61 protein-coding genes, 5 tRNA genes, 1 other RNA gene and 1 pseudogene (2 of these 68 only partly in view) are annotated in these 55,511 nt (G+C 55.2%); 51 read left to right on the top strand and 17 right to left on the bottom strand.

What is annotated here, in order from left to right; all coding sequences use genetic code 11:
• The 10 genes from JJB07_RS17155 to trhA form a co-directional block, all read left to right on the top strand.
• On the top strand, window positions 1-211 hold the final stretch of the coding sequence (locus JJB07_RS17155) for an acyl-CoA dehydrogenase (RefSeq protein ID WP_201637149.1). Its footprint begins 929 nt before the window's first position; 211 of the gene's 1,140 nt are visible here — the last part of the coding sequence; its start codon lies beyond the left edge, outside the window; the stop codon is at window positions 209-211.
• 222 nt (window positions 212-433) lie between these two features.
• Window positions 434-2,074, top strand: a complete 1,641-nt coding sequence (locus JJB07_RS17150) for an AMP-binding protein (RefSeq protein WP_236588148.1) — start codon at window positions 434-436, stop codon at window positions 2,072-2,074.
• A gap of 105 nt (window positions 2,075-2,179) precedes the next feature.
• Window positions 2,180-2,875: a tRNA (adenine(22)-N(1))-methyltransferase gene (locus tag JJB07_RS17145; protein ID WP_201637147.1), complete on the top strand. Its 696-nt coding sequence runs from the start codon at window positions 2,180-2,182 to the stop codon at window positions 2,873-2,875.
• A complete protein-coding gene (locus JJB07_RS17140) occupies window positions 2,862-3,998 on the top strand; it encodes a Nif3-like dinuclear metal center hexameric protein (RefSeq protein ID WP_201637145.1) in 1,137 nt (378 codons plus the stop codon). Before JJB07_RS17145 ends, JJB07_RS17140 begins: the two co-directional genes overlap by 14 nt.
• A gap of 68 nt (window positions 3,999-4,066) precedes the next feature.
• Window positions 4,067-4,324 (top strand): hypothetical protein, encoded by a 258-nt coding sequence (locus JJB07_RS17135; RefSeq protein ID WP_201637143.1) that lies wholly within the window; start codon window positions 4,067-4,069, stop codon window positions 4,322-4,324.
• 56 nt (window positions 4,325-4,380) lie between these two features.
• Window positions 4,381-4,775: RNase P RNA component class A (gene rnpB, locus JJB07_RS17130), an RNA gene on the top strand.
• Window positions 4,776-4,905: 130 nt separating this feature from the next.
• The gene (locus JJB07_RS17125; RefSeq protein WP_430727232.1) at window positions 4,906-5,730 is read left to right on the top strand and encodes an aldo/keto reductase; all 825 of its coding nucleotides are present in this window, start codon (window positions 4,906-4,908) and stop codon (window positions 5,728-5,730) included.
• Between the two features lie 82 nt (window positions 5,731-5,812).
• Window positions 5,813-6,895: a DNA glycosylase AlkZ-like family protein gene (locus tag JJB07_RS17120; RefSeq protein ID WP_201637139.1), complete on the top strand. Its 1,083-nt coding sequence runs from the start codon at window positions 5,813-5,815 to the stop codon at window positions 6,893-6,895.
• 118 nt (window positions 6,896-7,013) lie between these two features.
• A complete protein-coding gene (locus tag JJB07_RS17115) occupies window positions 7,014-7,796 on the top strand; it encodes a pirin family protein (protein WP_201637137.1) in 783 nt (260 codons plus the stop codon).
• An 86-nt stretch (window positions 7,797-7,882) separates the two neighbouring features.
• A complete protein-coding gene (trhA, locus tag JJB07_RS17110) occupies window positions 7,883-8,533 on the top strand; it encodes a PAQR family membrane homeostasis protein TrhA (RefSeq protein WP_347338361.1) in 651 nt (216 codons plus the stop codon).
• A gap of 42 nt (window positions 8,534-8,575) precedes the next feature.
• Here the strand turns inward: trhA and asnB are convergent, their stop codons facing one another.
• Together asnB and JJB07_RS17100 are read right to left on the bottom strand one after the other, a co-directional pair.
• The gene (gene asnB, locus JJB07_RS17105) at window positions 8,576-10,420 is read right to left on the bottom strand and encodes an asparagine synthase (glutamine-hydrolyzing) (protein ID WP_201637135.1); all 1,845 of its coding nucleotides are present in this window, start codon (window positions 10,418-10,420) and stop codon (window positions 8,576-8,578) included.
• Between the two features lie 117 nt (window positions 10,421-10,537).
• Window positions 10,538-11,098, bottom strand: coding sequence for a DJ-1/PfpI family protein (locus tag JJB07_RS17100; RefSeq protein ID WP_201637133.1), 561 nt, complete (start codon window positions 11,096-11,098; stop codon window positions 10,538-10,540).
• A gap of 137 nt (window positions 11,099-11,235) precedes the next feature.
• On the opposite strand from JJB07_RS17100, the gene JJB07_RS17095 reads away from it, so the two are divergent.
• Window positions 11,236-11,526 carry an antibiotic biosynthesis monooxygenase family protein gene (locus JJB07_RS17095; RefSeq protein WP_109690393.1) on the top strand — a complete coding sequence of 97 codons (291 nt, stop codon included), beginning with the start codon at window positions 11,236-11,238 and terminating at the stop codon, window positions 11,524-11,526.
• A gap of 50 nt (window positions 11,527-11,576) precedes the next feature.
• Here the strand turns inward: JJB07_RS17095 and JJB07_RS17090 are convergent, their stop codons facing one another.
• Together JJB07_RS17090 and JJB07_RS17085 are read right to left on the bottom strand one after the other, a co-directional pair.
• Window positions 11,577-12,011 carry a toxin-antitoxin system TumE family protein gene (locus JJB07_RS17090; protein WP_201637131.1) on the bottom strand — a complete coding sequence of 145 codons (435 nt, stop codon included), beginning with the start codon at window positions 12,009-12,011 and terminating at the stop codon, window positions 11,577-11,579.
• A 6-nt stretch (window positions 12,012-12,017) separates the two neighbouring features.
• Complete coding sequence (locus JJB07_RS17085) at window positions 12,018-12,680, bottom strand: helix-turn-helix domain-containing protein (RefSeq protein WP_201637130.1); 663 nt, start codon at window positions 12,678-12,680, stop codon at window positions 12,018-12,020.
• A gap of 393 nt (window positions 12,681-13,073) precedes the next feature.
• On the opposite strand from JJB07_RS17085, the gene JJB07_RS17080 reads away from it, so the two are divergent.
• From JJB07_RS17080 to JJB07_RS24290, 3 genes are all read left to right on the top strand, one after another.
• Complete coding sequence (locus JJB07_RS17080; RefSeq protein WP_201637129.1) at window positions 13,074-13,562, top strand: NUDIX hydrolase; 489 nt, start codon at window positions 13,074-13,076, stop codon at window positions 13,560-13,562.
• A gap of 204 nt (window positions 13,563-13,766) precedes the next feature.
• Window positions 13,767-14,954 carry a helix-turn-helix domain-containing protein gene (locus JJB07_RS17075; protein WP_201637128.1) on the top strand — a complete coding sequence of 396 codons (1,188 nt, stop codon included), beginning with the start codon at window positions 13,767-13,769 and terminating at the stop codon, window positions 14,952-14,954.
• Window positions 14,955-15,083 (top strand): hypothetical protein, encoded by a 129-nt coding sequence (locus tag JJB07_RS24290; RefSeq protein ID WP_283809142.1) that lies wholly within the window; start codon window positions 14,955-14,957, stop codon window positions 15,081-15,083. It begins immediately after the preceding gene.
• A 60-nt stretch (window positions 15,084-15,143) separates the two neighbouring features.
• Here the strand turns inward: JJB07_RS24290 and JJB07_RS17070 are convergent, their stop codons facing one another.
• Window positions 15,144-17,486, bottom strand: coding sequence for an immune inhibitor A domain-containing protein (locus JJB07_RS17070; RefSeq protein ID WP_201637127.1), 2,343 nt, complete (start codon window positions 17,484-17,486; stop codon window positions 15,144-15,146).
• Window positions 17,487-17,687: 201 nt separating this feature from the next.
• Between JJB07_RS17070 and JJB07_RS17065 the strand changes: the two genes are divergently transcribed.
• The gene (locus tag JJB07_RS17065; RefSeq protein WP_201637126.1) at window positions 17,688-19,466 is read left to right on the top strand and encodes a UbiD family decarboxylase; all 1,779 of its coding nucleotides are present in this window, start codon (window positions 17,688-17,690) and stop codon (window positions 19,464-19,466) included.
• 52 nt (window positions 19,467-19,518) lie between these two features.
• Here JJB07_RS17065 and JJB07_RS17060 read toward each other — a convergent pair whose 3' ends face one another.
• Window positions 19,519-19,743, bottom strand: a complete 225-nt coding sequence (locus JJB07_RS17060; protein WP_201637125.1) for a heavy-metal-associated domain-containing protein — start codon at window positions 19,741-19,743, stop codon at window positions 19,519-19,521.
• Between the two features lie 72 nt (window positions 19,744-19,815).
• Here JJB07_RS17060 and JJB07_RS17055 point away from each other — a divergent pair, with 72 nt between their 5' ends.
• From JJB07_RS17055 to JJB07_RS17005, 11 genes and pseudogenes are all read left to right on the top strand, one after another.
• On the top strand, window positions 19,816-21,006 hold the full coding sequence (locus JJB07_RS17055) for a sensor histidine kinase (protein WP_201637123.1): 1,191 nt from the start codon (window positions 19,816-19,818) through the stop codon (window positions 21,004-21,006).
• Between the two features lies 1 nt (window position 21,007).
• Window positions 21,008-21,676, top strand: coding sequence for a response regulator (locus JJB07_RS17050; protein ID WP_201637121.1), 669 nt, complete (start codon window positions 21,008-21,010; stop codon window positions 21,674-21,676).
• A 161-nt stretch (window positions 21,677-21,837) separates the two neighbouring features.
• Window positions 21,838-22,320: a hypothetical protein gene (locus JJB07_RS17045; protein WP_201637119.1), complete on the top strand. Its 483-nt coding sequence runs from the start codon at window positions 21,838-21,840 to the stop codon at window positions 22,318-22,320.
• Between the two features lie 113 nt (window positions 22,321-22,433).
• Window positions 22,434-22,574, top strand: coding sequence for a hypothetical protein (locus JJB07_RS17040; protein ID WP_201637117.1), 141 nt, complete (start codon window positions 22,434-22,436; stop codon window positions 22,572-22,574).
• Between the two features lie 97 nt (window positions 22,575-22,671).
• On the top strand, window positions 22,672-23,205 hold the full coding sequence (locus JJB07_RS17035; RefSeq protein WP_283809141.1) for a methylated-DNA--[protein]-cysteine S-methyltransferase: 534 nt from the start codon (window positions 22,672-22,674) through the stop codon (window positions 23,203-23,205).
• Window positions 23,206-23,427: 222 nt separating this feature from the next.
• Entirely contained in the window at window positions 23,428-24,063 is a 636-nt protein-coding gene (locus JJB07_RS17030) for an O-methyltransferase (protein ID WP_201637116.1), read from the top strand.
• 54 nt (window positions 24,064-24,117) lie between these two features.
• A pseudogene (locus tag JJB07_RS17025) lies at window positions 24,118-24,333 on the top strand (DUF3892 domain-containing protein); the annotation flags it as partial.
• A 126-nt stretch (window positions 24,334-24,459) separates the two neighbouring features.
• Complete coding sequence (locus JJB07_RS17020; RefSeq protein WP_201637114.1) at window positions 24,460-24,912, top strand: hypothetical protein; 453 nt, start codon at window positions 24,460-24,462, stop codon at window positions 24,910-24,912.
• A 5-nt stretch (window positions 24,913-24,917) separates the two neighbouring features.
• Complete coding sequence (locus tag JJB07_RS17015) at window positions 24,918-25,373, top strand: hypothetical protein (RefSeq protein WP_201637113.1); 456 nt, start codon at window positions 24,918-24,920, stop codon at window positions 25,371-25,373.
• Between the two features lie 18 nt (window positions 25,374-25,391).
• Window positions 25,392-26,657 (top strand): glutathionylspermidine synthase family protein, encoded by a 1,266-nt coding sequence (locus tag JJB07_RS17010; RefSeq protein ID WP_236588147.1) that lies wholly within the window; start codon window positions 25,392-25,394, stop codon window positions 26,655-26,657.
• A 22-nt stretch (window positions 26,658-26,679) separates the two neighbouring features.
• Complete coding sequence (locus JJB07_RS17005) at window positions 26,680-27,117, top strand: DUF350 domain-containing protein (protein WP_201637112.1); 438 nt, start codon at window positions 26,680-26,682, stop codon at window positions 27,115-27,117.
• A gap of 53 nt (window positions 27,118-27,170) precedes the next feature.
• Here JJB07_RS17005 and JJB07_RS17000 read toward each other — a convergent pair whose 3' ends face one another.
• Window positions 27,171-27,845 carry an HAD family hydrolase gene (locus JJB07_RS17000; RefSeq protein ID WP_201637111.1) on the bottom strand — a complete coding sequence of 225 codons (675 nt, stop codon included), beginning with the start codon at window positions 27,843-27,845 and terminating at the stop codon, window positions 27,171-27,173.
• Between the two features lie 92 nt (window positions 27,846-27,937).
• Between JJB07_RS17000 and JJB07_RS16995 the strand changes: the two genes are divergently transcribed.
• Window positions 27,938-29,095 carry a glycosyltransferase family 2 protein gene (locus JJB07_RS16995; protein ID WP_201637110.1) on the top strand — a complete coding sequence of 386 codons (1,158 nt, stop codon included), beginning with the start codon at window positions 27,938-27,940 and terminating at the stop codon, window positions 29,093-29,095.
• Here the strand turns inward: JJB07_RS16995 and mscL are convergent.
• Window positions 29,085-29,531 carry a large conductance mechanosensitive channel protein MscL gene (gene mscL / locus JJB07_RS16990; RefSeq protein ID WP_201637335.1) on the bottom strand — a complete coding sequence of 149 codons (447 nt, stop codon included), beginning with the start codon at window positions 29,529-29,531 and terminating at the stop codon, window positions 29,085-29,087. The genes JJB07_RS16995 and mscL overlap by 11 nt on opposite strands.
• Window positions 29,532-29,674: 143 nt before the next feature.
• Window positions 29,675-31,264, bottom strand: coding sequence for a phosphoenolpyruvate carboxykinase (ATP) (pckA, locus tag JJB07_RS16985; protein ID WP_201637108.1), 1,590 nt, complete (start codon window positions 31,262-31,264; stop codon window positions 29,675-29,677).
• Window positions 31,265-31,563: 299 nt separating this feature from the next.
• Between pckA and JJB07_RS16980 the strand changes: the two genes are divergently transcribed.
• The 3 genes from JJB07_RS16980 (at window position 31,564) to JJB07_RS16970 (ending at window position 34,433) form a co-directional block, all read left to right on the top strand.
• Window positions 31,564-32,376, top strand: a complete 813-nt coding sequence (locus JJB07_RS16980) for an HAD family hydrolase (protein WP_201637106.1) — start codon at window positions 31,564-31,566, stop codon at window positions 32,374-32,376.
• A 156-nt stretch (window positions 32,377-32,532) separates the two neighbouring features.
• Window positions 32,533-33,936 (top strand): ATP-binding protein, encoded by a 1,404-nt coding sequence (locus JJB07_RS16975; protein ID WP_201637104.1) that lies wholly within the window; start codon window positions 32,533-32,535, stop codon window positions 33,934-33,936.
• 86 nt (window positions 33,937-34,022) lie between these two features.
• Complete coding sequence (locus JJB07_RS16970; RefSeq protein ID WP_201637102.1) at window positions 34,023-34,433, top strand: hypothetical protein; 411 nt, start codon at window positions 34,023-34,025, stop codon at window positions 34,431-34,433.
• A gap of 52 nt (window positions 34,434-34,485) precedes the next feature.
• On the opposite strand, the gene JJB07_RS16965 is transcribed toward JJB07_RS16970, so the two are convergent.
• Both JJB07_RS16965 and JJB07_RS16960 read right to left on the bottom strand, forming a co-directional pair.
• Window positions 34,486-35,478, bottom strand: coding sequence for an ABC transporter permease (locus tag JJB07_RS16965; protein ID WP_201637100.1), 993 nt, complete (start codon window positions 35,476-35,478; stop codon window positions 34,486-34,488).
• Window positions 35,471-36,361 carry an ABC transporter ATP-binding protein gene (locus JJB07_RS16960; RefSeq protein ID WP_201637333.1) on the bottom strand — a complete coding sequence of 297 codons (891 nt, stop codon included), beginning with the start codon at window positions 36,359-36,361 and terminating at the stop codon, window positions 35,471-35,473. Before JJB07_RS16960 ends, JJB07_RS16965 begins: the two co-directional genes overlap by 8 nt.
• A 124-nt stretch (window positions 36,362-36,485) precedes the next feature.
• On the opposite strand from JJB07_RS16960, the gene JJB07_RS16955 reads away from it, so the two are divergent.
• From JJB07_RS16955 to thrB, 4 genes are all read left to right on the top strand, one after another.
• Window positions 36,486-37,322 carry a GDSL-type esterase/lipase family protein gene (locus tag JJB07_RS16955; RefSeq protein WP_201637098.1) on the top strand — a complete coding sequence of 279 codons (837 nt, stop codon included), beginning with the start codon at window positions 36,486-36,488 and terminating at the stop codon, window positions 37,320-37,322.
• Window positions 37,323-37,553: 231 nt separating this feature from the next.
• A complete protein-coding gene (locus tag JJB07_RS16950; RefSeq protein WP_201637096.1) occupies window positions 37,554-38,567 on the top strand; it encodes a homoserine dehydrogenase in 1,014 nt (337 codons plus the stop codon).
• Window positions 38,567-39,655, top strand: a complete 1,089-nt coding sequence (thrC, locus tag JJB07_RS16945) for a threonine synthase (RefSeq protein WP_201637094.1) — start codon at window positions 38,567-38,569, stop codon at window positions 39,653-39,655. The genes JJB07_RS16950 and thrC overlap by 1 nt, the downstream gene beginning before the upstream one ends.
• Window positions 39,652-40,596: a homoserine kinase gene (gene thrB / locus JJB07_RS16940; protein WP_236588146.1), complete on the top strand. Its 945-nt coding sequence runs from the start codon at window positions 39,652-39,654 to the stop codon at window positions 40,594-40,596. Before thrC ends, thrB begins: the two co-directional genes overlap by 4 nt.
• On the opposite strand, the gene JJB07_RS16935 is transcribed toward thrB, so the two are convergent.
• Window positions 40,508-41,608: an AbrB family transcriptional regulator gene (locus JJB07_RS16935; RefSeq protein WP_201637092.1), complete on the bottom strand. Its 1,101-nt coding sequence runs from the start codon at window positions 41,606-41,608 to the stop codon at window positions 40,508-40,510. The genes thrB and JJB07_RS16935 overlap by 89 nt on opposite strands.
• A 211-nt stretch (window positions 41,609-41,819) precedes the next feature.
• Window positions 41,820-43,115 (bottom strand): serine--tRNA ligase, encoded by a 1,296-nt coding sequence (gene serS, locus JJB07_RS16930; RefSeq protein WP_201637090.1) that lies wholly within the window; start codon window positions 43,113-43,115, stop codon window positions 41,820-41,822.
• A gap of 354 nt (window positions 43,116-43,469) precedes the next feature.
• Between serS and JJB07_RS16925 the strand changes: the two genes are divergently transcribed.
• Both JJB07_RS16925 and JJB07_RS16920 read left to right on the top strand, forming a co-directional pair.
• On the top strand, window positions 43,470-45,968 hold the full coding sequence (locus tag JJB07_RS16925) for a U32 family peptidase (protein ID WP_201637088.1): 2,499 nt from the start codon (window positions 43,470-43,472) through the stop codon (window positions 45,966-45,968).
• 92 nt (window positions 45,969-46,060) lie between these two features.
• Window positions 46,061-47,146, top strand: a complete 1,086-nt coding sequence (locus JJB07_RS16920; protein ID WP_201637086.1) for an S-layer homology domain-containing protein — start codon at window positions 46,061-46,063, stop codon at window positions 47,144-47,146.
• A 48-nt stretch (window positions 47,147-47,194) separates the two neighbouring features.
• On the opposite strand, the gene JJB07_RS16915 is transcribed toward JJB07_RS16920, so the two are convergent.
• Window positions 47,195-48,466: an MDR family MFS transporter gene (locus JJB07_RS16915; protein WP_201637084.1), complete on the bottom strand. Its 1,272-nt coding sequence runs from the start codon at window positions 48,464-48,466 to the stop codon at window positions 47,195-47,197.
• Window positions 48,467-48,602: 136 nt separating this feature from the next.
• Here JJB07_RS16915 and JJB07_RS16910 point away from each other — a divergent pair, with 136 nt between their 5' ends.
• Window positions 48,603-49,034, top strand: a complete 432-nt coding sequence (locus JJB07_RS16910; protein ID WP_201637082.1) for a hypothetical protein — start codon at window positions 48,603-48,605, stop codon at window positions 49,032-49,034.
• Between the two features lie 20 nt (window positions 49,035-49,054).
• Complete coding sequence (locus tag JJB07_RS16905) at window positions 49,055-49,192, top strand: hypothetical protein (RefSeq protein ID WP_201637080.1); 138 nt, start codon at window positions 49,055-49,057, stop codon at window positions 49,190-49,192.
• Between the two features lie 182 nt (window positions 49,193-49,374).
• Here the strand turns inward: JJB07_RS16905 and JJB07_RS16900 are convergent, their stop codons facing one another.
• On the bottom strand, window positions 49,375-49,935 hold the full coding sequence (locus JJB07_RS16900; protein ID WP_201637078.1) for a hypothetical protein: 561 nt from the start codon (window positions 49,933-49,935) through the stop codon (window positions 49,375-49,377).
• Window positions 49,936-50,140: 205 nt separating this feature from the next.
• Window positions 50,141-50,803: a C39 family peptidase gene (locus tag JJB07_RS16895; RefSeq protein ID WP_201637076.1), complete on the bottom strand. Its 663-nt coding sequence runs from the start codon at window positions 50,801-50,803 to the stop codon at window positions 50,141-50,143.
• Between the two features lie 87 nt (window positions 50,804-50,890).
• Here JJB07_RS16895 and pabA point away from each other — a divergent pair, with 87 nt between their 5' ends.
• From pabA to JJB07_RS16855, 8 genes are all read left to right on the top strand, one after another.
• Window positions 50,891-51,478 (top strand): aminodeoxychorismate/anthranilate synthase component II, encoded by a 588-nt coding sequence (gene pabA, locus JJB07_RS16890; RefSeq protein ID WP_201637074.1) that lies wholly within the window; start codon window positions 50,891-50,893, stop codon window positions 51,476-51,478.
• Window positions 51,463-52,359, top strand: a complete 897-nt coding sequence (locus tag JJB07_RS16885) for an aminotransferase class IV (protein WP_201637072.1) — start codon at window positions 51,463-51,465, stop codon at window positions 52,357-52,359. The genes pabA and JJB07_RS16885 overlap by 16 nt, the downstream gene beginning before the upstream one ends.
• A 48-nt stretch (window positions 52,360-52,407) precedes the next feature.
• A tRNA-Lys gene (locus JJB07_RS16880) sits at window positions 52,408-52,483 on the top strand.
• Window positions 52,484-52,506: 23 nt separating this feature from the next.
• Window positions 52,507-52,591: transfer RNA gene (locus tag JJB07_RS16875), tRNA-Leu, on the top strand.
• Between the two features lie 8 nt (window positions 52,592-52,599).
• A tRNA-Ala gene (locus JJB07_RS16870) sits at window positions 52,600-52,675 on the top strand.
• A 1-nt stretch (window position 52,676) separates the two neighbouring features.
• Window positions 52,677-52,752 (top strand) — tRNA-Thr (locus JJB07_RS16865).
• A 6-nt stretch (window positions 52,753-52,758) separates the two neighbouring features.
• Window positions 52,759-52,834 (top strand) — tRNA-Phe (locus tag JJB07_RS16860).
• A 113-nt stretch (window positions 52,835-52,947) separates the two neighbouring features.
• Window positions 52,948-53,169 carry a hypothetical protein gene (locus tag JJB07_RS16855; RefSeq protein WP_201637070.1) on the top strand — a complete coding sequence of 74 codons (222 nt, stop codon included), beginning with the start codon at window positions 52,948-52,950 and terminating at the stop codon, window positions 53,167-53,169.
• Window positions 53,170-53,220: 51 nt separating this feature from the next.
• Here the strand turns inward: JJB07_RS16855 and JJB07_RS16850 are convergent, their stop codons facing one another.
• On the bottom strand, window positions 53,221-53,730 hold the full coding sequence (locus tag JJB07_RS16850) for an Hsp20/alpha crystallin family protein (RefSeq protein ID WP_201637069.1): 510 nt from the start codon (window positions 53,728-53,730) through the stop codon (window positions 53,221-53,223).
• Between the two features lie 126 nt (window positions 53,731-53,856).
• On the opposite strand from JJB07_RS16850, the gene JJB07_RS16845 reads away from it, so the two are divergent.
• From JJB07_RS16845 to JJB07_RS16825, 5 genes are all read left to right on the top strand, one after another.
• Window positions 53,857-54,102: a spore germination protein gene (locus JJB07_RS16845; RefSeq protein ID WP_201637068.1), complete on the top strand. Its 246-nt coding sequence runs from the start codon at window positions 53,857-53,859 to the stop codon at window positions 54,100-54,102.
• A gap of 4 nt (window positions 54,103-54,106) precedes the next feature.
• A complete protein-coding gene (locus JJB07_RS16840) occupies window positions 54,107-54,325 on the top strand; it encodes a hypothetical protein (RefSeq protein WP_201637067.1) in 219 nt (72 codons plus the stop codon).
• Window positions 54,326-54,451: 126 nt separating this feature from the next.
• Window positions 54,452-54,703: a spore germination protein GerPC gene (gene gerPC, locus JJB07_RS16835; protein ID WP_201637066.1), complete on the top strand. Its 252-nt coding sequence runs from the start codon at window positions 54,452-54,454 to the stop codon at window positions 54,701-54,703.
• A 120-nt stretch (window positions 54,704-54,823) separates the two neighbouring features.
• Window positions 54,824-55,243 (top strand): hypothetical protein, encoded by a 420-nt coding sequence (locus JJB07_RS16830; protein WP_201637065.1) that lies wholly within the window; start codon window positions 54,824-54,826, stop codon window positions 55,241-55,243.
• A gap of 145 nt (window positions 55,244-55,388) precedes the next feature.
• On the top strand, window positions 55,389-55,511 hold the 5' end (the start) of the coding sequence (locus tag JJB07_RS16825; RefSeq protein WP_201637329.1) for a 3-oxoacid CoA-transferase subunit A. It continues 570 nt past the right edge of the window; only the first 123 of its 693 coding nucleotides appear in the window; the start codon lies at window positions 55,389-55,391; its stop codon lies off the right edge, out of view.

The following is a 55,511-nucleotide window of genomic DNA, read 5'->3' as shown; positions in this document are numbered from 1 at the left end:
TCCGTTCACCAAGGAAGGCGCAATCGCGAAGCTGTTCGCATCTGAAATTTGCATGCGCGCAACCGACCAAGCGATCCAAATCCACGGCGGCTACGGCTACATGAAGGAATACCCGGTCGAGCGCTTCTTCCGCGACGCGAAGCTGATGGAAATCGGCGAAGGCACTTCGGAAATCCAACGTATCGTCATCGCTCGACAAATTGGTTGCTAAGATTCGCCATTGTGTGTATAATTTATAGTGGCGAATAAACATTATCCATTTGTACGGATATAACGATTAGCAAGCATCACCACACACAACCTGAGGCCCCCGGCAACCGCCGGGGGCCGCTTTTTTTGTTAACGCCAAGTGTTGACAGGAATTCTCCGACTCCAAAGCGAATAAATAGTAGTGAATTTTCTGGACTTGTAGGAGAAAAAGGAGAGAGCGCACATGGCGGATATCATGAACACCACCGTAGGCAACTTGCTCGATACGATCACAGCCCAATACCCCGACAACGAGGCCCTCGTCTACCACGACAGAGGCTTGCGCTACACCTACCGAGAATTCCACGCTGTCGTCTCTCAAGCGGCGAAAGGCTTCTTGAAACTCGGCTTGCAACGCGGAGAGAACGTCGCGATCTGGGCGTCGAACTACCCGGAGTGGGTCATCTCGCAATTTGCGACCGGCAAGATCGGTTCGATCCTCGTCACCGTGAACACCTCGTACCGCGCAAACGAACTGGAATACCTGCTGCGCCAGTCCGATTCCACGACGCTGATCTTGATGGAAGAGTTCAAAGGAGCAAGCTACGTCGAGATGGTGTACGAGCTCATCCCGGAACTGCGCGACTGCGAACCGGGTCAACTGCAAAGCGCTCGCTTACCCTTTTTGAAAAACGTCATCATCCTCGATGACAAACAATACCCCGGTATGTTCAACTGGTCGGACATCATGGCGATGGGTCTCGACGTAACGGATGAGGAACTCACAGCCCGCCAAGCGACGACGGAGCCGGACGATGTGATCAACATGCAGTACACGTCGGGCACGACCGGATTCCCCAAGGGCGTCATGCTCACTCACAACAACCTCGTCAACAACTCGCGCAACGTCGTTTCCTGCACGAACCTCGCACCCGGCGACCGCATGTGCATTCCGGTGCCGTTCTTCCATTGCTTCGGTTGCTCGATGGGGACGCTCGGTGCGGTTACCGTCGGCGCGACGATGGTTCCGATTGTGTCTTACAACCCGCTGGAAGTTTTGCAAACCGTTCACGCCGAGCGCTGTACCGTCCTGTACGGCGTCCCGACGATGTTCATCGGCGAACTCAACCATCCGGACTTCGACAAGTACGACCTCACGTCGCTTCGTTCCGGCATCATGGCAGGTTCGACATGCCCGATCGAAGTGATGAAAGCGGTTGTCGAAAAAATGGGCATGCGCGAAGTCACCATCGCCTACGGGCAGACGGAGTCTTCTCCGGTCATCACCCAGACCCGCAGCGACTGCTCGATTGAACATCGCGTCACCACGGTCGGCTACGCACTACCGAACGTCGAAGTTATGATCGTGGAACCGGGCACGAGCAACGAAGTCCCGCGCGGCGTACAGGGCGAACTGGTCACCCGCGGCTACCACGTCATGAAGGGCTACTACAAAAACCCCGGTGCCACTTCGGCGACCATCGATCCGGACGGCTGGTTGCACACCGGCGACCTCGCGACGATGGACGAAGACGGCTACGTGAAAATTACAGGCCGTCTCAAGGACATGATCATCCGCGGCGGCGAGAACATCTACCCGCGTGAAGTCGAAGAATTCCTCTATGCGCACCCGGCGGTCCTCGACGTCCAAGTCGTCGGCGTCCCCGACGAGCGCATGGGCGAAGAAGCGGCGGCATTCGTCATCTTGAAGGACGGCGCGAATCTCACCCCCGACGAATTGCGCGCCTACTGCGACGGGCAAATCGCCCGCTTCAAGATCCCGCGCTACATCGAATTCGTCGACCAATTCCCGATGACCGCCTCGGGCAAGATCCAGAAATTCAAACTCCGCGAACAAGCGGTGGAGAAGCTCAACCTCGCCTGAGTTTTCGCGGTTTGAAAAAGGCGACCTGACCTCCCTTTGAGGTCGGGCCGCTTTTTGGTTTATACTAGTACAGCAACCATTCCATACATAAGGTGATCCCAGTTGATGAATCTCTCAGAACGCTTAGAACGCATCGCTTCGAACGTCCCGCCGAACGTCAAAGTGGCGGACATCGGGAGCGACCACGCATACCTTCCTATTTACTTGGTCCAAAAAGGCATCGCTACGTCTGCCGTTGCAGGCGAAGTCAACGACGGCCCGTTCAAGGGCGCTGACCGCCACGTCCGCGAAAACGGCCTCGCCGACTTCATCTCCGTTCGCAAAGGCGACGGCCTCGCCGTCCTCCAACCGGGCGAAGTCGACGTCATCACCATCGCCGGCATGGGCGGCTACAACATCCGCGAAATTCTCGAAGCGGGCAAGGAAAAACTCGTCGGCGTCACCCGCCTCGTGCTTTCGCCGCAGGGAGACAGCGACCGTGTCCGCATCTGGCTGCAAAACCACGGCTGGAAACTGATCGACGAAGACATTCTCACCGAAGACGAGCGCATCTACGAAATTCTCGTCGCCGAACGCGGGGAGATGAACATCACCGACCCGATGCAACTCGAATTCGGCCCGTTCAACCTCGAACGCAAACACCCGCGCGTCATCGACCGTGTCGACTATGAACAAGGCAAGATCCGCCGCGCCCTTGCCTCGATCGAGAAGGCCCCCACGGAGAACGGCCTCGCTCGCAAAGAGGAGCTTCTCGCCCGGCGCGCCCAATTGGAGGAGGTACGAAACCATGTCCAATCCTAACCTCAACTACGCCACCGTCCGCCAAGTGACGGCGGCGCTTGAAGAGATGGCCCCGCTCTCGCTCGCCGAGTCGTGGGACAAAGTCGGCTTGCACGTCGGCGACCCGAACACCCCCGTGCGCAAAGTCATGCTGACGCTCGACTCCAACGACGAAGGTGTCATCGACGAAGCGATCGCCAAGGGCGTAGACTTGATCATCGCCCACCACGCGATGATCTTCCGCCCGGTGCAGACGATCCGCACCGACACCCCGTACGGTCGCAAACTGCAAAAACTGCTGGCGAACAACCTCAGCGTCTACGTCGCGCACACCAATCTCGACATCGCCGAGGGCGGCGTCAACGACATTCTCGCGTCTCGTCTGCATCTGGAGAACACCGACATCGTGACCCGCGTTCACAACACCCGTTTGAAAAAACTCGTCGTCTTCGTCCCCGAGACGCACCACGAAGCAGTTCGCCAAGCGGTCGGTGACGCGGGAGCCGGCTGGATCGGCAACTACAGCCACTGCACGTTCAACACGCCGGGCACAGGCACGTTCGTCCCGCAAGAAGGCACGAATCCGTACATCGGAAAACAGGGTGAACTCGAGCGCGTCAACGAAATTCGCCTCGAAACGGTCGTCCCGGAACGCATCCAAGACAAAGTGATCGCCGCGATGCTCCAAGCTCATCCCTACGAGGAAGTCGCCTACGATCTCTACCCGCTCGAAATCATGGGCCAAGCGCTCGGCGTCGGTCGCGTCGGTGACCTCGTCGAAGAGATGACGCTCGCCGAATTCGCCGAATTCGTCAAGCAACAGTTCGAAGTCCCCACCGTTCGCGTCGTCGGACCTCTGGATCGCAAAATTCGCCGAGTCGCCGTCTGGGGCGGGTCGGGGGAGGAGTACTTCCCGGATGCGCTGCGCAAGGGCGCAGACGTTTTTGTCGTCAGCGACATCCGCTACCACTACGCACAGGACGCGGCGGCCGAGGGGTTGTGCATGATCGATCCGGGACATAATACAGAAAAACTCGTCCTGCCAAGCCTCGGTGCCTACCTCGAAGCCAAGATGCGCCAATACGGTTTCGACACAGAAATTCTCGTCTCGGAAACCGACACGGAGCCGTTCTCCTTCGTCTAAGAGAGCCGTTCGGCAAGGCATGTTTCAACGGACATCCCCATATGTATTGTGTGTGGGGGTGAACGAGCATGGCTTCAATCCTAGTTAGTGCCATTGCGATACTCGGAGCTTTTTTGGTCTTCATATACGCGTATTCGTTTCTGCAATTCATGCTGACGATCACCAAATGCCCTGACTGCGGCAGGATCATGCAGCGAGTGATCTATACGGAGTTGGCCAACGAGCAGAAGAAACAGGTCGTGACGGAGTGCAACTTCTGCACCTCGAAGCGAATTCGCAAACTCAATGAAGTTCCGCAACGCCGCAAAGATACGCTGTATCCGTAAGCCAAGAATTGGGACTTGCTCCGAGCTTGGCTTCGGTGGTATAGTTACTTCTGCGAAAAGGGGGCCGGGCAATCGCCGGTGCAACGGCTGAAAAGCCGCACGGGAGGAAAGTCCGAGCTTCACAGGGCAGGGTGCCGGCTAACGGCCGGTGGGAGCGATCCTAAGGAAAGTGCTACAGAAACAAACCGCCAACGGCCTCGTTTTTTTTTCAAAAAAGCGCAGGTGCGGGCAAGGATGCAACGGTGCGGTAAGAGCGCACCAGCAGTCTGGAGACAGGCTGGCTAGGTAAACCCCACCCGAAGCAAGACCGGATAGGAGTCCACATGCGCTTGCCCGGCGCGGACTCGGGTTGGTCGCTTGAGCGTGTTGGCAACAACACGCCTAGAAAGATGGTTGCCACTCCGAGCTCGACTCGGAGGACAAAACTCGGCTTACAGGCCCCGCTTTTCGGAGAATCCATACAAACAAAAGACAAGGCATTTGTACTGTGACGCAGGTTGCAGTATGAGTGCCTTTTTTTGGTATACTAAAGGGTGTACATAACTCATCATGGGAAACAGAGGAGGGCGATCCAGATGGCCATCAAATCTTTGACCGACACCACCACGCTTCACAACGGCGTACAGATGCCGTGGTTTGGCCTTGGCGTGTGGAAAGTCACCGCCGAGAACGAAGTGGAAAACGCCATTCAGTCCGCACTTGAAACCGGCTACCGCAGCATCGACACCGCCGCGATCTACGGCAACGAGGAGGGCGTCGGTCGCGCTCTGCGTGAGAGCTCCGTCCCGCGCGACCAGATCTTCGTGACGACCAAGGTCTGGAACTCCAACCAAGGCTACGACACCACGCTCGCAGCGTTTGACGAGAGCATGAAGAAACTCGGCCTCGACTACCTCGACCTCTACCTGATCCACTGGCCGGTCGCAGGCAAGTACAAAGACACGTGGCGCGCCCTGGAGAAGCTCTACAAGGACGGTCGTGTCCGCGCGATCGGCGTCTCGAACTTCCATGTGAACCACCTGCAAGACCTGCTCGCCGATGCAGAAGTCGTACCGATGGTCAACCAAGTCGAGTACCACCCGCTCCTGAACCAACAGGAACTGCTGACCTTCTGCCGCGAGAACAAAATTCAACTCGAAGCATGGAGTCCGCTGATGCAAGGCAACCTCGACGTGCCGGTCCTCAGCCAACTCGCTGAAAAATACGGCAAGTCCGCCGCCCAGATCGTACTCCGCTGGGACCTGCAAAACGAAGTCGTCACCATCCCGAAGTCGGTCAATCCGACCCGCATCGCGGAGAACGCGAACATCTTCGACTTCGAACTGTCGGATGACGACATGGCGGAACTGAACGCCATGAATGAAAACCGTCGATTCGGTCCGGACCCGGACAACTTCGACTTCTAAGCAATTGTGAAAAAAGGAACCTACCCGTCAGCGCGGGCCGGTTCCTTTTTTTGCAGACGAGAGAAAGGGAGGCAGTCCACGCATGAAACTGGAACGTGAAGCCATCATTCGCCTGAATTTATGGAAGCAAGGCCTGTACCACATGCCAACCGCGAACACCAAAGACGAGGCGATGGCCATCCTCCGCCGCTTAGGTCTCGTCCAACTCGACACGATGAGCGTCGTCACCCGCAGCCAGCACTTGGTGTTCTGGTCCCGGATGCAAGAATTTCGGGAGGAGTGGCTGTTGGAGTGGTACGAGCAGGGGGAGATCTTTGAGTTGTACCTGCATGCGCTCTCCATACTGCCCGAGGAGGAGCGTACGTATTTTCAATCGTGGATGGATGCTTCAAGAGGTAAGCTCGACATGACCGAACTCCACCACGTCCTCTTGCAAACGCTCCAAGAGCGCGGCACCGTCCACGGCAAGCACGTCAACGACCTCGTCGGCGGGACCACGGCGAAACTTGCAACTTGGGAGATGAGCCCCGTGCGCCGCGCCTTCGACCAACTCTGGCGCGCCGGACACGTTGCGATCACGCGCAACGAAAAATTCCAGAAAGTCTACCAACTGCAACACCCCGTGAAGTCCGTCTCCGCAGACGAAACCCACATCCGCTACACCCGTCTCGCCCTCCAAGCGATGGGCGCGGCGACCTTGAAGGACATCGCCGACTACTTCCGCTTCAAACCAAACGTCGTGCAAAAAGCGCTGCAACACCTCCCCGACGTGCGCGAACTGGACGACGGCACCTACATACTGGAAGAAGACTTGGAACTCCTGCACTCTCAGGCGCTCACCGAGGAGCCTCCGACGCACGCCACGCTGCTCTCGCCGTTCGACAACCTGATCTGGTACCGCCCGCGAGTGAAAGCACTGTTCGACCTCGACTTCCGCTTGGAGAGCTACTTCCCCGAAGATAAGCGCCAATTCGGCTACTTCGCGCTCCCGATCCTCATGCAAGGCCGGATCGTCGGCACCATCGACTTGAAAGCGGAACGCAAGAGCAAGACCCTGCAAATTCAACGTCTGATCTGGAGGGAAGACCCGCGACAGTCGGAGCTCGATGAACTGTTGGACAGATTGCATAAGTACCTGTTTCTTGATGCCAAGATAAGAACCTGACCGCGTGCGGCTCAGGTTCTCTTTTGGTTGACAGGAACCCTTGGGAACTGCTATAGTTTCGATAAGATAAGTAGCTTACAAAAAGTAAGTTCATATAGACGAAAAGGAGATGTTGGCAATGGCTATGAATTTGTACACGCCGGATCAACAGGCGGTTGGCTATTTTGACGGAGGCAAGATCGTGGAGCAGAAACCGATCGGCTTCCCGGGAGAGGGGTCCGCGGTGAAGCGGGTCGGGCCGCTTTTTTACTGGGCTTGGTTTTCGGCGAAGGAATTTGGCGAGATCCCGATGCATCCGCACAAGGGATTTGAGATCGTCACCTACTTCATGACCGGCGTCGGCGGGCACAAGGACTCGCTTGGCACTGTCAGCACGGTCAAGGGCGGCGGCGCGCAGGTCATGCAGACGGGCAGCGGAGCGTATCATGCAGAGACGATGGATGCAGATACCGATGGCTTCCAGATTTGGTTCGAGCCGTTCACCGGCGATGCTGTGAAACGCAAACCGACCTACGCGCAGTTTGAGCATGAGGAGTTCCCGGCGGTCGTGGAGAACGGAGCGACCGTGAAGTCTGTGGTCGGGGGAGAGTCCCCGGTTCAACTCGTCGCGGACGCGCAGATGTGGGACGTCACGCTGGAAGCCGGGGCGACTTTTTCCAAGGATGTGCCCGCAGGTTACTCGCTGACGGCGCTCGTTGTAGAAGGCAACACCGAATGGACGGATGGCAAAAAAGACACGACCCGCGTCCCGCATCGCGTCTTCGCCGTGTATGGAGCGGAAGTAGCAGAGCAGGTCACCGTCACTGCGGCCGACAACCAACCGGCGCGTGTGATCTTCATCCTCGTTCCATCGGTTCTGGCGTACCCGGACTATCGCCATGTCCGTGAGTTTTACGCATAAAAAATACTCCTCTCGTCGACTTGATTTAGACTCCACAGTCAGTTATGCTTTAGATAACTAAAGTTCGAAAAAGGAGGCTTGATCTCGTGCGGTGGTTGCGAGTGAAAGAACCGGTCAACGCCTGGTCACATCTGTTGACCTGCGCGGCGGCGGTCGTTGGGTTGATTTACTTGGTGGTAGCCTTCTCCGAACAGACAGCGGGCAAGTTGTCCTCCCTGATCATCTACGGGGCGAGCCTGATCGTCCTGTACCTCGCGAGCGGGTTGTACCACGCCGTCCGCACGACTCCGAGCAAGGAGCTCTGGCTCCGCAAGTTCGACCATGTCTCAATTTTTCTCCTGATCGCCGGCACCTACACGCCGGTGTTCGCCTACGGACTGCAAGGCGCATGGCAAGTCACGATGCTCTCCGTCGTCTGGGGACTCGCCGGGGCGGGGATGGTGCTTAAACTGTTCTTCATGAACATCCCGCGCTGGATCTCCACGCTGATCTACGTGGCACTGGGCTGGATTGCGGTCGTGCCGTTCTTCAAACTGATCCAGAACCTCCCCGCAGGCGCGATTCTCTTCATGTTCCTCGGAGGGATCGCCTACACGATCGGCGCCGTGATTTTCGGAACCAAGAAACTCGATTTCTTCCCCGGCAAATTCGGCTTCCACGAAGTCTGGCACATGTTCGTCTCGGCGGGCAGTGTGTTGCATTTCGTGATGATCGCCTTTTTCGTGGCAACTGTGTAAAGGAAAAAGCTCTTAGCGCCGTAGCGGCACTAAGAGCTTTTTTTATACGATCCGCACGTTGTATTTGCGCAACCAGGTATCGACTTGCGCCAGATACGCGAACAATTGCGGGCCGGCCATGAGTTGCCCGAACCACGGTTTGACGAAGTTGGGGTCGTTGGCTTTGGCGATCTCGCGGATCGTTTCCACGTCGATGAGCTGGTGCAGCGGCGACGATTTGTCATCGAGCACTTTGAGGACCATGTCGCGCACGGCGGCGAAGTAGTTCGGGTTGTGCGTTTTCGGGTACGGGCTTTTCTTGCGATAGAGGATGTCGTCGGGGAGCACGCCTTCGAGGGCTTTGCGGAGCAAGCCTTTTTCGCGTTGTTCGTAGTATTTCATCTCCCACGGGACGTTCCACATGTATTCGACGATGCGGTGGTCGCAGAACGGCACGCGCACTTCGAGCGACGCAAACATCGTCATGCGGTCCTTGCGGTCGAGCAGAGTCGGCATCCAGCGGAACAGGTTCAAGTAGGAGATTTCACGCGCCCGACGCTCGGCGGCATTTTCACCCGCCAGATGCGGGACTTCGGCGAGGGCTTGGTGGTAGCGGTCTTGGACGTACTCTTCGATGTTGATTTGCTGGCTCCATTCCTTGGACAGCCATGTCGCACGGTCCGCTTTGTTTCGCGACCACGGAAATGTACCTGCATTGACCATTTCTTCGCGGTAGAACCACGGGTAGCCGCCAAAAATTTCATCGGCACACTCGCCGGAGAGACCGACGGTCGCTTCCTTTTTGATCTCCTGAGAAAACAGGAGCAGGGAGGAGTCGACGTCCGCCATGCCGGGCAAGTCGCGGGCGAACATGGCGTCGCGCAGAGAGTCGACGAGCTGCGGCGTGTCGATCTCGATGTAATGGTGCTCGGAGCCGAGGAACTCTTGCATCCGCGTGACGAACGGAGCGTCGGGGTCCGGTTGGAAGTCGCTTTTCTTGAAGTTTTTGTCGTTGCCTTTGTAGTCGATGGAGAAGGTATGGAGTTTGCCGAGGTTCTCGCGCTCGAATTTTTTCGCTGCAAACGCCGAGATCATCGAGGAATCGAGACCGCCCGAGAGGAACGTGCAGATCGGGACGTCGGAAACCAGTTGGCGTTCGACCGCGTCTTGGAGCAGTTCACGGACGTTGGCGACAGTGGTGTCAAAGTCGTCCTCGTGCCGGAAACTGTCGAGCTTCCAGTATTGCGTGATCTTCAACCCGTTGCGGCTGAATTGCAAGAAGTGCCCCGGTTTCAGCTCGTGAACACCTTGAAAAACGCCGTGGCCCGGCGTCTTCGCCGGTCCGATGGCGAACACTTCCGCAAGACCCTCCGCGTTTACAACCGGCTCGACGGCAGGGTGAGCCAGCAACGCTTTTAGTTCCGAAGCAAACAGGAAGCCTGCTCCGCGCTCCGCATAGAACAGCGGTTTGACGCCGAGGCGGTCACGGGCGATGAACAAATTTTGCTCTTTGGGGTCCCAGATTGCAAATGCGAAGATCCCGTTGAAACGCTCCACACACGCCGGGCCCCACTCGATGTAGGACGTGAGCAGGACTTCGGTGTCGGAGTGACCTTGAAACTTGTAGCCGCGGGCCAACAGGTCGCGGCGGATGTCTTCGGTATTGTAAAGTTCACCGTTATACACCAAGGTGTACGTGTGATCCCCGCGCACCCGGCTCATCGGTTGTTGCCCGTTTGTAAGGTCTACCACCGCGAGACGGCGGTGGGCAAAAGCTGTATGTTGGGATAAAAAAATGCCCCCGGCATCCGGACCTCTGTTGTACAGCGTCTCCGCCATGTCCTCCAGGACGGCACTCTGTTGGGTGAGGTCAAGCTTCCAATCGGTCCAGCCTGCGATTCCGCACATAGTTACACGTTCCCCTCCCCTATGGATTCACGTCGAGACAGTTCCCTCAGGTGAGATTGGGAACGACACTCGCCTAGCATGAGATAACCTATGCGGGGAGGATTGTCTATGTTTCCGTTACAGATTGGGGGCGACTTCGCGCAGGACTTTTTGCGCCAGCTCTTCAGTGAGGAGAGAGGAGATCATCCAGCGGCAGAGATCGAGGGAAGCCATGCATCCGGCTGCCGTGGCGATCTGCGGGCTGGCGAGCACGAACGGCTCCGAGACAAATTCGACGCCGTAGGAGCGGAGTTGTTTTTCGCGGGTGTAGTAAGAGGTGGCACGCTTGCCTGTGAGATGTCCGGCGGAAGCGAGAAGCAGGGAGCCGGAGCACATCGAGGCGAGCAGTTGGGTGTCGGAGTTGAGGTTGCGGGCGGCTTCGAGGAGTTCGGATTCTTTTAAAAGACCCTGTAGTCCGGCACCGCTTGCGATGAGCACGGCATCGGCGTCGGAGAGAGTGGTGAGGTCCGCATGGGTGGGGATGGTGAGGCCGGCGACGGAGGTGATGTGCGAGGTGGTGGCGGCGATCTGCACCTGCCATTCGCCTTTGGTATACTTGCCCACGCGGTTCAGCAGATCCCACGGGAGAAATACATCAATATCTGTAAAGCGATCAAACGCCAAAATGACAACCTTCACGACAAAAACCTCCCAAGTGTCGATTATTGGATTTTATTAGGTAACATTCTGTGACAGAACGCGCAATCCCTTTTCGCATGTGGTAGGATACGGGTAGAGTTCGACCTAGATCCCATGCAGAGAGGATGTTACATACCATGTTCGTTTCCATGAACCGACTGACCGTTCCGGCAGAATACCGTGAGCACCTCGAAGGCCGATTCGCCACCGCCGGCGAGCGCATGAGCCAAGTAGCAGGCTGCCTCGAGTACCAATTCCTCGTCCCGACTGAGGGCGACGAGTTGGTGGTTTACACCAAATGGGAAGACGAAGCCGCGTACAAAGCGTGGGTTGAGTCCGACTCTTTCACCAAAGCGCATGCCAACGCCAACCCGAACTCCCCGGTTAAGGGCGACCTGCGTTTGTACAACGTGAAGTTCTCTTCGTAACACGATAAGCTTGTGAAAAAGCCCTCATGTGATTTGAACATGAGGGCTTTTTATTGGCTTAGTACTTGATTCGCATAGATGAAAAGTCGAATGTATTCAAGCACTGAAAACAGATCATGAAAGTTATAGTTTGGCAATCGAGATACATTGCTTAGCTTTGTATCCTCATGGGTGTGGATATGGAAAGGCTCGGTACTTGTCCTGTAGGCTTTCTCTTCATGTGATTCTGAATGGAACGATAAGATTCCACGGCTTGCTTTCTCGTTGGTGACCCAATCATAGTAGAAATGATCTATCTTACCTTCCTTTGTGTAGTGCTCCGTTACGAAAAGCTTTGTGTTGTTTTTTAGGATGTACGTTTTTCTTGCGCAGATAAAAGAACTTCCCATCCCGGTGCTATCGGTTTCTCTCACGTTGTCAATGATGTCGAGAAACATGGTTTCGAGAAATAGAAAATTTGACGGGTCTTGTTCAATGTCGGCCATCTGCTGTTACGTCTCCTCTCGATCACCAATCCTTCGCTGAAGATACTTCCATTCTTGAAGGTCTCTTCTCGTTTCGAAATCTGCTTTTTCAATGTCCTGATTTTGAAGGTACTGCTCATACGTAGACTTATATTTTTGTTCAAAAAATGCAATCGACTTTGTCAATTCCAACAATTCCTGATTGGCGGTTCTCGGTGTTTGGGGAGGCGTAGAGAATTTCTCTGCAACTTCACGAATCGTCAAGATCACTCCGGTTGGGCTCTTCCAACGAGTTGATTCCGGGATTCTGGTTTGCTTGTTGCCGCCCTTGAGCTCGATGCCTATAAACCGCCCCTCTTTTAACCAATTATGTATCGTGGTAATTGATACCCCAAACAACTTGGCGATTTGGCCGGTAGTATAGACTTTGCCGTACTCGACTTCTTCCGTTGCGACAGTAACGATAATCTCAAGCGCTTTGACGAGGGCGTCTTCTAATTGCTTCTTATCCATCGGATTGTGGACAGTCAGTGCCTCATGGGCCAATGCGTTGCCCGGCAATGTAATTTTTAGAAAATTGGTCAATGCAAGGGTGAAAAGATCCCCTCGTAGAGCAGTGCCTTCAACAAGAGACTTAGACAGTGCAAACCGCTGTTCCAACAGTACTTGTTTATCGGCCGCTTCAAACATATACAATCACCTCATGCCTCCATTCTATCGAAACTGAAAGTGAAATACAAGCAACTGAAAGTGAACTAAAAGACATTGTATAATCTTACCCACTCAGTGTATAGGTTATGCCATGAGTCCGACTCTTTCACCTAGGCGACATGGCAATGTCACCCGAATTCTACGGTGATTTCTATGAAATGAATTCTATAAATAGGTGGAAATTCCATCCTATTATTGATATTTGTAATTTATTTTTTCGTCGTATTCTCATATTTGATATGAGTGGTATACGTAAGTTGAAACTTCTAAGGTTGTGGCTAAGTGGTGGCGAAGGTGTGTTGTCTTGTAGTTGGTAAACGGTTTCTCCTATAATGAGAGATAGATGTTTTTTCTGGCAGGGGGTGTTTGAAGATGATGATCTCCTTCGAAGTCCAACCAAATGACAAGTTCCACTTGAGGGCTGCCAGTGTTGTCATCCACAACGGGCGGGTGCTTTTTCAGAAGCCGGTAGAACTTGACCTCTGGTTCTTGCCCGGTGGTCGGGTAGAGTATTACGAGACGGCAGAGGTGGCGCTGAGACGTGAGATGATGGAGGAGTTTGGAGTTGAGGTTGTTAGCAGCCAATTGCTTTGGATGGTAGAAAACTTCTTCGAGGAAACCGTCAGTGGGAGCCGCGTTCATGAAGTCGGGATGTACCATCTCGTGGAAATTCCGGAGGATCACCCGATCCGCATGCACGAAGGCGAATTCGCCGGACTTGAAGAGGGATACGTCCACCGCTGGATCGCATTTGACGAACTGGATCAGTACAACATCGTCCCCGCGTTTGTCACGCCTGCCCTCCGCGAATTGTCTGAGTCAAAACAATTCAAACACATCGTGAATCGAGAAGTACGATAGGCTGGTTGTACATGGGTACTAATATGGATTGCATTGAAAAAACCATTGGCTAACAAGCAGATGGTTTTTCTTATGAAATATTTTATCCTTTTGCATAATTATTTGTGTTCCAAGTGTATAATTATTTCGGATATTGTGCTATTATTGCGGTGAGGTGATTGTTGAACTATTTCTTAATCTTAGAACTTGCAAGGGGGGATGCGCATGAGTACGGTTGAACGAATGGCAACTTCGGAGATCGAGAAAGTCTCTTTAACGAGACGAATTTCCGAACTCATGCAGGAGAAAGGTGAGGCGTACTCGTTACGTGGTTTTTCACAGCGACTGGGCATAAATCGTGAGACGTTACGCTTGTTTCTAACTGGGCAACGGCGTATTTCTTCAACCAGACTGGAACAGATCGCGCAAGGGCTTCGGATGAGCGTGGAGAGGCTGAAACAAACAGACACGGTCAAACTGGAACAGGACTTGGCCGTGATCTTGAAGGCCAACAAGAGAACCAAACCCATGATGATCCGAGCCTTGGCAATGGCTACTGAACTTGTCCATGTCGCACAGGGTGCGACGGAGCGAGGGTATGCTCTTTTAAATCTGGGTCGAGTCCACTATCTGCAAAAAGACTTCGACGAATCACATGAATTATGGTTACAAGCTTTGGAGCATGCGAAGTACCTACATGAGGAGTATGATGAGCGAGATCTTCTAAACAAGGTCACAGCGAATCTCATGCTGACCTACACCATTCGCAAAGAGTACAGCAATGTCGAGAACTTTCTCTGTGCGGTGGAAGCGGTTTTCGCGGATGATCCGTTACAATTGGGAATGGCGCAGTACACCAGAATGACAGTTTGTGAGGAACGCGGGAAACTGGAGCGTGCCAAAGAGCATGCCTACCGTTCTTATGAGTACCTCAAACAAACTGGAAGCCAAGAGCAGATTGGGCACGCTCTGATCAATATGGCGCATTGCGAATATCGTCTGGGGAAGTACCAGATCTCTGCCAAGTTGCTGTCAGAGGCGATGAGTGCCTTAGCAGATTATGAGAACATTTTGATCCTTGCGGTGAAGGAATACGTAAAGTCCCTCATGCAACTGCGCGACTATTCGGCGGTGACACAACTTGTGGAGAAGTATTCTACAGTAGCGAAATCCTATCCGGAGTATTGGGCGAGATTGCAAATCATGAATGCGAGAGCTACGGGCAATCCAGCCCTTGCGGAAGCCGTCACAAATGAAGCATCTGTTAGTCTTCGCGTCAGATATTTTGCGTGCAAGTCTCTGATGGAATTTTATACATTACACGGCGATTTCGAATCTGCTGCGCGTTACTATGAAAAGAGTCGAATCTATTCAAACCAAAAAAGCGAGTACCTAAACGAAGGAGGATTCTAAATGAGACGTTTTGTATTATATGGGGCAGTATTGGTAGCGGCGGTGGGGTTGGTTATTTCTACAACGAACATCAGCAAAACTGCTGAAACATCACCTCCGGGACCGGCTATTGCTGCGAACTACAAATAGGGGAACCTTCCCACAAAAAAAGGAGCAGCCCCCACGGGGTCTGCTCCTTCTCTTTTTCCCTTACTTCGTGATCTTGATCGTAGCCGCCGAACGGTCAGCAGCTTCGGACAGGACTTCAATCTTCAAGCCGTAGCTCGGGAGTTTGAGGCCTGCGTCCGGTGCGGACGGGGTCCAGTAGTTGGTCTTGTCGTCGAAGATCGGGTTCGGGTTCTTCGCTGCGTTGTAGAGGTGGAAGCCCTTGTCGTAGTACACGTCAAGGTCTGCGCCTTTTTTCAACGAGAACGAAGCGTCGTAGATTTGGTAACGAGTGCCTGCGATGGAGCCGTTGGAATCGTAACCGCCCCAGTGGTGAACGTCTTGGGTCGAGTCAACCACGCCGAGGAAGCCTTTGCCCGGGTGAGCAGCGGTCCAGTTGTCATCGTACGCTTCGTTGACGTACCAGATCAGCATGCCCGGGTTGTAGCTCATCAGCGACGTGCCGCGGCGGATGTGTGCCAGACCTTGGTCAACGCCTGCATGGTTGCGCCATTCCACGAGGTAGTGGTGCTTGGTTGCGTACTTGCCTTCGTGTTTCGCAAAGCCGTTCAGGGTGAACAGCGGAGTGCCTTCTGCGCCGTCAGAGAGGATCGCAGAGCCGTTTTTCGTCACTTTGACGTTGTCGACGAAGAAGCCGTCGAGGTTCGTGCCCCAGTCGGTCATCGAACGGAATTGCAATTGAATCTTCTGACCTTTGTATGCGCTCAGGTCGATGGTTTCATGGACCCAGCCGCCGGAATCGCCGGTGTAGCCCGGCAGGTTCGCTTTGATCGCCGGGTATCCGTCCGCGACGATGTCATTCGTCGTGTGGGAAGTCGAAAGCGATTTCCAGGTTGCGCCGTTGTCGGTGGAAACTTGGACCATCGAGTAGTCCCAACCGTTTTCCATCTTGTACCAGGTGTCATAGTCGAGCGTTGCGGAGGTCGCGCCCGTCAGATCGACGGTGGTGCTCATTTTGTTGTCCATTTCGTCCTTGCGGCCGCCGTAGTATTCATAGGAGCCGGTCGCCGGCGTGTTCAACTGGTGAACTTGATCCGGCAGGTCGATGCGCACGACGTCTTCGTTCGCGCCGTGGGTGGAAGCTTGGTCCAGCGTGTAGGTCAGGCCGGTCGCCGGGATGTCGGAGAGGCCGATTTTCTTACCTTGTTGCCAGTTCCCGCCGATGGTCGCTTGGTAGAATTCCTTCGCGTACGGAGAGAAGCCGGTCGGCTCGGAACCCGGGATGTCGCCTGCCCAAGAGCCGGAAGACATGATCGAGTAGTATTCGATCGGTTCGCCGTTGCCGGAGTAGATCGTGTCGTACTCGTCCGGCAGACCGAGGTCGTGGCCGTATTCGTGGGAGAAGACGCCGGTTGCGCCGTCTTCCGGTTCGACGGTGTAGTCAAACGCTCCCATTTGCCCGCCCCAGTACGGAACGGAAGCCGTGGTGCCCGGAATTTGGTACGGGCTGCCGAGGTCCCAACGGTGCGACCAGATCGCATCTTCGCCGAGTTGGCCGCCGCCCGCTTCTTCGCCGACGCCCGAGTGGATGACCATCAAGTGGTCAACCAAACCGTCCGGTTCACGGGTGTTGCCGTCGCCGTCGAGGTCGTAGATGTCCTCTTGGTCATATTGGCTGAGCGGAACGCCGTTTGCCGCCGCTGCTGCCAGCGCGTCTTGGATCAGGCCGCGCGGGTTCGCATCGTCGCCGTCGACGTTGCCGCCGTAAGATTTGTAGCCCTTCGGAGCTTTCAACCAGCCGTAAACGTCGCCGTCTACGGTGTAGGAGCCGCCGGATTGTTGCAGGTAGTATTGCGTCATCGAGATCTTGTTCTTGCCATCCGGGCCGGTGTAGCCGGTCGGGGAGAACAGCATCTGGCGGTAGTGTTCGGTGCTGTAATCGCTGAAATAGTTGTCGGTGTCCGACTTCGCGATGCTGTTGTGCGCGTAGTCGTTGTACTCGACGAGCAGGACGAGAATTTTGTCCTTGCGCAGCGAGCCGTTCCAAGCTTGCGGAGCAGCTGCAGACGGTGCCGTTGCAGAGACGGTGCCCGCTTTGGCGGTTTGTTTCATCGCCGTGCGCTTGGCAGACGCGTTGTTTTTGTCTGCTTGAGTTTCAGCAGACTTGGTGCGAGTTTGCAGATACTTGTTGAGTTCTGCCGTTTGTTGTTCCGGAGTGAGGCCTTGCGCGATCACGCCTTTTTGCGTCAACATTTGAATCATGCGATCTTGGTTGACGATTCCCAAGTCAAGCGGAGCCGCTTGGCTGAGGCTGGATGCGGGGGTGGTTGCCTGCGCCTGCGCCGGAAGCGTAGCCGGGGTCACGGTGAAGATCGTGCCGGCGACCAGCGCGGAGGTGAGACCCACGTTGAGCATCTTTTTGTTCATGAAATGTCCCTCCCTGTCTTTGTACAAGAATTTATTGTTACGGTATATATATTTCAACAAAGATCTGAAAATTCCTACTAGGATTCGCAAAAAAATTTTAAACTTCTTGAAGCATTTCTTGATAATCTGTCGCTCTTGGCGAAATGGGGGGGTATGGTACAATAGGAGGGACTGATTGTTTTTTGATAGGAGAGATTGAACTTGCATCGTAACTTACGGGATTTTATCGATACATTGCGCCGTGAGCGCGACATCGTGGAGATTACAGCGGAGGTCGATCCGTACCTGGAATTGGCGGAAATTCATCGCCGTGTCATTGCAGAGGGCGGTCCGGCGCTGCTGTTCACCAATGTCAAAGGTAGCAACTACCCGGTGTTCTCGAACATGTTCGGGACGATTCGCCGCGTCGATCTGGCGTTTGGCCCGCGACCGGAGCAATTAATGAAGGAAATCATCGGACTGACCCACAAACTCGTGCCGCCCACCCTTGGCAAACTGTGGGGCGAGCGCGGTTTGTTCCTCGAATTGATGAAAGTCGGCACCAAGAACGTCGGACGTGACAAAGCTCCGATTCTCGACATGGTCGACGCCCCGGCGAAGCTCTCGCAACTGCCGGTGCTCACTTCTTGGCACGAAGACGGCGGTCCGTTCGTCACGTTGCCGCTCGTCTACACCGAACACCCCGACCTCTCAAAAAAAGACCACAACCTCGGTATGTACCGCGTCCAAGTCTACGATGACCAAACGACCGGCATGCACTGGCAAATTCAAAAAGGCGGCGGCTTCCATCATTTCGAAGCGGAACAACGCGGTGAGGAATTGCCCGTCACCGTCTTCCTCGGCGGCCCGCCTGCGTTGATTGCTTCGGCGATTGCGCCTGTGCCGGAGATGCTGCCTGAATTGTTGCTCACGTCGCTGATTCTCGGCGAAAAACTGCCGGTCACCGCCGATCCGGCAGGGGGTCGCAATCCGTTGATCGCCGAAGCCGAATTCGCCATCGTGGGCAAAGTTCCGCCGCATGAACGCCGTCTGGAAGGCCCGTTCGGGGACCACTTCGGCTATTACTCGCTGGCTCATGAATTCCCGGTGTTCAACGTCGACCGCGTCTACCATCGCAAAGACGCGATCTACCCGGCGACCATCGTGGGCAAGCCGGTGCAAGAGGACTACTACCTCGGAGACTTCTTGCAACGCTTGCTCTCTCCGGCGTTTCCTCTGGCCATGCCGGGGGTTCGCGATCTCTGGACGTATGCAGAGACGGGCTTCCATGCGTTGGCCGCAGCGGTCGTGCGCGAAAGTTACAAGCGCGAGACGATTGCGCATGCCTTCCGCATCCTCGGCGAAGGTCAGTTGACGCTGACGAAGTTTTTGATTCTCACGGACAAGCCTGTGGAACTTTCCAACTTCCGTGCGACGTTCGAGCAAGTCTTGGAGCGTTTCGATCCGGCGACCGACCTGTTCGTCATCGGCAACACGTCCAACGACACGCTCGACTACACAGGCCGTCAGTTTAACAAAGGCTCCAAGGGCATCTTGCTTGGCGTCGGCGACCCGATCCGTCAACTTCCGGCGGAGTACAAAGGTCCGGACTTGGCGCTGGTCGACAAAGTCCAAGCGTTCTGCAAAGGCTGTCTCTGCATCTCCGGCGCTTCCTACGAGCAAGACCCGGACCTGGGCGCTCGCATCGTGCAACAGCATGCCGACGCTCTGCGCGAATGGCCGGTCGTGTTCCTCGTCGACGACGCCGGCATCGCCAAAGCGCAGAGTTCGTTCCTCTGGACGACGTTCACCCGCTTCGACCCGTCGCACGACATCTACGCAGAAGCCGATCTGGTGCGTCACCATGTCGCGTACAAACTGCCGATTGTCATCGACGCCCGCATGAAGCCTTGGTACCCGGACGAAGTGGAAACCCGCCCGGACATCGATTCCAAAGTGTCGGCGCGTTGGACCGAATACTTCGGCAAGAAACAATTCTAAACGCACAAAAAAATACCCCGGCGGTTGAAGGCCGCGGGGTATTTTTTTGTACCTAGAAGGGTTCCTTCCACTCCGACAACACGTCGATCCCTTGCGCTTGAACCGTCTTGCGCAGTTGGTTCAAGTTCACCACGTCGTCTTCGAACTCCACAGAAATGCGGTTGGTGCTCAAATCGACAACCGCGCGCTCCACGCCGGACAGTGCGTTCAGCGCCGTCGAGACCTTGCGAACCTCGTCTGCTGCGGCTTTGCGGATCATGATGTTTGCGATAGACATGAAAAGCCACCCCCCTCGTTTTCTAGGATGCGTTATAATGGGGAGGACTATGTTGGAAAGGTCGTGCCTTTTTTGTTAAAACGTGCCTTGCTTACGCTGGATGCCGTCACCGACCGCCTGTTGACCGGACGAACGCTGGTGGCGCTGGGGATGGCGTTTTTTGCATATCGGGATGTCGTGGCGGGAACGATCGGGCAGCAGATCATGAGCGCCGTGCTGATCGCGTTGTATTGCGCGGTGTTTTGGTTTGCCGGCAAATGGAAGACGGAGCGCGATCTCTGGGGCGTGACGCTGGTCGTCTCGATCGCCACCGATTTGAATGTGTTCGTGTTTCACGCCGGTTGGTGGAGCGTCATGCTGTTCCTGTTTTTGATCGGATTTTTTGCCATTCGAGTGCCGGGGACATTTGCCATCGTGCTCTCATCCGTCATCGGCTTGCAGGTGATGGCGTTGCAATTTCGATTCGGTGCCACGTTGCAGGACCGCTTGGGCTTGCTCGTCGGCCTGATGTCTGTCTTCATCGGCTTGCGAGGGTATCGTCTGCGCAACGAAGCTCATCTCGTGTCGCAAAAACATTTGGAAGAATTGCAAAAAACACATGCAGAACTCCAAGAAGCGACCGTCAAATCGATGCAGCACGCCGTCTTGGAGGAACGCACCCGCATCGCCCGCGACATTCACGATTCACTCGGGCACAGCTTGACGTCGCTGATCGTGCAGTTGCAAGCCCTGCAATATCTCACGGTGGACGGCAAACCGGAAGTCAAGGAAATGGTCGGGAACATGCTCCAAGTCGCCCGCACCTCGCTTGGCGAGATTCGCACGTCCGTCCACGCTCTCGCCGATGACAAAACGGTCGTCGGCATCACGTCTCTGCGCGCTTTTGTCAAGCAAGTGGAAGCGCACACGCATCTGGCCTGTACCTTTCAAGCGGTGGAGGAGTTGGACTTGTCCACCGAGACGACCGTCGTGCTCTACCGCGTTTTGCAAGAAGCGGTGACCAACGCCGTTCGCCACGCCAACGCCACGAGCCTCACAGTAGAATTTACAGAAAAAACGGAAGCCTCGCGCATCCAAATGATCATACGCGATGACGGAACTTTGCAACCGGGCACACCGATTCTCCCCGGATTCGGGATGAACGGGATGCAAGAGCGCATCCAAGCGGCGGGCGGTACGCTGACATTCACCCCCGTGGAACCGCACGGTCTCGAAGTTTGCTGTACAGTTCCTCTTCCACCAGAGCAAGGGAGTGACCACTGACATGGAAAAAATCAAAGTCGTGCTCGTCGACGACCAAAAAATGATCCGCCAAGGCTTCGGCTTCGTCATCAACGTTCAGCCGGACATGCAGGTCGTCGGAGAAGCGGAGAACGGGGAAGAAGCGGTCCAAGTGGTGCTGCAACAACTCCCGGACGTCGTGTTGATGGACGTGCAGATGCCGATCAAAACGGGCATCGAAGCCACTCGCGAGATCATCGCCCAACTTCCGCAAACCAAAGTGGTCATCCTCACGACGTTTGACGTCCACGAGTACGTGTTTGAAGGCATTCGGGCCGGAGCGGTCGGCTATCTCTTGAAGGACTCCGATGCCCAAGAGATGCTCGACGTCATCCGAGCCGCCATGCGCGGAGAAGCGATCTACCGCACCGCCACGGCCGCCCAAGCGCTCGGGCAGGTACTGGCATCGCAACTCCCCACTGCCTCCCCGCAAGCCACGTCCGATTTTCAGCCGCTCGAATCCTTGACCGAACGCGAACACGACGTGCTCCAACAGATGGCGTATGGTCTGCGCAACGACGTGATCGCGCAGAAGCTCTCCATCTCCGAAGGCACCGTGAAAACCCACGTCCACCGCATCCTCCAGAAGTTCGGCGTGGAAGACCGTACACAAGCGGTTGTACATGCGTTGCGAAACGGCATCGTGGAGTAAACCTCCGGATGTAGAAAAGAAGCCCTCTCTATCTCTGGATAGAGGGCTTTTTTTGTCAACAAATCAACCCTGCGGTAGATTCAGCCAATTCCGTTATCTCGTATGATTAAGCCATAGAGATCAACCAAAACTCACCAACAACTACCAAGGGGTGTTACCAAATGGATATGAAAACTGTCGTCATCGGTCTTCTGATTTTCCTCGTCGTCATCCGGGCGCAACTGCGTTCCCGCCAACTCAGCTCTCGTCAATTTTTCCTCCCGCTGCTCGTGTTGCTCTTCGGGATGTACACCGCAGCCAGCATCGGCGGCATCGCGGTCGGTGACTGGATCGTGCTCTTCACCGGCACGGTGCTCGGCGTCGCAGTCGGGATGGTTCAAGGCAAGTTCGTGCGTGTCTTTGAACAAAACGGTACGTGGTTCATCGCAGGTTCCCTCGCATCTGTCGGTCTCTGGCTCGCGTCGATTCCGATCCGCTTCGGTCTCAAGTACGGCATGTCCGCTCTGATTGCAACGCCGGATCTGTTCTCGGGCGACAACTTCATGGTTCCGTTCCTGTTCTCCATCGCAGGTCTCATGCTCGGCCGCATCATCATGGTTTCCATGCGCTACCCGAAACAAGCGTTGGCGTGGATGAACAACTAAGCGGACATACGGATCGTCCTTCCACATAATATGGTACTGTACCATGTGAGGAAAAAGCCGACAGGGCTAAGGGAGGCGTTACGGTGCAAACTAGAACCAGGGGTGTTCAAACCATGACCAGAAGTGAACGCAAGCGTCTGGATTGGCTTAACGAGAAGTCTCGAGCAGGTCGGTTGACCAAGCAAGAACAACTTGAGTTAGGCGAAGCACACCTGGAACAAACGCGCACCACCGCTGCAAAAAACCGCAAATAGCGTGCCCTTGAAAAAAAGATCCCTTTCTCCTCAGGAGGAAGGGATCTTTTCCCTGTGAAGCGAAGAGGGAGAGGAGAAGCAGAGAGAGGGATGACACATGAACGTCTATTGGGATTGCGTAGACAACGAGGGCAGCATCTACTACTTGGGCAAGACCGACAAAGGGCTGGTCGTGATGACGTTGGCGGGGGAGGACGAGCAGTTGTTCCTCGACCGTGTTCGGGAAAAAGTCCCGGGAGCGGTGTTGGTGCACGATCCGGAGCGGATGGCGTACGAGATGCAACAGCTGCGTGAATACTTCACGGGCGAGCGCCATACGTTTGACGTGGAGTTCGACTTGCGGGGGACAGACTTCCAGATCGCGGTGTGGAGAGCGCTGTATGACATTCCGTATGGCGAGACGAGATCGTATCTGGAGATTGCCACCGCCATCGGCAACCCGAAAGCGGTGCGAGCAGTAGGCGGGGCGTGTGGCAAGAACCCGGTCTCCCTGATCATTCCCTGCCACCGCGTTCTCGGCAAATCAGGAGCCATGACAGGCTTCTCCGCAGCAGGAGGCATCGACTCCAAACAAAAAATGCTCCACTTCGAAGCCCAACACACCCAAACAGGCCTCTTCGCTCCGCAATAGCAAGCAAGCCAAGGAGCAAAAAATTGCTTCGCAAGATTGAAACACCACTTGCTCGCAAGCTTGAAACTATCACTTGCTTCGCAAGATTGAAGCTAACACTTGCTTCGCAAGATTGAAACACCACTTGCTCGCAAGCTTGAAACTATCACTTGCTTCGCAAGATTGAAGCTAACACTTGCTTCGCAAGCCAATTTATTAACGACCCGAAGGGAGTTTTTTTCAATGAATCTCACTCGTGAACAATACGTTCGTGCGGTCTTCGTGCGCGAAGACGAAACACTCCAAGCTGTCCGTACCTCCATCACCGAAGCAGGCATGCCGTCGATCTCGGTAGCCTCCGAAGTGGGCAAGCTCCTCGAACTCCTCGTGAAAATGACCGGTGCCAAGCGCGTCCTCGAAATCGGTGCCCTCGGTGGCTACTCCGGCATCGTGCTGGCGCGCGCCCTGCCCCAAGACGGTGAACTCGTTTCGCTGGAACTCCTCCCCGAGTACGCCGACTTCGCCCACGAGAACTTGAAAAAAGCCGGCCTCGGCGACAAAGTCCAATACCGCACCGGCGAAGCACTGACCTCTCTCCAACAACTGCACGAGGAAGGCCAACGCTTCGACCTCTTCTTCATCGACGCCGACAAAGTCAATTACTCCAACTACCTCGACTGGGCCATCAAACTCGCAAACCCCGGCGCCGTCATCACCGCCGACAACGTCCTCCAAGGCGATCGCATCCTAAACGACGCCGAACAGGGCGAAAACGTCGTCGCCATCCGCGCTTTCAACGAAAAAGCGGCCCAAGACCCGCGCCTCGACTCCCTCCTCCTCCCGTTCGGCGACGGCCTCGTCGTCGCCCGCGTCAACTAGACAATCCCTGGGCATACTACCTCCAACAACCTGCGAGGAGGGAGACCCATGGGCGAAAAAATCATCGCCGTCCGCAAAAACGGCGACGGCGACATCACCGCCATCAAAACCGAATCCGGTCGTGAACTCAACTACGACCAAGCTCTCACCGCCGCCAAATCCGGCGAACTGGACCACGTCGACGTCTTCCACCGCTGGGGCCGCGACATCCTCCGCTCCGAACCGGACGGCATCAAGGAAAACAACCTCGACAACCTCCCATCTTTCTAAGTAAAAGCACTCCACCAAAACATTGGTGAAGTGCTTTTTGTCTTTTCTGTGATAAAATAGTCTGGAACTTTATCGCCTTTTTTTCGTATATCTTTTATCAGCGATAAAAAAGGGGGGATTTCAAACATGGCACGACTTGAATACCGCCTCTTCGACGAGAGCAAGAGTTTCCCGGTGGCGTACTTTTACGAACGCATCGGCAAACCGGAAATCGCCACTCGCATGGCGTGCGACTATTTTATCAAAGAAGGCAAGATCTACGAAAAAACCTCAACCGCCATCGACGCAGGTGTGTACGTCATTTACGTACAACCGGCCGAAGACGAAAAAATAGTCGATCCCACACAAAAACCGGATTGGAAAACCATCCGCATCGAACTTCGCGAATATAAGGAAGACACGGACTATTACCCCGTGATTCACACGTATGAATTCCGAGACGACATGGAAGCGCTCCTGCACATGCAAAGCAACTTCCTGTACCTCTACGGCAAAGAATGGGAAAAAACCTCGGCGGAGATCGACGAGGATCGCAAAGTGTACGTCTGGTACGCGACATCAAAACAGGTGGGAGGATAACGCGGATGGAGAGCAACGAAAAACAAAAAGGAATCACCAAGTCAGCCGTGCTCGTCGGCTTGTTCGCGGCAACTGCGTTGGCTGTCAGCACCGGGTGCTCAGACGACAACCAACCGACCTACTCGCAGCAGGACGTCTGCCAAGATGACAACAACGACGGCTACTGCGACGATGACGGGTCTTCGATCCACAGCTCCTCGAATTTCATCTACATCGGCGGGCACAAAACCTACTACCGAGCAGGACACTACCCAAGCTCGTCCTATGGCAGCTCCGGCAAAACCGGCTCTTCGACCACCGGCAAACCGGGCACATCCACTTCCACCCCGGGCAACTCCTCGGTCACACCGCCGTCGAGCTCCAACGGCACGGGGAACGTCATCGGTCGCGGTTCTTCCACGGGCGGCGTTTCCAGCGGCAAGTCTGGCGTGGGCAGTTCCAGCGGGTCGAGCAGTTCCTAACGAAAAGCGGGTGATGACTTGGACAACGTGAACTACGCAACACGACGGGATCTCATCTACGGCCCCCTGCGTGAGGAGGGGGTTTTTACCTGGGACTGGATGTACGGGGAAGAGTATGCACTCGCCACGATTCATACGATCACGCCGGAGCAACGTCGAGAACTTTCCGATGCGACGGAGAAACTCGGCCGCATTTTTCACAAGGTCGTCAGGATCGTCCAACAAGCGCCGGATTCTCTGCTGCTTGAACTGGGCATCCCGGAAGCGGCCCTTGGAGCCGTCCGCGTGCTCGTGTCAGAGGATGTGCCCACGCTGATCGGACGCTTTGACTTTGCTTCGACGCCCGACGGACTCAAGATGCTGGAATTCAACAGCGACACCCCGACTTCCATCGTCGAAGCGTTCCACGTCAACGGTCACGTCTGCGAGCAATTCGGGGTGCAAGACCCGAATACAGGCATGAAGCAACACCTGCGCGACGGCTTCCAACGGCTCATGAACCGCTATGCCGAACTGGGATATAGGACAGAGGAAGTCTATTTCAGCGCCTTGGATTGGCACGAAGAGGACGCCGGCACCACGAAGTTCCTGCTGCAACAATCGGGAATCGAGCAGGCACAATTCGTTGCGCTCTCCGACTTGCGCTACTACGAAGACAAACTGGCGGCGTACAAATCATTCGGCGACGAATGGGAGTTGCACCGCATCGACGTGCTGTACCGCTTGCACGCTTTGGAAAAGTTGGCGGAAGAGTGTGACGAGGAGGGCTTTCCGACAGGCTCGCACGTCCTCGACCTCATCGCCTGCCAACGACTCGCGATCATCAACCCGCCGCAAGGGTTCATCGCGCAAACCAAGGCGTTGCAAGCGTTGATCTGGAACTTGCACGAAGCTCATGAGTTTTTCACGGACGAAGAGCATGACGTCATCCATCGCTACATGCTCCCCACATACTTGGAAAACCGCTTTCTCGGTCAGTCCTCCTATGTCACCAAACCGATCTTCGGACGCGAGGGCGGCGGAGTTGTGTTGCGTGATGCAGACGGGCAGGCGGAGGAGCAGGACGCAGAGGAATTTTATTGGGAGCAACCGATGATCTACCAACAACGGGTGGAGTTAGAGCCGATTGCTGTCGAGACGTTGCGCGGGAACTATGACGGGCATCTGTTGTGGGGATCGTTCCTGATCGACGGTCGGGCGTCGGCGATCGTCGCGCGCGTGGGTGGCAAGATCACAGGGAATCTGTCGTATTATCTCCCGGTAGGTGTGAAACAACCAGACTAAGCGACGGGGAGGAATTGGAGGAATGGAGATGCAATTCGAAGGTTTTATCAACTTTTTGCTGTACTTAGCGGTTACGTTGCCTCTATTGGGGTTCGGGCTGTTGGTGTTTGCGTTCACCACGCCCTATAAGGAATTCAAGCTGATCTCAGAAGGTGCGAACACCGACGACAAGCAGAAAATCAACGCGGCCAAAGCTGCGGCGCACGATCTCGGCGGCAAAGTGATCGGTCTCGCCATCGTGCTCGCTTCGGCGATCTATCATTCGGTTTCGTTGCTCGACCTCGCGATTTGGGGTGTGATCGGGGCGGTGTTCCAAGTGCTGGTGTTCTATGTATTCGAACTGCTCACCCCGTTCAAAGTCATCGCCGAGATTCCGAAAGGCAACGTGGCGGTCGGGATCTTCGCTTCTCGCTTGAGCATTGCAACGGGTCTGCTCATGGCGGCACTGATTTCGTACTAAAGCATCATGGAAAAAAGGGACGTTCCCACACGGGGCCGTCCCTTTTTTATACGTTAGGCGTTCGTTTTGGTTGCGGTGAGCTTCGCCAAGACGTCCTGCAACGGAAGAGCAGCCATCGAAGGAATCTGGAGGTCGTATTCGTCAAACGGAAGTTGCTCCGTCAACGAGTTCGGCACGGTCACACAATACATGCCCGCCGCTTTGGCGGCACGAGTGCCGTTCGGAGAGTCTTCGAACGCCACGGCATGCTCAGGAGCCACGCCGAGGAACTCCAACGCGCTCAGGTACAACTCCGGATCGGGCTTCACGCGCTCGACATCGTCAGAAGTTCGAATGACTTCGAAATAATCGAACAGCCCGTGGTTGCGCAGATGTTTCTCCACCCACTCACGCTGGGAACTCGAAGCAAGGCCAATTCGCAGGCCCATCTCCTTGGCTTGGCGCAGGTAGTCTTCCACGCCGGGGCGGACTTTTTCCTCTTGCATCAAGAGAGCGTGGCGAGTCCGCATGCGGCTGCGCGCCGCCTCGCGATCAACCGGTTTCCCCGACACTTCCTCTAAGTACGCAAACAAATCAAACGCCGCATTGGACGTCCCGAGCACACGAGCATAGACGTCGAGCGGCAGAGAGACGCCCCGCTCTTCGAACAATTCCGCCATCACGTTGTACCAAGGCGTTTCCGTATCAATGATCAACCCGTCACAATCGAAGACAACAGCTTGGATCAACACACTTCCTCCTCTCGCACTACGTGTCCATCTTACACCAAACAGGTATGCTATAGTAAAGGGAAGAGAAAGTTCGGAAAGGGCGATTCACTATGACTGTCTACCAGATATTGGCGATTCTCGTCGTTTTTTACTGGGTGCCGATGTTGTTCATCCACCTCGTCGGATTGCCTAAAGTTCCCCGCCTGAAAAAAGTTCTCGATCCGCTCGCGGACGAGCCCTTGGTTTCGATCATCGTCGCGGGCAAAGAGGAGGAAGCGTCCATCGGGGCGACACTTCAAAGCCTCTTGGCGCAGGAGTATCGCCGAATCGAAATCATCGCGGTCAACGACCGCTCGAAGGACCGAACGGGTGAGGAGATGGAGGAGGTCAAACGGAGTTGGGAAGGAGAGGCACGTTTTGAAGTGCTTCACATCGAATCCCTGCCCTCCGGCTGGCTTGGCAAAAACCACGCTCTCTACCAAGGCTACCTGCGGGCACAGGGGGACTATATCCTGTTCACCGACGCCGACATCCATTTCACGCCGTACGCCGTGCGGTCGGCGATGGCGTTTTTTCAAGAATTGAAGTTGGATCATCTGACGGTCTCGCCGTTTCTCGTGGCGAAGACATTTTGGCTGCGGGCGTTCGTGCAGTTCTTTCTGTACTCGCTGTGCCTCTTGAAATGGCCGTGGAAGCCGAACGATGATTCTCAGCACAAGGAAGGCTTCGGAATCGGAGCGTTCAACTTCCTCACGCGCGAGGCGTACGAAAAAGTCGGCACACACCGCGCCATTGCGATGCGTCCCGACGATGACTTGATGCTGGGGATGAAAGTCAAACAAGCGCACTTGAAACAGCGTATGGGCATCTCCCCGGAACTGCTCCAAGTCGAATGGTACCCAAGTGTCGGAGATGCGATGCGAGGCTTGGAAAAAAACATGTTCGCCGGCCTCAACTACTCGCTCTGGATGGTGTTGATCGCGACGCTTGGGCAACTGGTTTTCTTTTTCCTCCCGTTTCTCGCGATGTTCCTCCCCGGTTGGGAGGGCTGGCTGTATCTCACGGCCGTTCTCTGCAACATCGCCATCTACCTGCTCTACACGCGCAAGATGACATCGTACTCGGGCCTTGAAGTCGTCGCCCTGCCGCTGACGGTCTTGCTGTTCCTGTTCATCTTCCTGCGCTCCACGTATCTCACGCTCAAACGCGGCGGCATCTACTGGCGCGGGACGTTTTACTCGTTGGATGATTTGAAACTCAGGAAGTAGAGGACGCTGTTTCAAGCTCCGACGTACAATGCCCGCAGCGAGTGGCTTTGAGCGGGATCGTGCTGTAGCAGAACGGGCATTCCTTGGTCGTGACGGGTTTGCCTTCCTTGCGTTTGAGCTTGTTGATCTGGCGCACGACGAGGAAGATGACGAATGCCACGATAATGAAGTCGAGGACGTTGTTTAGAAACTGCCCGTAGTTCAGCGTGGCGGCTCCCGCTTGCTTCGCTTCCGCCAGCGACCCGTAGTGCCCGCCGTCGAGCGTGAAGAACAAGTCGGACATGTCCACTTTGCCCACCAACATTCCGATCGGCGGCATGATTACATCGTTGACGAGCGACGTCACGATCTTCTGAAACGCACCGCCGATGATCACACCGATCGCCAAGTCGATGATGTTGCCGCGAAGGGCAAACTCCTTGAATTCTTTGAGCATGGGTTTGATCATGCTGAAGTCCCCCTTCCGGTTTTTTGGTTGATATAGTATTCGACAAATCTAGCGAAATTATTTCCGTAGACGGAAAAAGTCGTAAAAAAAAGACGAGCCCCCGACGAGGAGGCTCGTTTTTTTACAAGAGTTTACAGAGCGGTCTTCGGCGCGGCCGACTTGATTTCGTCAGACACGGAACCGAATTTCTCGAAGTTTTTCACGAAGCGCGTAGCCAGTGCCAGAGCGGCTTGGTCATACGCGGCTTTGTCTTCCCAGGTGTTGCGCGGGTTGAGGACATGAGCCGGGACGCCCTTGACTTGGGTCGGGATGGAGAGGCCGAAGATCGGGTCTTTCACCCATTCGATATCGCCGAGTTGCTTTTCAATCACAGCCGTGACCATCGCACGGGTGTAGGAGAGCTTCATGCGGGAACCGGTGCCGTATGCGCCGCCGGTCCAGCCGGTGTTGACGAGGTAGACTTTCGAATCGTGCTGCTCGATTTTCTTGCCGAGCAGTTCTGCGTACACGGTCGGTTGCAACGGCAGGAACGGTGCGCCGAAGCATGTGGAGAACGTCGCTTCCGGCTCGGTGACGCCGCGCTCCGTACCTGCGAGCTTGGAGGTGTAGCCGGAGAGGAAGTAGTACATCGCTTGTTCCTTGGTCAGTTGCGCGATCGGCGGCAAGGTACCGGTTGCGTCTGCAGTCAGGAAGACGATAACGTTCGGGTGACCGCCGACAGACGGGAACACCGCGCCCGGAATGTAATCGAGCGGGTACGCCGCACGCGTGTTTTCCGTCAAAGCGGAAGAGTCGTAATCTGCTTCGCCCGTTTCTTGGTCCACGACGACGTTTTCCAGAACCGTGCCGAACTTGATCGCGTTCCAGATCTCCGGCTCGCCTTGCGCCGACAGTTTAATCGTCTTCGCGTAGCAACCGCCTTCGAAGTTGAACACGCCGTTGTCCGACCAGCCGTGCTCGTCATCCCCGATCAAGTTGCGGTTCGGGTCTGCGGAGAGGGTGGTTTTGCCGGTGCCGGAGAGACCGAAGAACAGCGCAACGTCGCCTTCTTGGCCGATGTTCGCCGAGCAGTGCATCGGCATGACGCCTTGAGCCGGGAGCAGGAAGTTCATGACGGAGAAAATCGATTTCTTCATCTCACCTGCGTAGTGCGTGCCGCCGATCAGGACGACGCGTTTTTCAAAGGAGAGCACGACGTACGCTTCGGAGTTCGTACCATCAACAGCCGGGTCTGCGATGCAGTTCGGAACGGCGATGACGGTAAACTCCGGAGCATGTGCGTTCAACTCGTCTTCGGTCGGGCGGATGAAGAGCTGATGCACGAACAGATTCTGCCATGCATATTCATTGATCACGCGGATCGGCAGGCGGTAGTCGGTATCTGCTCCTGCAAAACCGTCAAATACGAACAATTCGTCCTTGGTCTTGAGGTAGTCGGTCACTTTTGCGTACAGGCGGTCGAATTTCTCCGCGTCAAACGGTGCGTTGACCGGACCCCATGCAACGGTGTTTTCGGTTTGCTCATCGCGGACGATGAATTTATCCTTCGGCGAACGGCCGGTGTATTTGCCAGTGGTGACGCTGAGTGCTCCCGTGTTGCTGAGGATCGCATCCCCGCGCTTGACTGCTTCTTCTACGAGCATCGGGACAGACAAGTTGCGGTGGACGGTGGTGGAGTCCAAGATGGTTTGCAGATCGGTATTGGCAGCTTTCGTGGTCATGGGAGAAATCAGTTCCTTTCCAATAGGGGGTTCCCTAAGTATGTTACTATAATAGGTTGGTCGAAGTTGGAATGTTCCACACTCAGCCATTATATGAGCTATACTATTTGCCATGAGTATAACACAATGAGCCACAAGCGGGAACACTTTTTTCTCGAAAATGTATGGCGGATTTTTGACGAGAACCTGTCAGAAAACTTCTTTTGGTTTTCATGTAAATCCTGTTCACAAAGTCGAATGCCGTGCTATAATGGAATTCCCTGTAAGGCTTTGTGGCATGGGGAGAGGAGGAGACGAGTATGATTCGTGTGATTGCAGTGGATCTAGACGAGACGTTGTTGGCACCGGATAAGTCAATTCCAGAAGGAAACAAAGCAGCTCTGCAACTGGCACAAGAACATGGAGTGAAAATTGTGCTGGCCACCGCGCGCGGATGGGGGAGGACGGAGGCGTTTTATCGAGAACTGAATCTCGATACGCCGGTGATCGTCTCTTCCGGTTCGCGCGTGGTCGATGGACGCACGGGGCAAGATTTGTGGTTGCACCGCATGCCGATGGAGTTTTCACGCGATGTATGCGCGTTTTGTGAAGAGCAGGAGATTCCCGTTCGTGTCTATGTAGGGACAGAAGTCTGGCACAACCTCGACCACGACCCGTTGTTGAATACACCGGTCGCCGAGGACCTGGTGAAAACCGACATGGCATCGAAACTGCCGGAAGCTCCCTACCAGATCTACACCAAGGGCGAGTCCAACGTTGCACGTTTGCTCGAACGCTTCGGCGGCAAAGGGGACGGTTGGATTCTCAACGTGACCCGATACGCAGACGGCATCCCGGAAGTGATGATCTTGAATCCGCTTGGCACCAAGGGCGAAGCGCTCCGAACTCTCTGCGAGCAATGGGGAGTCCCGCGCGAGCAAGTCATGGCGGCCGGCGATAATTTCAACGACCTCTCGATGATTGAGTGGGCAGGATTCGGTGTTGCGATGGGCTGGGCTGTGCCGGAAGTTCGTGAACGTGCCGACTATGTCACGTCCAAGGACGAAGTCACCGGGGTAGCAGAAGCGATTCGCTATCTGTTGGAGGACCGCAAGACACCGTCCGCTTCCTAATAATACCTCACATTCAAGAACGAAACCTATACACACGTTGTATGGGTTTTTTTATTTGATATCTTGTAAGAAAAAAGAAGACATTTAACAAAAGATGCCTCATAATAAAATGTGCAACAGGAATCGATTTTTAGATTCATTGAATGGGGTACATACATGGTGACAGACAAGGAAACTCAACCATACGCATTGTTCGATGATCATCCGGCTCCGACATGGAGGCTGGACCGCTCCGGGAAGTTGCTCGCGGGAAACCAAGCGGCGCAACAGATGTTTGGAGAGCGGACACATATAGAGGAATTGGTGGTCGCAGTGGACATCGACCGGATGCGCGCGCTGATCGAGCACGCTTTTTTGGAAAAAGCGCCGCAGAACGGTCGTGCGTCGCTGTTGTCCACATCCACGGGTCCTGTTCAAGCAGCCGTCACGATCATTCCGGCGCAAACAGGGGAGGGTGCTCAGACCTCTTACGTCATCGCCCAGAGCTTGAGCGTCGCCCCCCGTCAACAAACGGAAGATGAACTGCGCGAGGTCGAAGAATTGCTGGATTCGGTCTTCCGCCATAGCAAGGACGGCATCGCGTTGTTTGATTTGAACGGAAGAATCTTGCGGTTGAACTCCTCGTTTGAGCGGATGTTTGGCTATACACGAGAAGAGATGCAGATGTGGCAGTATCCGGTCACGCCGGAGAGTGAACGGGTGGTCGTGAGGCAGATGTTTCAACAGGTACTGCAACAGACGGTGCCGTACGCCGAACATGAGACGACGAAAGTTCACAAGGACGGCTATCTGCTCGACGTCCACGTCACCCTCTCTCCGATCAAAAACCGCGACGGTCACATCGTCGCCATCTCAGGCATTGCCCGCGACATCACCGTAACCAAGAGCACGCAAAAATTGCTCGTCCAAGCCGAGAAGCTCTCCGTCGCCGGACAGCTCGCAGCAGGCGTGGCACACGAAATTCGCAATCCGCTGACCGCCTTGAAAGGCTTCGTGCAACTCATGGAGGGCGGAGCCGGCGCGAATCCGCACTATTTGCGGGTCATGGGCTCCGAACTCAATCGCATCGAGTTGATCACCAACGAACTGCTGGTGCTCGCCAAGCCGCAACACAACCTCATGCAAAGTCGTGAGATCGCCCCGCTGCTCGGGGAAGTGATTACGTTGTTCGAGACACAGGCGATCCTGCGAAACGTCGAGGTCGTCACCGACTTTGAACCGGATTTGAAATCGCTTACGTGCGACGAGAATCAATTGAAGCAAGTCTTCATCAACTTCCTCAAAAACGCCCTCGAAGCGATGCCAAACGGGGGACGGATTGAGATTAGGTTGTCCAGTGAGGGGGAGCGAGTACGCATCTCCGTCACAGACCAAGGCAACGGGATTGAACCCGATGTGCTGGCGCGTCTGGGTGAGCCTTTTTTCACAACCAAGGAGAATGGCACGGGGCTTGGCTTTCTGATCTGCAAGCAGATCATCGAGAACCACAAGGGCGAGATTCGCGTCGCAAGCGTCGTTGGCAAGGGCACGACGATCTCCGTCTGGTTGCCGTACTCTTGAGTTGAAGGAACGGAGACAGACACCAGCGTCAGGATTCATGCCTATCATGATAGGGAATGCAACCTGACGAGGAGGTCTACACAGCAATGGCAAACTTGATTCCCGGCTGTCCAACGCCGGAAGCAATCACCTTGCAACAGCGCTTGACCCCGTTGATCAGACGCTTGGTGCTCGTGGAATCGGATGCGGGGTCGTTCGAAGCCGCTCCGATTCGCCAAGTGCGGTCGAATTTGTTTCGCGTCATGGATTTGACGGTGCGTTTTGACTCGCCGTTTTTTGCCACGGTGATCGTGCAACCGCAGGATGTGACCCCGACGACGGTGATCGTGCGGGTGGAAGGTCTGTCGCCCGGACTTGGTGTCAAGAGCGGGAACTTGATTCGAATCGGGCGGGACTTTGTTGAATTCGCAACCGACATCCCCGGAGGTCGTGCCGTGGTGCTTGCTCCGCGCAACGAGTTCGTGACGATCACTTGCGAAGAACTGCCCCATGAATAAAAAGAAGAGGTGCCCCTCCTGGGAGGGTCGCCTCTTTTTATTGTATCACGCATTAGGCCAGCACGTCGCGACGGGTGAACGTTGTGAACGAGATGATCAACCCGCCGACCAACCATACACCGAGAACGGCGAGAGAGAACGGGAGGGTGACATCCGGGATCGGCAGCGGTGTGCCGTTCACGTAATCGGTCAAACGCAGGTGCGAGGTGAAAATGTACTTCGCAACCGGGAAGTCGGCCGCCAGCTGCACGAGGATGTTGCCGCCGATCAAGACGGCGAGCATCACGCCCATACCGGCCGCCGTGCCGCGAACCAAAACGGAGACCATGAACGACAACGTCGCCACGACGATGGTGGAAATCCAACCGAGACCGTAGTTCATGAGCAGAAGTTGCCAGTGCGGAATCGCTTTGGCATGCGTGGCATCAAATGTGCCGCCGGAAATTTGGAATCCGGTGAACATCGGAGCATCCCAACCTTGGTAGCCGAAAAACAGCCCGGAGATGAGGTAACAAGACACCAGCGTAATCATCACGGTCAGCGTCGTGTAGATCAGCAAGGTCAGGTACTTCGAGAGCAAAATCTTCCACCGTTTGACGGGGCGGGTCAGCAAAAGTTTGATCGTGCCTTCGGCGTGCTCACTCGACACGATGTCGGTCGCCACGACGATGACGAGCAGCGGGAGGAACAGCGAAACGCCGTATTGCATGAAGAATCGCGTGAACGTCGTCGCCCCGGTCGATTTCGGGTTGATGTTGCGGTCGAGGTAGTAACGTTGCTGCTCGACTTGCAGGGCGAGGATTTTTTTCTGCTCATCCGGCAGATAGGAGGACTGCATGCGGTGTTCGGTCTCCGTGATCTGCTGTTGGAGTTGCGCTTTCCAGTCGGAGGTCCCGACTTTGGCGAGCAGGCGTTGCTCTGAAGTGTATTGTCCGTAGGCAAACAGCGGAATCAAGCAGAGCAAGATCAGCACGACGACGAAGAAACGGCGCTTGCGCAAGACTTTCAACGTCTCGTTGCGCGTCAGAGCGAGGAGGTTACGCAATCGTCTCACCTCCTGTGATTTCCAAGAACAGTTCTTCCAATTGGTTCTGAATCGTGACGCTGTAGATGTTGCAGCCGGCCTCGATCAACTTCCGGTTGACGACGGCGGTTTGGTCTTGCGTTAGAGAAGCGACCAATTTCGTAGTGCCGATCTGCTTGACGCCGTCCGCACCGACTTGCTGTTCAAGAACGGCAGAAGCAACGTCGGCCGGTTCGACGTTCCATTCCACGCGGTTGACGCCGTTTGCCACGATCTCTTCGACAGACGTGACTTTGACGATCTCGCCGCCGGAGAGAATCGCCACGCGGTCGCACATCATCTGCACTTCGGCGAGCATGTGCGAGGAAACGAAGACCGCCAAGCCTTCCTGAGCGGCGAGTTCCCGAATGAACTCGCGCAACTCGCGAATCCCGGCGGGGTCGAGTCCGTTGGTGGGCTCGTCCAAGATCAAGAGCTTCGGTCGTCCGAGCAAGGCTTGTGCAATCCCCAGACGTTGACGCATGCCGAGCGAGTAGGTTTTGACTTTATCATGGATGCGGGCGTCCATCTTGACTTGTTGGACGACTTCGTGGATGCGTTCATGAGATACATCGCCGAGCATGGCGGCAAAATGTTCGAGATTCTGCCAGCCGGTCATGTATTTGTAGAGTTCCGGGTTCTCGACGATACATCCGACGTTGCGCATCGCTTCAATAAAATTCGTGCGCACATCGTGACCGCCGATGTAGATGCGTCCGGCTGTGGGCGCGATGAGACCGACGATCATGCGAATCGTCGTGGTCTTGCCGGCTCCGTTCGGTCCGAGAAATCCGAACACTTCGCCCTGATGGACGTCGAAGGTGATGTTTCGAATGATCGTGCGTTTGCCGATCGTTTTCTGCAGCCCTTGGACGGACAGTGCGACGGCAGAGGATGTAGGGGTCAACGAAAACACCTCAGTTCTTGAGTCATGCTCCTATTGTACCGTTTTTGTGCTACACTAGGAAGGTGAAGGAGGTGGCACGACTTTGAAAAATAAATCTTGGTCGTGGAGAATCGTCTCTACGCTTGCCCTGCTCAGTGCTCTTATCTTCGGCGTCGGTTTCGTGATGGCCATCATCGGCCCCAAAGGAACGACTTCCGCCGCTGAAATGACCGATACGCTTCAACAGAAAAACGACGCCGCTCCGGCCGCCGCCGCGACGGCGCAGAACCCGCAAACCTACCCGATTGTCGCACTTGGTGACTCGCTGACCAAGGGCGTCGGGGACAAAAACGGCAAAGGCTATGTCGGCTATCTGAAGGACAAGCTCGACCAGCAAGGCCGCAGCGTCTCCGTTCAGAACCTCGGCGTCTCGGGACTTGAATCTCCGGAGTTGCTCAAAACGGTGCAAAGCGCCGGCACGAAGTCGATCTTGAAGGACGCCAAGTTGATTTTGATCTCCATCGGCGGCAACGACATGACGCACTCTGTGGGGGACATCTCGCAGATTCTGACCTCCGCGAGCATCGACGAGACCAAGTTCCTCACCGCACAGGAACGCTACACCAAAAACCTCGACGGCATTCTAAAAAGCGTTCGCACCAGCAACCCGGACGCTCCGATCCTCGTCGTCGGGACCTACAACCCGTTTGAGGGTATCGTCGAGGACACCGCGAAAATGAACGCCCTTCTCGACGGCTGGAACGCCAACGCGATCACCGTCGTGCAAAAGTACCCCAATGCGAAAGTCGTCCCGACGTTCGACATCTTCGAATGGAACACCGACCGCTTGCTGGCGGGCGACCATTTCCATCCGAATGAGAACGGATATGAGAAAATGGCAGAGCGACTGCTCCAAGCGCTTCCGAAGTCGATTTTGTAACGCATGTCAGCCAGCAATAGACAACAGCACTCTCCGTGGGAGGGTGCTTTTTTTGTTGCGCCGTTAATGAATCCGTTTTCAAATGAAATGGAAGTAAAAAAATCTGAAATATGTATCAAAAAGCCCTTGTGCCCTCCTCCGACCCGTATTATAATGTCCAACAAGAAAACACAAGAGTACGCAATACGTGTACATTCAGGGCGTACAAAGAGACGAGGAGGAGTTGGAGAGATGGAACGCAGAGTGGTGAAAGTCGGATTGCTGGGCTTGGGCACCGTCGGGTCCGGCGTGGTGAAGATGTTGCGGCAGAATTCGGAAGAGTTGGCACAGAAATGCGGGTACGAGATCGAAATCCAGCGCATTCTCGTGCGCGATCTGGACAAGAAACGAGGCGTTGAGGTAGACCGCGCCCTGCTCACTCGCGATGTGCGGGATATCCTCGACGATGCGAACATTCAAGTGGTGATCGAAGTCATGGGTGGCGAAGGCGAAACGCGGGACATCGTGCTGGAATCTCTGCTCTCCGGCAAGCACGTCATCACCGCCAACAAAGATCTGATCGCCCTGCACGGCGCGCACTTGCACCACGCAGCCGATTCTCAAAACGTGGAACTGCTCTACGAAGCGGCCGTCGCCGGCGCAATCCCCATCGTGCGCGTCTTGAAGCAGTCGTTTGCGGGGGACAACGTGCGCGAAGTCATGGGCATCGTCAACGGCACCACGAACTACATCCTCTCCAAAATGACGCAGGAAAACGCCTCCTACGAAGACGCTCTGCGCGAAGCACAAGCCCTCGGTTACGCAGAAGCCGACCCGCACGCCGACGTCTCCGGACTCGATGCCGCGAGAAAAATGGCGATCCTCGCCTCGATCTCGATGCGCCAAGCGGTGCCGCTGGCAGACGTGAAACTCCAAGGCATCGAAGGAGTCACGAGTGAAGACGTCGCCGAAGCCAAAGCGTTGGGACAAGTGATCAAACTGATCGGCCGTGCGCGACGGGAGGGGGATTCCATCGAAGTCTCCGTCTCGCCGATGCGTCTGCCCGAAGAGCATCCGCTTGCGAAAGTCAACGACAGCTTCAACGCGGTCTACGTGTACGCCGATGCACTCGGCGAAGCGATGCTCTACGGACGCGGAGCCGGTGAGATGCCGACCGCCAGTGCCGTCGTCGGTGATCTGCACGCCGTCCTGCGCGGTCGCAAATTCGCGGCCGGGCAACTTGAACTCATTGCGAGGTGGGCGTAATGGTCGCTTGGAAAGGGCTCCTGCACGCGTATCGTGAATGGTTGCCGATCACAGAACGCACGCCGATGGTGACGCTTTGCGAAGGCAACACGCCGCTGATCCCCGCCCCGAATCTTTCAGCAAAGCTCGGGCTCGACATCCATCTGAAATTCGAAGGTTTGAACCCCACCGGGTCTTTCAAAGACCGCGGCATGGTGCTCGCCGTTGCCAAAGCTGTGGAAGACGGCTCCCGCGCCGTCATCTGTGCTTCGACGGGCAACACCTCTGCGTCGGCGGCGGCCTATGCCGCTCGTCTCGGGCTTCGTTCCATCGTGTTGATCCCGGACGGCAAGATCGCATACGGCAAATTGGCGCAAGCGATGATGTACGGCGCTGAAATAGTGCCGGTGCAAGGAAATTTCGACCAAGCCTTGGATTTGGTTCGCAGCATCTCGCAGGAACACCCCATCACGCTCGTCAACTCGGTCAATCCGTTTCGCATCGAAGGGCAGAAGACGGCGGCGTTCGAAGTCTGCGAGCAACTGGGCGATGCTCCGGATTATCTGGCGCTCCCCGTGGGCAATGCGGGCAACATCACCGCGTACTACAAGGGGTTCAGCGAGTACCGCGCTGCAGGCCACGTGAATTTCGTGCCGAAGATGCTCGGTTTTGAAGCGGAGGGCGCAGCGGCGATTGTGCGCGGAGAACCGATCCCGGAGCCGGAGACTCTCGCCACGGCCATTCGCATCGGGAACCCGGCTTCTTGGAACGGAGCGGTACAGGCAGCTCAGGAATCGGGCGGTGTCATTGACAGTGTGACTGACGACGAAATTCTCGCGGCTTACAAACTGCTGGCTCGCGAAGAGGGCGTTTTTTGTGAACCGGCGTCTGCGGCGTCGCTTGCCGGCTTGATCAAACGCCGTGCATCAGGCGTTTTGCTTCCCGGCGCACGCGTCGTCTGCGTCTTGACGGGCAACGGCTTGAAGGACTCCGACATCGCCATCCAAGCCAGCGCCTTGGAACTCCACTCCATCCCGGCCACGCAAGAGGCGGTTCTACAGATGATCTTGCAAACCAAAGGAGAGAAAAAAGGGGAGGTACGTTCATGATGAGAACGATCTGGCGGGTACCGGCGACGACGGCAAACCTCGGACCGGGGTTCGATGTGCTGGGCATGGCGTTGAATCTCTACAACGAAGTCGAGATGGAGGAAATTCAGCAAGGGTTGGAAATTACGGTGGAGGGAGAGGGTGCCGGCCTCATTGCGTTCGACGAATCCAACTTGGTCTACCAAGCGGCCCTGCACGTTTTTGAAAAAGTGGGGAGGGCTCCTTCGGGCCTGCGCATCCACCTTCACAACGAAATCCCCGTCACACGGGGGCTCGGCAGTTCTTCTGCGGCGTTGGTCGGCGGGTTGGCAGCAGCGAATCGGTTGTGTGGAGATGCTCTGACGCGGGAGGAATTGTTGGAGATCGCGACGGAGATGGAAGGCCATCCCGACAACGTCGCTCCTGTTTTGTACGGGGGTCTGATGATCGCGGGGCTTGTTCGGGGCAAGTGGCGCACGCAGCGATTGACTCCGCCTGCGGGCTTGTGCATCGTGGCGGCGGTGCCTGATTTTGAATTGTCGACGGAGAAAGCACGGGAGGTTTTACCGGAAAAAGTGGAGCGGAGTCATGCGATTTTTACAGCTTCACATGTGGGGTTGTTGGTGAGTGCGATTGCGCGCAATGACTTGGAATTGTTCGGGGCGTGCTTGGAGGATGTCTTGCACCAGCCGTATCGAGAGCCGTTGGTGCCGGGCCTGCGCGACGTTTTGTCTGCGGCAGAAGCGGCGGGGGCTCTCGGGGCGGCGTTGTCGGGAGCGGGACCGACCTTGGTCGCTTTTACAGAAGGTCATCGCGAAGAGGTCGGGCACGCCATTCAAGACGCTTTTTCAGCACACGGCGTGAAGTGCCGGATCATGCATTTGTACCCGGATTTGGGCGGGGTGTGCGAGACCGTCGCTGTATCCAACGACGCAGCAACGGTGGCACGAGGAAGAGGATGAAAAAGATGCGGAACAACTGATAGCCGGTAACCAGCGAAACATCTGCATGGACGATGTGCGCCGTCACGCCCATTTCGGCGATGCCGCCCGGTGCGGAGCTGAGGAACGCAGTCGCAATCGACATATCGCCGTTCCACCAGACGAGCAGGGAACCGACGAGCAGCGCGAATCCGCAGAGAAGAATCGAACTGAGAATCGTGACGAGGGTGAGTTTTCGCAAGTTGTTCAGCTTCTGCGGTTGCATTTGCAGACCGATGGAAGCGCCGATGTAGATCTGAGACAACGTGAGGAACACGGACGGCAACTGCGGCGGTTCAAATCCGCAGAGGATTACGACGGCGTTGGCAAGCAACGGGCCGGTGAGCGGGGCGGCGGGCAGATGAAGTTTGATCCCAAGCCATGCCCCGCCGAGTGTTGCGATTGTGAAGAGAGCGAGCGTTTTCCAAGAAACGTCCGTGATGCTGGGCAACACATGCGCCGCGATAGAACTTGCTCCGCCCGCATCTCCCGAACTTCCGACGATTCCGTTGACGGTGAGAAACGGCACGAGAAAAATCACGGCGATGACGCGAATCGTCTGCATGAACGTGACGACGGTCGGGTCTGCCTCCTCAACTTCTTCGCTGAGCACGACCATCTGCGTCAAACCGCCCGGCACGCTGCCGAACACGCCGCTGGGAACGTCGCCGCCCGTGAGTTTGGCGCTCCAAACGCCCATCGTAATCCCGAACAGGACGGTGAGCACGGTCGCCACGAGCATCGAAGGCAAGTGGTGCCCGATCAACGTCACCGTCTCGCGTGTGACCGAAGTCGCGAGGATATACCCGAGCACGACGAGACCTGCGTTGCGAAGTTGCCCCGGCCAGACCAAGCGGCGTTTCGTCGTCAACCGCCACGTCATAATCGCCGCAATCGACCCGAGCATCCAAGCCAACGGCACATGCAACAAGGAAAAAAGTCCGCCGCCAAGCACGGCGACCACTAGTGCTTCAAGAAAAGGAAGAAGAGCCAAAGAAATCACTCCTAAAAAACGAATCCGCGCGTTGAAGCCACACGGTCTACAAATGCCGCCTCATGAAAAAAGCGTACCGCCCCCGAGTCGGGTCGATACGCTTTTATCTTAACGAAAAATTGTGTCGGGCGGAAGACTATTTCGCTTAACGAACAAATCGTACGGCGAATGGAACTGAATCGAAGTGAAACCTCGCGTTCCTCGACTTGTCTTACCCGAACAACTTCACGCCCGGCTTGATTTCTTCCAACCCGTTCAGGTACTTGCGCAGAGCTTTCGGGATGTGGATCGACCCGTCCGCACGCTGATGATTCTCAAGCAGCGGGATCAAGATGCGCGGCGTGGCCACGGCGGTGTTGTTCAGCGTGTGGCAGTATTGCAACTGCCCGTTCTCATCGCGGTATCGAATGTTCGAGCGGCGCGCTTGGAATTCCAGCAAGTTCGAAGCCGACTGCGTCTCTCCGAAATTCTCACGCGACGGCATCCACGTCTCGATGTCGTATTTTTTATAAACGCCTTGTCCGATGTCGCCCGTGCAAACCGCGACGACGCGATACGGAACTTCGAGCAGTTGCAGGAGGTCTTCCGCATTGCGTGTAATCTCTTGCAAGATCGCTTCCGACACGGCGGGGTCGTTTTTGCAGATCACGACTTGCTCGACTTTGGCGAACTGGTGAACGCGATACAGCCCGCGCGTATCACGACCTGCCGCTCCAGCCTCACGACGGAAGCAGTTCGACACGCCCGCCATGCGAATCGGTTCCGACACATCGACCGTTTCCCCCGAGTAATACGAAACCAGCGGAACTTCCGACGTCCCGACGAGCCATGCGTTGTCACGGCCCAACTCGTACGTCTGTTCACGACCGAGCGGGAAAAACCCGGTGTTCGTCATCATGTCTTCCCGAACCATCACCGGCACATCCATCACCGTAAACCCGCGCTTCGTCAGCACGTCAATCGCCAACTGCTGCACGGCACGGTGCAAGTACAAACCGATCCCCTTCAAATAATACTGTCGAGTCCCCGCCACTTTCGCACCGCGCGGGAGGTCGAACAGATCATAGGTTTCGCCGAGCGTCACATGATCTTGGATCGCAAAGTCAAACTGCGGCAACTCCCCAACACGGCGAATCTCCACATTCTCCTCATCCGACGCGCCAATCGGCGTATCCGGCGAGATGATGTTCGGCACGAGTTGCATCAACTCGCCCCATTTCGCTTCGACCTCGCCGAGCTCAGTTTCTTTTTCCGTCAAGACTGTATTGATTCCACGCACGTCTTCCTTGGTGCGCTCGATTTCGTCCTTCTTGCCTTCCTTTGCGAGGCGGGGGATCAACTGCGAGAGCTCGTTGCGCTGCTTCCGAAGCCCTTCGGCTTCTTGCAACAACTCCCGACGCTTCACATCCCATTGAAGCAACTCCGCAATCGAAACTTGAATCCCTTTGTGCTTGGCGACCGTTTGCACGACCTCCGCGTTCTCCCTGATATACCGAATGTCCAACATGTGACACCACTCCTTTTTAGAAAATGACAAAGAGCGCCCTCATCCGATTGGGACGAGGAGCGCTCTTTTTTGAAAAAGGTCTCGCGGTGCCACCCAATTTGACCTGTCTCCATGAGAAAACAAGCCCACTTGTGTACCGCAATAACGGGCGATTCCCGGCTCACTCCTCGTGAGCGCCTCCGAGTTGGATGCTCTTCATCGGCATGATGAACACTATCCACAATACGTGTTTTTACATTATAAGGTATCCTGCTCCACCCTGACAAGTGCTATACCTTTTACAGGTTGGGGAAAAATAGTACAATAAGACAGTTGTCCACTTTATTCGAGACAAACGGAAGGAGTTACATATAGATGCGAACTGACCTCAAGCGTGAAGACATCGAATTGCTCGCACCCGCAGGAACCTGGGACGCGATGCGCGCCGCCGTCGCCAACGGTGCCAACGCTGTGTACTTTGGCGTGGAGAAATTCAACGCCCGTGCCCGCGCCAACAACTTTCTCATGGCGGAACTCCCGCAAATCATGGAATTTCTGCACACCTACGGGGTAAAAGGCTTCCTGACCTTCAACATCCTCGTGTTTGAAAACGAACTCGAAGACGCCAAGGAACTGATCGATGCCTGCATCGACGCAGGTGTAGACGCCGTCATCGTCCAAGACCTCGGCCTCGTCAAGATGATCCGCGAAATTTCGCCTGACTTCCCGATTCACGGCTCCACCCAGATGACGATCACCTCGCCGGAAGCGGCTGAATTCACCAAGAACTACGACATGGAACGCGTCGTCCTCGGCCGTGAAAACAACCTCAAACAGATCCAAAAAATCGCCGCCTCCGCCAACGTTCCGCTTGAAGTCTTCGTCCACGGCGCGCTCTGCGTCTCCTACTCGGGCCAATGCTTAACGTCCGAAATGTGGGGCGGACGCTCGGCGAACCGCGGCGAATGCGCCCAAGCCTGCCGTCTCCCGTATGACATGATGGTCGACGGAGAGGAAAAAAACATGGGCAACATCGCCTACGTGCTCTCTCCGAAAGACCTCAACGCCCTCGAACTCGTCCCGGAACTGATCGAAGCGGGCGTTACTTCCTTTAAAATTGAAGGCCGTCTCAAAGCGCCGGAGTACGTTGCCAACGTCGTCTCCAAGTACCGCAAAGCGATTGACGCATACTTCCTCGGCGTCACCGATTACCAGCCGGACCTGATCGACATCCAAGAATTGGAGCAATCGTTCTCGCGCGGCTTCACCCACGGCTTCCTCAAAGGCACCAACAACAAGCAACTCGTCGACGGCACGTTCCCGAAAAAACGCGGCGTCTACCTCGGCCTCGTCAAAAAAGTCTACCGCGATGCGATCTTGATCGATCTCCAAGCTCCGCTCAAACGCGGTGACGGCATCGTGTTCGACTTCGGCGACCCGACCCAAGACGAAGAGGGCGGCCGCGTCTACGACATCCGCATCAAAGGACAAAAAATCGAAGGCGGCGTCAACGAAGGTCTCTACGAGATCGTCATGGGCCGCAATGACGTCGACCTGCGCAACATCAACGTCGGCGACAAAGTTTGGCGCACCTCGGACATGGAACTCGACCGCCGTCTGCGCAAAACGTTCGACACGGAAAAACCGTACCACACCTTCCCCGTGAACCTCGAAGTCTACGGCGCGGTCGGGCAACAACTCGTCACCGTCTGGACCGATGTGAAAAAAGGCCACTCCGTGACGATCAACTCCGAACAGCCGGCCGAAGAAGCGCTGAAACGCCCGCTGGACGAAGAAGTTCTCCGTGAGCAATTTGGCCGACTCGGCGGCACCGTCTACGAACTGGACGAGCTGCACGTGGAGTTGACGGGCAACGTCATCATCCCGAAGTCCGAAATGAACCGCATCCGCCGTGAAGCGGTCGAGCAACTGTTTGCGCAACGCATTGCACCGCCGAAGTACACTCGCCATGAGCCGGAAATCGACGTCTACGAAGACACCGTCAATCCGGAGCCGATCGAAGGCCAAGACGCGAAACTGATCGCGCTCTGCCGTTCGCTTGAACAAATCGAAGCGGCAGGTCAAACGGAAGTCGACTACATCTACGCCGAATTCGAATTTGTCAAAGACTACCCGCAAGCGGTCGAAGCGGCCCGCCGTCTCAACAAAAAAATCGCCCTCGCCACTCCGCGCATCCACATGCCGGGCGAGAACGGCATCTTGCGTCAGATGCTCAAGCACCAACCGGACGGCATCTTGGTTCGCAACACCGGCGCGGCGTATTTCTTTGAACAGGAACGTCCGGAAGGTATCGAGTTGATCGGCGACTTCTCGCTGAACATCGCCAACCACAAAGCGGTCAACGTCTTCCTCGACCGCGGCATGGACCGCGTCACCGCTTCCTATGATCTCAACACCGAGCAGATGATTGACCTCCTCAGCCAATCGCGTTCGGAGAACGTCGAAGTCGTCATCCACCAACACATGCCGATGTTCCATATGGAGCACTGCGTCTACTGCACGTTCCTCTCCGAAGGCACCGATTTCACGAACTGCGGTCGTCCGTGCGAAGAACAACGCGTCTCGCTCAAAGACCGTGTCGGCATGGAGCATCCGATTCGCGTCGATACCGGCTGCCGGAACACCGTCTACAACGCCGTCGACCAATCGGGAGCGGAGTACCTCGGCGAATTCCTCGGCAACGGCGTCCGCCACTACCGAGTTGAATTCCTCGAAGAAGAGGGCAAGCGCGTTAAGGAAGTCCTCGACCTCTACCGCAAAGCGCTCAACGGCGAGGTCACAGGCACCCACGTTTGGCGCACGCTCAACTCCACGAACCAACTGGGCGTTACTCGTGGTCAGCTCACCAAATAACCTCTTTTGAAAAAACGACCCTCTGCCACACATGGCAAGGGTCGTTTTTTTGTCGATTGGGGAATGGTAAGGGGTAAAAGCGGAGGGATTCCATGAAGAACATGAAACTGCGCTCCACGTGCCTCGCCGTCCTCCTCGGACTCTCCCTGTTGCCGACTTCGCTTCGGGCAGAGGATATTTCGATGGAGGACGTTTGGAAATACCGTGCCACGGGGGCTTCTTTCTCAGACCTCCCGGGCACCCATTGGGCGTATCCGCAACTGATCAACTTTTTTGAAGCGGACATTTTGGTTGGCAATCCCAATGCGGACAACACGGTCTCGATTCGCCCGGATGACACGGTGACGCGATCCGAGTTTGTCAAATTGATGGTTTCGGCTCTGGGACTCAGCAGCAATTCCACGGGGCAGTTGTTTCAAGACGTGAAGCCGGGGGATTGGTTTTCCGAGCCCGTGCGAGTGGCGAGTGCGCTCGGCATCATCCACGGCACGTCCACTACCCAGTTCGAACCGAACCGCCCCATCACGCGAGAGGAAGTTGCGACGGTGGTTGCGAATGCATTTGCAAACTCCTTGACAGCCACGGAGCAAGATCCGAACTTCACAGATATCGGCACGTCTTGGGCGCAGGCGAACATTCGAGAAGCGGCGCGCATGGGGATCGTCCACGGGAAGTCAGCGACTTTGTTCGAACCCAAACAGTCGGCCACGCGAGCTGAAGCGGTCACGATGCTTTCCAACGGGTTGCAGCGTGAAGACACCAACCTGCCGTCCGACACCGACCTCGACAACATCGTGGAGACGTACATCGAAGAGTCCAACAACGCGATTCATTCCGGTGAGTTGCAAGTTCTTGCGTCGTTGGATGACGAGTACGGCACGGCGTACTTCAAGCGCAAGTACAACGGCATCGCGAGCAAGTTGCAGTTGATGGTTGCCCAAGGCTATCGCATCGACGTCCGACCCACCCAGAACCGCCAGAACCCGCCCCTTGAAATCACCACGGTTCAGAAAAGCAACCGCTTCGCCGTCCTCAACGTCAAAAACGCAGCCTACGACTACGTGTACAGCAAGGACGGCAAGACCACCTACGATTTCCGCGTGCTCTATGGAAAATGGTTGCTTCGCAAGACGCCGGGCGGCCAATGGAAAGTCTACAGCCTCTTCGACATGCCGTAATTTCAAAAAAACCCCTCGAACACGCTCGCGTGTCTGAGGGGTTTTTTGCTACGCGGGAACGTCCACCTGTTGAGGTGTAGCATGACGTAGCGACAGATTGTTCATCGTTCGAGTGTAGAGCACGAGGGAGACGAGTCCGATGACGAGGACCAGCCCGAACATCGCCCACGGAGAGACGAAAGCTCCCAGCGTGATCGACAGACCGCCCATCAGGGAGGAACCGATGCCTTGGAAGCCGGAGACGGCCATGTACACGCCGCGATTCTCTTCGGGCGAGATGTTCGCGATGATCGATTGTTTGACGGGAACCCATGTGATTTCGCCGATCGTGGCGACGATCATGGAGATCAGCAAGAGCCAGGGCAAGTTGAACACGTTGATCACGGAGTATCCGACGAGGCTCAGAAAAACGCCGGAGAGCAACGCCCGACGATGCCCGAACTTGTGAACCCAGCGGCGTACCAGCGCCGAGAAGAGGACGACGATCAACGCGTTGGTCGATTGCAAGAAGGCAAACAACTGCATCCCGTCTGCCGCAAACGACCAATCGCCCAAGGTAAACATCGTCTGAGGTGTTGCAATGTCCTGGTTGAGACGGACTCGGCCGTAGTTGTTGGTGATGTTTTCAAGCGCCCCGCAGAACAGAGCGGCGGCGAGGAACGTCATGAAGACGCGGTTTTTGAAGACCATTTTGTACGAGGAGGCCATTCCTTTCGGTTTCTCACCTTTGGGAGTGGGCTTTGCATCCGGTCTCGTCTCGGTGATCCAGAGAAACAGGACGACCAAGGAAGCGAGCAGAAACAACGTCATCGTGCCGAATAATTCAAACTTGTACGAACGGAACAGATAGCCCCCGGCGATCCCGCCGACGACGAGGCCGAAGTTGTTCGACCAGTAGTCGATGCTGTAGACCAAACTTCGAGATTCCGGCGTGGTGACGTCGATCATCATCGCTTCTGACGCGGGGTTCGCCAACCCGTCGCAGAAACCGATCAACAGCATCGCGATGCATGTGACCCAAGCCGAATGGTACCACGGGGAATTGGCGAAGGTGATCGCCACGAACAGCAGAAGACGCGCAGTCTCGGCGTAGACTTTGACTTTCTTGCGTCCGAACTTGTCGGCGAAATGCCCGCCATACGCACCGGCCGAGACCGCGATGGCGATGTTGGCGACGATCAACAAGCCTGTCAGCGACGCGCCGATCGTTTCCGCGAAGTAGATCGCGATAAAAGGCCAGACCATGCTGCCGATCATGTTGCCGATAAAGTTTTGAGTGAGCCTGATCTTTACATTTAAGTGGAGTTCGCGAAACGTCAAATGAGTTCCTCCTACTGAGTATAATTCCCAACCCCATCTTACCATATTAATGGATATTTGCGGGGGTTATTTGGAGGTTCACCTAGAGCGTTTTTCCTACCTTCTGAATAGTTTGAAATGTGAGAGAGGTGAGCACATGATCAGAAAGGACAACACCGGAGCTCGCAATCCCATACAAACTGTCTATCGTTCGCTTGATGTGATAACGGTCGTTTTACTCCTAACTGGTCAGATCACCATTGGTGGAGTGTTCTTTTTTCAAGGGGGAGGGTTTTCCATCTCGTTGTTCGGGCCGATCACGGGAGCGCAACGATCGGTGGGTGTGCAAGGGGTGCCGGGTGCGAATGTTGTGATTGACTTGGTGGATCTTATTGCTGCGTTTCTTCTGATTACAGATCAGGTCAATGTGGTTGGGACGCTTATTACGGCGAACCACTTCACCATCGTCATCAGCGGACCCCCGTTTGGAGAAGCCAAGCGCACGGCGGCTTATCCGCTCGAAACCCAGAACTTTTTCTCCATCTACAAAGACCATGTAGCCCAAAAATGCAAAGCACGACCCCTTTAAATAGGAGAAGGTGATCTCAGATGGCACTTTTCAACTTGCCAACCATTAAGCCGTCGAAAGGAACCGTCTACGCGATGGGAATTTTCCTCGCGACGTTTGTTTACTTTTTCACACGGGCAGAGCCGGTGGAGCAAGAGAGTGAGACTGTGGAGAAGTGATAGAGGTTTTTTCGAAGGTCATAAAAAAGCCCTCGACGTTTTAGGAGACGGGGGCTTTTTTGTCCGGGCTTAATTGAAGTATTTTCTTGTAAGAAGCATACGAATTCACTGGTCATAAAAAAGATGACTCCTGATCAAATCAGAAGTCATCTTCCGGCCGCATAGCAACCGTGGTTCTTTTTTTATCGTCCACCGGTATTGGTAGCCCAGACAGGCATCCAAGAGCCCCCACCGTGAACTGTGTCATACAGAACACAATTCCCATCACTTTGAACGATCAGCGTGTCACCGACGAGGCCAGTAGGCTTGATCATCGGCGGATGGTACCAGTTCGTCATCCATGTATTGGTATCTGCCACCCAAAACGTATGTGTGTTTCCGGCATCTGTGATACGAAGAACTCCGGAGTTGTCGAGTCTTAATACCTGAGCCCATACGGTGAATTGTGCGTAGACGTACATAGACGGATCAGTGGAAAAAGGGCTGTAGAAAGGGTTCGGGTTGTACCAAGCGCCATTGGTGTGGGAAGACCAAAGAGCATTACCGTTATTATAAAGATCCAGATTCCCATCCGACTGCATGTCGAGAGCAAATCTACCATCAGCGGATACTAACATTCCGTTATTCGAAAGAGTTTCGCCAGGGTGGAGAGTGTCCGATGCAAAGGCAGAAGAGGCAGCGGGGATCTGAAGCACGGATAGCGCAAGGAACGCAAAACAAGCCATTTTCACAGACTTTTTCATAGATAATTCCTCCTTTAAAGAACAACAATTTTGTTTTTCTATTAAAATGGTAACATGTTATATTTTTCACGTCAATTATTTTGTGATGAATAATCTACTATTTTGATTGTATTTAATGGTGTGAGTTTCACAGAAACCCCTCTGGGAGCGGGTTCAACACTCCGGCCACCAACATAAAAAAACGCCTCCATCAAGAGGCGTTTTTTCAATCTTCCTGCCACAACCCGACAGCCTGCTGCCCCATCTGCTCCCAGCGTTTTTGAAACAGAGCTCTCGGGTACTGCTCACGTCGTCCGGTCAACGGATCATGCACCAAAACCTTCGTCGGCGTATACCCCGTGACCACCGTGGCGTGCTCAGGCGTCCTCCAATGAATGGTCTTGCCGTTGCTCGCTCTCCACGTCTGTGCATCGTGCGGCTCCGCTAAGCCAATCGTCACCCACGTCATCACAGGGCTGCCGTGGTCCGTCGCTTTGAGCACTTCGCCAAACCTTTGACCGCTTAGATCGAACGCCCGATTGGGCTCTTTTTTTTGCAAAATTTGAAAGATCGGTTCATGGTAGACACCATACCCGTTTTTGGAAAAAGGCGATCCGACAAACCCAAGATGCGGATCGCCGCCATACCAAATTCCATGGCGTTGATACGGGGGCGGTTGTCGCTTCACCCAGCCGGCCACTTCGTTTTTTGAGACTTCCCAACCGGCCCAGCGCAACAGCATGGTGAGGGAAGCTACTTCACAGCCCGTGGGCAAATCCGGTTTTTGTGGTATCATTTCTACGTCGGGGACGGCGGCCATGACGAGTATAGGATGAAAGAGAATGGCCGTGATCAGCGTAACGACACCTGTTTTCCGGAGGATGTTCATCGAGTTCACCTCACGACGTTACTATTTCCGTATCGTCGTTTTCACTTGCCGCTCAGTTTTTACCTGCCGAGAGGAGCGTTTCCATCTGTGATTCTCATGATTGATAACTACGACAGTTTCGTCTACAACCTCGTCCAATATCTCACCGAAATGGGCCATGAGCTGCTCGTTCGGCGCAACGACGAGATTACCATCGCTGAAATCGAAGCTCTCAACCCCCGCGTGCTCGTGATCTCGCCGGGGCCTTGTTCGCCCAATGAAGCGGGCATTTCCTTAGAAGCGATCCGTCACTTTGCCGGGCGAATTCCCGTGCTCGGCGTCTGCCTCGGGCACCAAGCCATCGCGCAGGCGTTCGGCGGGAAGGTTGTGCATGCCGAGCGTTTGATGCATGGAAAAACATCGCCGGTGCATCACGACGCACGGACGATTTTTCACGAGTTGGGGAGTCCGTTGACCGCTTGCCGGTATCATTCCTTGATCGTGGAGCGCGAGACGTTGCCGGACTGCTTTGAAATTTCTGCGTGGACCGCAGAGGGCGAGATTATGGGGATTCGCCATCGCGAGCTCGCCGTGGAGGGTGTTCAGTTCCACCCGGAAGCGATCCTCACCGAACATGGCAAACTCATGCTGCGCAATTTCATCGAACAGGCGGGGCTCGTATGTACGTCTGTCTAAATGGAGAGATACTTCCTATTGAACGCGCAAACGTCTCCGTGCTCGACCACGGATTTTTATATGGAGCGGGGCTTTTTGAGACGATGCGCACGGTCGGTGGACGTCCGATGTTCTGGGACGCGCATTATCTGCGGCTGGCGGAGTCTTGTCAAGCTCTTCAGCAAAAAATGCCGTGGTCCTCTGACGAGCTCCACGACCTTGTCTTTCAAACCGTCCGCGCCAACGAGCTCGAACTTGACGAAGCCTACGTCCGCCTCACAGTCACACGCGGTCCAGGTCAACTAGGGCCGAGTGGCAAAACGTGCGAGACACCGACGCTCGTCATTTATGTGAAACCGTTGGTGTTGCCTCCCGCAGAAACCTACCAACGAGGTCGTGACCTGCTCCTCCTCGAAACACGCCGTAGTACGCCGGAAACAACTGTGCGCGTGAAGTCGCTGAACTACTTGAACTCCCTGCTTGCGTATGCAGAGCTTGAAGCTCGCGGCGGGGGAGAGGGCATTCAGTTGACGCACGACGGTTTTGTGGCGGAGGGTGCGGTGAGCAATCTATTTTTCGTCGTGCATGGTGAACTTTGGACACCGAGCGCTGAAACGGGGATCTTGCCCGGCGTCACACGCGCTTGGGTGCTGGAAACCGTCCGTGAACGCGGCATCCCGACTCGGGAACATCGCTTCACGCTCAACGATCTCACCCAAGCTACGGAAGCCTTCACCACCTCTTCGGTCGTCGGAATTCTGCCTGCCGTCTCTATAGAGAAAACTCCGATCTACACCGGAACGCCCGGCCCGATTACGCAACTTCTGATCAGAAAGTGGGACCGGAAACTCTCCCAAAAGGTACCTGCCGCAAAAGGGTTGCATAACTTCCTAGGCTCGTGATATATTACTATCTGTCGCCACGAGTTACACGGCAGACGGTGAGATCACGAGCCATTAGCTCAGTTGGTAGAGCACCTGACTTTTAATCAGGGTGTCGAAGGTTCAAGTCCTTCATGGCTCACCATTTTTTTCCTTTCTATTCAATATGCGGTCGTGGCGGAATGGCAGACGCGCACGCTTGAGGGGCGTGTGGGGTTTCCCCGTGGAAGTTCGAGTCTTCTCGACCGCACCATGTTTTTTGGGGGATTAGCTCAGTTGGTAGAGCACCTGCCTTGCAAGCAGGGGGTCAGCGGTTCGAATCCGCTATTCTCCACCATGCCTTTTTAGCTCAGTAGGTAGAGCGCATCCATGGTAAGGATGAGGTCATCGGTTCGATTCCGGTAAAAGGCACCATGTTTTGGCTCGGTAGCTCAGTTGGTAGAGCAGTGGACTGAAAATCCACGTGTCGGCGGTTCGACTCCGTCCCGAGCCACCAGATTCATCCTTAAGTGTTCGAGCCTATCAGCACATGAGAGTGTTTTTGAAGCGCCGTGGTTGCACACACGGCGCTTTTTTGGCGTATCCTACCCACAGAGGAGGGCGATGGTCATGATTGGTGGCATTAACGTATTAGCGGTTAAAGTGAACGTCTTTGACAAGGGGTACCTCAATATAGGTCCGCTTTTCCTACAGGATTGGAACGGGTACAGCAAGCAGAACTACGGCTCGGGTGAGGTCAACGGTGACGGAGATGCACAGTTTGGATTCACTACCCTCGTCTACGATCAGGATGCGGTTGACCAACCGATCAATCACAGCAGCGTCATCTAACTCGCGATCAAACGAAAAAATCGTCGGTAGGCTCATGCCCCGACGATTTTTTTATGGATCGGTGTCGATGCGTATTCGCTTCTTTTGCCCTTTGGTCCGTGGACGGAACGGCAAGCGGATCTCCAAAATTCCTTGGACGTACCGGGCTTCAATTTTTTCTTCTTCGATGGGTTCCTGCAAGGGAATGACTCGTCTGAAGTCACCGTGGAATCGCTCGCTATGGAGCGTTTGATGTTGAGAGAACCGGCGAGCGACAGTTCCGCTGACGATGAGTTGACTGCCGTGCATGTAGACGTCGATCTGGTCGACGTTGTGAAGACCGGGTAGTTCGACGAGGACGAGGAACTGCTTTTCCGTCTTGTATACATCAACGGCCGGTTGACCGGGGGTTTGGGGGCGAGGACCGGAGCTTTTCTGAGGTTGAGGGGTACTTCCAGAGTTGGTGCGTTGAGGTAAGGGCTGGTCTGCATCCGGCAACACGGAAATGATATCTTCCCAGAAATCGTCGCCAAAGAAGCGTCGGGCTTGATTTTCCCACTTTTTCAGGTCACGGCCCTTCATTCAGATCGTCCCCCCTTGTCGTTCTGTTATCGTACTTTATGCTTGGAACCCAAGAGAAGTGACGTGTCACCTCGATGGGCGCTTGCACATAGGCTGTAGGAAACGGGCAGAAAGGGGGGTTCCGAGATGGCGTTTACGATCAACATCATCAGCATCAAAGTCAACAACGTAGAAAACGCCTCGGCTCTCAACGTGGGGCAGAACTTGTTGCATGACTGGAAAAACAATGCAAAATTCAATCAAGGGTATGGGCAAATCATCGGAGACTCCAACCGTCAACGCAACGTGAAAACAAGGGTCGACGACCCGGATGTGATGGATTTGCCTTCCCGCGATGTTTCGATTACACAACTCCCCAGTTTGCAGAGGTGAAACCATGCAAATCAACTTGAATTTCTTGAAAGTATCTACCTTTGACAAATCGTTTATGAGCATCGGTCCAAGTATACAAAACGTTGTCCGTGCGAAAGCCAATCAGAACTATGGTCTCGGTGAGATTCTAGGGGACGACAATGAGATTTTTGGGGCGAAATATGAAGTAATAGACAACGACGTGTACGACTTCCCCATCAAGAAAGTCACGATCAGCAAATGAAGGTGTATTTTGATTTGAAGAGTCTGAAAATTACCAGCATGGACAACGCGCTGCTCAACGTCGGCAAAAACTTCATTGTCACCCCAAAAGGACACGGCAAGGAGGACAAAGGAGGCGAACAGACTCGTGTGGAACGTATGGGAAGCGATTCGCTCACTGGAAGCACGCCTCCTCGCCCTGCAGTGCGAGAATGAAGCGCTCCGCCGCGAACTTGAAGCGCAGAAGAAACGAACGCTTCGGATCAAAAAAGTCGTGTACCACGTCCACTCTCTCCACATCGACGAGATGAGTGGCACGTTGAACATCGGGATCAACGCCCCGCTCTCCGAGGAGGACATGGAGCAGATTGAATTGGAAATGCAGAAGACCAAGGACTAGAGAACGGCCGGGAGGAGGACACCGGCCGTTTTTTTCATGGAGTTCCATACTTGTCCGTGTCCGTGGCTGGCCCGCTTGCATCTCTTAGAAGTATGCAATAGAAAAGGAGGTGTAAGTTCAATGCCTGTACGCATCAACCGTACCAATACCAACATCGCCATCACCCGCCAAGCTCTCAGCCAAAACGGGATCGCGATCGGGGGGAACCTTCGTCAACAAGCAAACCAAATCGCCATCACCCGTCAAAGCAACAACAACTCCATCCGTATTCTTGATGACAACATTTTTGACAACAACGGTCGGGGTCGTCGTCGTCGCAATCGTCGAGTTGACATCGTGACGATCACGTTCCGCCGCACGTTGAATCGGGGTCGCCGCATCACGTCCGTCACCATCATCGGCAACGCTCGTCAATGCGATCGATTCCTGCAAATCGGGGCACGAGTGGCTCCGGCTGCCAACTGCCTGCGCAACGCGGGGTTCGTTCTCATCCGTTCTCGCGGCAACGTTCTCGTCTTCATTCGCATCCGTCGCGGTTAGACAATTCTCACAAAAAAAGCGCCTTCGGTGTTTCCACCGGGGGCGTTTTTACTTATAATTAGCATGTACGCATTTTCAGTGGTAATTCTCTACCATTCGCTCGGGCGGACAGGTAGCAGATAGAAGGAGGTTTCTCTCAGTGGCAATCAACAAAGTCTACCAAAGCGCGATGGACGCCATCGCTGGCATCCAAGACGGCGCAACCCTCATGGTTGGCGGATTCGGTCTCTGCGGCATCCCGGAAAATCTCATCCTCGCATTGCGTGAC

It is taken from the genome of Tumebacillus amylolyticus (assembly GCF_016722965.1).
Classification (GTDB): Bacteria; Bacillota; Bacilli; order Tumebacillales; family Tumebacillaceae; genus Tumebacillus; species Tumebacillus amylolyticus.
The sequence above is the reverse complement of the archived record's forward strand: the minus strand, read 5'-3'. Positions and strand labels throughout refer to the sequence as shown.

Coding starts and splice junctions, on each gene's coding strand:
- JJB07_RS17150 (WP_236588148.1), top strand. CDS start 434: ATGGCGGATATCATGAACACCACCGTAGGCAACTTGCTCGATACGATC.
- JJB07_RS17145 (WP_201637147.1), top strand. CDS start 2,180: ATGAATCTCTCAGAACGCTTAGAACGCATCGCTTCGAACGTCCCGCCG.
- JJB07_RS17140 (WP_201637145.1), top strand. CDS start 2,862: ATGTCCAATCCTAACCTCAACTACGCCACCGTCCGCCAAGTGACGGCG.
- JJB07_RS17135 (WP_201637143.1), top strand. CDS start 4,067: ATGGCTTCAATCCTAGTTAGTGCCATTGCGATACTCGGAGCTTTTTTG.
- JJB07_RS17120 (WP_201637139.1), top strand. CDS start 5,813: ATGAAACTGGAACGTGAAGCCATCATTCGCCTGAATTTATGGAAGCAA.
- JJB07_RS17115 (WP_201637137.1), top strand. CDS start 7,014: ATGGCTATGAATTTGTACACGCCGGATCAACAGGCGGTTGGCTATTTT.
- asnB (WP_201637135.1), bottom strand. CDS start 10,420: ATGTGCGGAATCGCAGGCTGGACCGATTGGAAGCTTGACCTCACCCAA.
- JJB07_RS17095 (WP_109690393.1), top strand. CDS start 11,236: ATGTTCGTTTCCATGAACCGACTGACCGTTCCGGCAGAATACCGTGAG.
- JJB07_RS17090 (WP_201637131.1), bottom strand. CDS start 12,011: ATGGCCGACATTGAACAAGACCCGTCAAATTTTCTATTTCTCGAAACC.
- JJB07_RS17085 (WP_201637130.1), bottom strand. CDS start 12,680: ATGTTTGAAGCGGCCGATAAACAAGTACTGTTGGAACAGCGGTTTGCA.
- JJB07_RS17080 (WP_201637129.1), top strand. CDS start 13,074: ATGATGATCTCCTTCGAAGTCCAACCAAATGACAAGTTCCACTTGAGG.
- JJB07_RS17075 (WP_201637128.1), top strand. CDS start 13,767: ATGAGTACGGTTGAACGAATGGCAACTTCGGAGATCGAGAAAGTCTCT.
- JJB07_RS24290 (WP_283809142.1), top strand. CDS start 14,955: ATGAGACGTTTTGTATTATATGGGGCAGTATTGGTAGCGGCGGTGGGG.
- JJB07_RS17070 (WP_201637127.1), bottom strand. CDS start 17,486: ATGAACAAAAAGATGCTCAACGTGGGTCTCACCTCCGCGCTGGTCGCC.
- JJB07_RS17060 (WP_201637125.1), bottom strand. CDS start 19,743: ATGTCTATCGCAAACATCATGATCCGCAAAGCCGCAGCAGACGAGGTT.
- JJB07_RS17050 (WP_201637121.1), top strand. CDS start 21,008: ATGGAAAAAATCAAAGTCGTGCTCGTCGACGACCAAAAAATGATCCGC.
- JJB07_RS17045 (WP_201637119.1), top strand. CDS start 21,838: ATGGATATGAAAACTGTCGTCATCGGTCTTCTGATTTTCCTCGTCGTC.
- JJB07_RS17040 (WP_201637117.1), top strand. CDS start 22,434: ATGACCAGAAGTGAACGCAAGCGTCTGGATTGGCTTAACGAGAAGTCT.
- JJB07_RS17035 (WP_283809141.1), top strand. CDS start 22,672: ATGAACGTCTATTGGGATTGCGTAGACAACGAGGGCAGCATCTACTAC.
- JJB07_RS17030 (WP_201637116.1), top strand. CDS start 23,428: ATGAATCTCACTCGTGAACAATACGTTCGTGCGGTCTTCGTGCGCGAA.
- JJB07_RS17020 (WP_201637114.1), top strand. CDS start 24,460: ATGGCACGACTTGAATACCGCCTCTTCGACGAGAGCAAGAGTTTCCCG.
- JJB07_RS17015 (WP_201637113.1), top strand. CDS start 24,918: ATGGAGAGCAACGAAAAACAAAAAGGAATCACCAAGTCAGCCGTGCTC.
- JJB07_RS17005 (WP_201637112.1), top strand. CDS start 26,680: ATGGAGATGCAATTCGAAGGTTTTATCAACTTTTTGCTGTACTTAGCG.
- JJB07_RS16995 (WP_201637110.1), top strand. CDS start 27,938: ATGACTGTCTACCAGATATTGGCGATTCTCGTCGTTTTTTACTGGGTG.
- mscL (WP_201637335.1), bottom strand. CDS start 29,531: ATGCTCAAAGAATTCAAGGAGTTTGCCCTTCGCGGCAACATCATCGAC.
- pckA (WP_201637108.1), bottom strand. CDS start 31,264: ATGACCACGAAAGCTGCCAATACCGATCTGCAAACCATCTTGGACTCC.
- JJB07_RS16980 (WP_201637106.1), top strand. CDS start 31,564: ATGATTCGTGTGATTGCAGTGGATCTAGACGAGACGTTGTTGGCACCG.
- JJB07_RS16975 (WP_201637104.1), top strand. CDS start 32,533: ATGGTGACAGACAAGGAAACTCAACCATACGCATTGTTCGATGATCAT.
- JJB07_RS16970 (WP_201637102.1), top strand. CDS start 34,023: ATGGCAAACTTGATTCCCGGCTGTCCAACGCCGGAAGCAATCACCTTG.
- JJB07_RS16950 (WP_201637096.1), top strand. CDS start 37,554: ATGGAACGCAGAGTGGTGAAAGTCGGATTGCTGGGCTTGGGCACCGTC.
- thrC (WP_201637094.1), top strand. CDS start 38,567: ATGGTCGCTTGGAAAGGGCTCCTGCACGCGTATCGTGAATGGTTGCCG.
- thrB (WP_236588146.1), top strand. CDS start 39,652: ATGATGAGAACGATCTGGCGGGTACCGGCGACGACGGCAAACCTCGGA.
- serS (WP_201637090.1), bottom strand. CDS start 43,115: ATGTTGGACATTCGGTATATCAGGGAGAACGCGGAGGTCGTGCAAACG.
- JJB07_RS16925 (WP_201637088.1), top strand. CDS start 43,470: ATGCGAACTGACCTCAAGCGTGAAGACATCGAATTGCTCGCACCCGCA.
- JJB07_RS16920 (WP_201637086.1), top strand. CDS start 46,061: ATGAAGAACATGAAACTGCGCTCCACGTGCCTCGCCGTCCTCCTCGGA.
- JJB07_RS16910 (WP_201637082.1), top strand. CDS start 48,603: ATGATCAGAAAGGACAACACCGGAGCTCGCAATCCCATACAAACTGTC.
- JJB07_RS16905 (WP_201637080.1), top strand. CDS start 49,055: ATGGCACTTTTCAACTTGCCAACCATTAAGCCGTCGAAAGGAACCGTC.
- JJB07_RS16900 (WP_201637078.1), bottom strand. CDS start 49,935: ATGAAAAAGTCTGTGAAAATGGCTTGTTTTGCGTTCCTTGCGCTATCC.
- JJB07_RS16895 (WP_201637076.1), bottom strand. CDS start 50,803: ATGAACATCCTCCGGAAAACAGGTGTCGTTACGCTGATCACGGCCATT.
- JJB07_RS16885 (WP_201637072.1), top strand. CDS start 51,463: ATGTACGTCTGTCTAAATGGAGAGATACTTCCTATTGAACGCGCAAAC.
- JJB07_RS16855 (WP_201637070.1), top strand. CDS start 52,948: ATGATTGGTGGCATTAACGTATTAGCGGTTAAAGTGAACGTCTTTGAC.
- JJB07_RS16850 (WP_201637069.1), bottom strand. CDS start 53,730: ATGAAGGGCCGTGACCTGAAAAAGTGGGAAAATCAAGCCCGACGCTTC.
- JJB07_RS16845 (WP_201637068.1), top strand. CDS start 53,857: ATGGCGTTTACGATCAACATCATCAGCATCAAAGTCAACAACGTAGAA.
- JJB07_RS16840 (WP_201637067.1), top strand. CDS start 54,107: ATGCAAATCAACTTGAATTTCTTGAAAGTATCTACCTTTGACAAATCG.
- JJB07_RS16830 (WP_201637065.1), top strand. CDS start 54,824: ATGCCTGTACGCATCAACCGTACCAATACCAACATCGCCATCACCCGC.